Origin of the sequence: Pontibacter actiniarum, assembly GCF_003585765.1 — a bacterium.
Taxonomy (GTDB): domain Bacteria; phylum Bacteroidota; class Bacteroidia; order Cytophagales; family Hymenobacteraceae; genus Pontibacter; species Pontibacter actiniarum.
In genome coordinates, this window is the sequence record NZ_CP021236.1 from 114,388 (window position 1) to 172,058 (window position 57,671).

Below are 57,671 nucleotides of genomic sequence, written 5' to 3' on the forward strand. Positions count from 1 at the left end.
ATGCCACCGCAGCAGTTGCCCATTCCCTGCATCATACCTATTCCGTTTTGCTTCATTACAGAAAGAGTTGAATTAAGGTTTTCTGTTTGGATGACCTGGTCCTATTATGTATTCTGATGAGACCTTTTCATGTTTAAATATAGCTTGTTGCCGACCTATAACAGGTGCACCTGAAGACACAGATAGCCAACATAAAACATGGAGAAAGCGCATCTTGACTAGTTACTGTATGGATAAGTTGCGAAACTTCTTCAAACGCCTTACCTTTGTAAGGTCAATTCTCTTGATGCTTTCTAGAACCTGTATAGATAGACTGACTAGAAACCTTTTCTGGATCCCTAGCGTTTGGGAACATAGACAAATGAAAAATCTCTTCCACATATTCTTAGTCATCTCCTTGCTCATTAGCACGGCGGGGTTTGCTGTGACAAAGCATTTCTGTGGAGAGGTTCTGGCAAATATCTCTGTAGGATCAGAAGCCAAATCATGCTGCGAACCAGGTAGCATGCCGGTCGATTGTGATTGCCACAGTAATACAGAGCATGTGTCCGTTGAGGATGATTTCCAGCTTGACCAGCAGGTTATCAAGCTAACGCCTAACCTGCAAGCTGTATTAGTAAATTTTGTCAGCGAGCTACGGCTTACACTGCTTCTGGACGAGCCGTCCAAGAAGCTTCTTTTCCATTCAAAACAACCCCCTTTAGCTGAATCTGATATTTACATTAAGGTTCAGTCATTCCTAATATAGAACATAGTTTTTCTTTTGTAGGTACAACCCTTCCAAAGGGCTTGTAGCTTATGGCTTTGCTTTTCCAGAGCCATGTTGTCTATTTCTTTACAACAAGAAACAACTATGCTTAACAGAATAATCAGGTTTTTTCTAGAGAATAAACTGGTGACAGCCTTGCTGACTGTTGCCTTTATAGCCTGGGGTATCTCCACTGCGCCATTTAACTGGGAGAGTGATTTGATCCCCAGAGACCCTGTGCCGGTTGATGCGATCCCGGATATAGGGGAAAACCAGCAGATTGTCTTCACAGAGTGGATGGGGAAATCCCCCCAGGACATTGAAGATCAGGTAACCTATCCGCTTACTACAGCCCTCTTAGGGGTGCCGGGTGTTAAAACCGTCCGCAGTAGCTCCATCTTTGGTTTATCGAGCATCTATATCATATTTGAGGAGGATGTGGAGTTCTACTGGAGCCGCTCCAGAATCCTGGAGAAGCTCAACTCCCTGCCTGCCGGTACTTTGCCGGAAGGTGTGCAGCCTGCCCTCGGGCCTGATGCCACGGCGCTTGGCCAGGTGTATTGGTATACGCTCGAAGGACGAAATCCGGAGACAGGAGAGCCTACCGGCGGTTGGGACCCGCAGGAGCTTCGCTCTATTCAGGACTTTTACCTTAAGTACTCCCTTGCGTCTGCTGAGGGCGTCTCAGAAGTGGCTTCTATCGGAGGATTTGTAAAGGAATACCAGGTCGACATCGACCCCATCGCCATGAAGAGCCATAACGTGAATATCAGGGACATCATGCAGGCTGTGGGAGAGGCCAACATGGACGTAGGGGCCCGTACCATTGAGTTCAATAAGGCGGAGTATCTGATACGGGGCTTGGGCTATGTCGAAGACATCAACGACCTGGAGAAAGCGGTGGTGGCAGTAAATGACAACACCCCTATCCGTCTGCGGGACGTTGCAAGGGTGCAGCTAGGACCCGCCCCAAGGCGCGGAGGCTTGGACAAAGGCGGGGCCGAGGCAACAGGGGGAGTGGTTGTAGCCCGCTATGGCTCCAATCCGTTGGCGGTTATCAACAATGTAAAGGACCAGATCAAGGAGATAGCTCCTGGCCTGCCTAGCAAAGTACTCCCTGACGGTACTGTCTCCAAAGTGACCGTTGTGCCTTTCTACGACCGTACGAATCTTATTTATGAGACTTTAGGAACATTGGAGGAAGCACTTACGCTGGAGATCCTCATCAGTGTCATTGTGGTGGTTGTCCTGGTGCTGAACCTGCGCGCCTCCATCCTTATTTCCAGCCTGCTTCCTATCGGGGTGCTGATGACGTTCATCGTGATGCGCTACGCTGGGGTTGACGCCAACATTGTGGCTCTTTCCGGTATCGCCATTGCCATCGGGGTCATGCTAGATGTAGGGGTCATCTTCACAGAGAACATTATTCGCCACCTGGAGATGCCCGAGAACGAGGGGCGATCGAAGCTGGAGGTAATTTATGAAGGTACTATAGAAATTGCCTCTGCGGTACTGACGGCCTTGGCGACCACTGTTATCAGCTTTATCCCGGTTTTTGCCATGACGGGGCAGGAAGGTAAGCTCTTCGGGCCGCTGGCCTTCACCAAGACCTTTGCGCTTTTGGCCGCCCTTTTTATTGGCATTGTAATCATTCCTGCCCTCGCCCACACGCTCTTCTCCCTACAATTTGGCAGGAGCAAAACCAGGAGGATGTGGAGCTTCGGCCTGATTGCTATAGGCATCTTGCTACTCTTCCAGGTTCCTTGGGCAGGCGTTATGCTAGTGGCCTTGGGTATAAATAACCTGCTGGAACCGTACTGGCCTAAAGACAAAGGGCAATACACGAATTACCTTAACATAGGCATTGTGCTGGTGGGCGTGCTTTACTTCCTGACAAAGGAGTGGCTACCGCTGGGCGCTGGCCACAGCTACATGACGAATCTCCTTTTCGTGGCAGGTGTCATCGCGCTTTGGTTAGGGGCGCTTCTAATTATGGTGAAGTACTATCAGCCTATCCTGTCCTGGTGTCTTGAAAATAAGTGGAAGTTCCTCTCCATTCCAATTGGTATTGTACTGTTCGGCGTTTTGGCCTGGCAGGGCTTTGACAAAGTGTTCGGCTTTGCGGCCACAGGGGCTGAGAAACTGGGCTGGAACCTGCGGGAAACAGGTGCTTGGGTAGCCGTGAGCGAGACCTTCCCCGGAGCAGGGGAGGAGTTCATGCCGCCGCTGGACGAGGGGACCTTTCTGCTGATGCCTTCCACGATGCCCCACTCGGGTGTGGAGGAGAACCTGGAGACCATCCGTCAGCTCGATTTGCTGGTGACGGCCATCCCTGAGGTGGATGTAACGGTCGGAAAGTGGGGGCGTGCGGCCACGGCCCTCGATCCGGCTCCTATCTCCATGTACGAGAATGTGATCAACTACAAGTCCGAATATGTGCGGGATCAGAACGGGTACCGTGTCGCCTTTAAGGTAAATGACAAGGATCAGTATATGTTGAAGAACGGAGAAGTATTTGACCCTGAGACCATGGAGCGCGGAGAGTTGGACGTGTCCCTGCTGATTCCGGACCCGAACGGGGAGTACTTCCGCCAATGGCGCGACCACATCCAGTCTCCGGACGACATCTGGGAGGAAATCGTGGCGGTCTCCAACTTGCCGGGCATGACCTCGGCCCCGAAGCTGCAGCCGATCGCCACCCGCCTTATTATGCTCTCTACCGGTATGCGGGCACCCATGGGCCTAAAGGTCTTTGGTCCCGACTTGGCGACCATTGAAAAGGTAGGCCTGCAAATGGAGGACATCTTAAAGGAAGTGCCAGGCGTGAAAGACGCATCTGTTTTCGCCGATCGCGTGGTGGGGAAGCCTTACATGGAGCTGGACATTAACCGTGATGTAATTGCCCGTTACGGCCTTTCCATCGGGGATGTGCAGCGGGTAATAAGTGCGGCCGTAGGAGGGATGGAGATGACAACTACCGTGGAAGGCCGTGAGCGGTATGCGGTGCGGGTGCGCTATGCCCGTGAGTTCAGAGATAACCCTGAGGATGTAAAGGGCATTTTGGTTCCTACTCCTACTGGGGCCCAGGTGCCCTTGGGACAGTTGGCGGATGTAAACTATGTGCAGGGGCCCCAGAACATCAAGAGTGAAGATACCTACCTGCTCGGCTATGTCATCTTCGATAAAGAGGAAGGATATGCAGAAGTGGATGTGGTGGAGAATGCACAGGCGCTCATCAATGAAAAGATTACCTCGGGTGAGTTTGAGGTTCCGGTGGGCGTAAGCTATAAGTTCGCAGGGAACTATGAAAACCAATTAAGAGCTGCCAAAACACTTTCCATCGTTATTCCTATTAGCTTACTGGCGATCTTCCTGCTACTATATTTTCAGTTCGGGCAAATACAGCCCACACTGATGGCCTTCTCTGGTGTGTTCGTGGCCTTTTCGGGTGGGTTTATTTTGCTGTGGCTCTACAACCAGGGTTGGTTTCTCGACTTCACCCTCTTTGGAGAGAATATGCGGGATGTGTTCCAGATACGTCCTATCAATTTAAGTGTGGCTGTCTGGGTAGGGTTCATCGCCCTGTTTGGTGTAGCTACCGATGATGGCGTACTGATGGGCACTTACCTGAAGCAGGTCTTCGCAAGAGAGGAAACCACCGACAAAGATTCTATCAGAAGAGCTGTTTTGATAGCCGGAAGCCAAAGGGTAAGGCCTGCTGTGATGACCACTGCCACCACCATCATTGCCCTGCTGCCGGTGCTCACCTCTACCGGAAAGGGTTCCGATATAATGATCCCGATGGCCATTCCAACATTCGGGGGTATGTTCATCCAGTCCATTACCATGTTCGTGGTACCGGTGCTCTACAGCATGTGGCAGGAAAGAAAATGGGCTGGAAAACCAAAAGCAGAAAGTTTAACATCATGAAAAATAAAAGATATAAACATATAAAAGGTTGGCTGGTGGCCTTTAGCCTGATTCTCCTGCCCCTGCTTTCGCAGGCACAGGAGGAGAGGCCGGTGGTCAGGTACCTGGTGCAGGGCGCTGAGAATAACCCCAGGCTCAAGGCACTGTTCAATCAATACCTGGCGGCCCTGGAGCAGGTGCCGCAGGTAGGAACCCTGCCTGATCCGCAAGTGAGTTTCGCGTACTTTCTCCAGCCTGTGGAGACGCGTGTGGGGGCACAGCGGACTACCTTCTCGGCAAGTCAGATGTTTCCCTGGTTTGGAACGTTGGAGGCCCAGGAACGTGTGGCTGCACAACGAGCAAAGGTAAAGCTGCAGGTCTTTGAAGAGGCCAAACTGGAGTTGTACCGTGACATCAGGGTTACTTACAATGGTTTGTATTACCTGCAAGTGGCAACAAGAATAACAGAGGAAAACCTGGAGATTCTCAAGGCCTTCAAGGAACTGGCCCAAACCTACTTCGAGACAGGCCAGTCAGGGCTTTCATCCGTGCTGCAGGTTGAGATGGAAGAGGAAGAGCTAAGAAGCAGGCTAGAGTACCTTGAGGATAGCAGAGAGCCTCTGTTGACAAAATTTGAGCAGCTGCTCAACACTGATTTACAGCAACCGATTTCATTTCCGGACTCTTTATGGGAAGAGGAGCTTTTGTTGGAAAAGGAGGCAATCTACAAAACCCTGCTTGCGCAGAACCCTCGGCTTGAACAGCTTCGGCAGGAGGCATTGGTTTATGAGAATCAGGTGGAGCTAGCCGAGAAGATGGGGCTTCCCTCCTTTACGTTAGGAGCAAGCTATACAAGCATTGCAGACCGGAATGGGGTGGAGATGCCGGACAATGGCAAGGATGCAATCCTCTTCCCGCAGGTGGGTATCAGAGTGCCTATTTACAGAAAGAAGTACAAGGCCATGCAGAAAGAGGCCCTGCTGGAAAAGGAGGCTGTTGTGCTCAGGCAGGAGAACCTGGAAAATCAGCTGCTTACGGAGCTGGAGGAGGCGTACAGGGACTTGTTGGAGGCGCGAAGAAGGGTGGCGCTCTACAGGAGGCTGACGTCCTTGGCAGAGGAATCTTTCGCTCTTTTGCAGGAGGAGTTCTCTACCGGCAAGAACAGCTTTGAGGAGGTGCTGCGCATGGAGCGCCAGCTCCTCAACTACCGTCTGGAGCTGGCGCAGGCCAGAACAGACCTGAACAATCAGGTTTATAACATCAACTACTTAATGGGAAGCCAACATGAGACAGAAAATAGATAAGCGAATGTGGTATTTTGGGTTGGGCTTTTTAGTGCTCGGCCTGCTTTTGGGGTGGATGTTTTTCGGAGGGGAAGCCGAGGCCCCTGTAACAGAGGAAAATACTGAAATGGCCCATGAGCATGGGGGGGAGGAGGGTACCATCTGGACCTGCGCCATGCACCCCCAGATACGGATGAATGAGCCGGGGAAGTGCCCGATCTGCGGCATGGACCTCATTCCTCTTCAGGAGGGTGGCGCGACTGTTTCTCTGAATGAGATACAGATGACAGAGGAAGCCATGCAGATAGCCAACGTGCAGACTGTGGCAGTACAGCGTGGGGAACCTACCAAGGAGATATATCTTCCCGGCAAGGTAAAGGCAGAGGAGACAGCTGTTGGAGACATAACAGCACGTTTTCCCGGCCGTATTGAGCGGTTGTACGTGAATTTTACGGGGCAGGAGGTGAAGAAAGGGCAGCTTTTGGCCAGTATATACTCTCCAGAGCTGATCACGGCGCAGAAAGAACTGCAGGTGGCTGCACGTCTCCGCGAATCAAATCCTTCTTTTTATGAGTCCGCTGTACGCAAGCTCAAGCTCTGGAACATTTCCGATGCGCAGATCCGCCGCATCGCAAGCGGCGGAAAACTACAGGATAACTTAAACATCTATGCCACGCAATCTGGAACGGTCGTGTCTAAGAACGTGAACGAGGGAGAGTATGTAAAGGAAGGGCAACCCCTTTTTCAGGTAGCTGGCCTTAGTGATGTGTGGGTAGTCTTCGACGCCTATGAAAGTGATCTTCCCTGGATAGAGGTAGGCGATGAGATAAAATTCACGGTACAATCTCTGCCGGGCGAGGAGTTTACCAGCAAGGTTACTTTCATCGATCCGGTTATTAACCCCGGTACTCGCGCAGCCTCCGTTAGGACGGAGGTGAAGAATTCTAATGGAAAACTCAAGCCTGATATGTTTGCTCAGGGCGTGCTCCAAAGTGATTTGGATGTTGCTTCCAGTGGTCTGTTGATACCGAAAACAGCTGTGCTTTGGACGGGGAAAAGGGCCGTTGTGTATGTGAAGAATCCCGCCTTTGAGCAGCCTACCTTTGAGTTTCGCGAAGTTCAGCTAGGTCCTGAGGCAGGTGATAGGTACGTAGTAAACAGTGGGCTGAAGCCTGGTGAGGAGATTGTGGCCAACGGAGTATTCAAAGTAGACGCAGCGGCCCAGTTGCAGGGAAAGGTGAGCATGATGAACCCGAATGCTGACCCTGGGGCCGCTGGTGGTGCCATGGCCGGAATGCCGGGAATGGACATGCCTGGAACAGAGGCGAACCTTTCGCAAACCCCGACTTCGAAGTTCGTGGAGGGGGATGCCGTTGATTTCCGAGGCAAAGTCCCAGCCGCCTTCACAAAGCAGCTAAACGATGTGGTGGACGCTTACCTGCTGCTGAAGAACGCCCTGGTGGAGGCCGATGAGAAGGAGACTGCAAAGTACAGCACGGCCCTGCTGGCTGCGTTGAACAAGGTGGACGACAAGCTGCTGAAGGGCGACGCCAAGGCGTTCTGGGAGGAGAAGAAAAGCTTCCTGTTCCAGCATGCCAGGCTGTGCAAGGAGGCAGACACCATCGAAGGGAAGCGCGAGAACTTTATCTTCCTTTCCCAGCCGCTGATTAAGATCGTGGAGGCCTTCGGCGCACGGCAAACGCTGTACGTGGACTTTTGCCCGATGGCCAAAGGGGGCGAGGGGGCCTATTGGCTCAGCGACACGAAGGAGATCCGCAATCCCTTCATGGGAAAGAAAATGCTTACCTGCGGGGAGGTGAAGGATGTAATCAAACCATAAACTGATTATAAACTAAATTTTGAGAAGATGAGAAAGAACAATTTGAAATGGACTTCCATAGTCGTAGCGATCATGTTGTCCGCTGTCATGACAGCATGTAGTGACGGTTCGCAGGAGCAGAGCGTTGCTGAAGAGACCGGAAACATGGAAATGGCCGAAGGTATGGAAATGGCCGAAGGTATGGAAATGGAAGAAGGAATGGGTGAAATGGAAGGCATGGACATGGCGCAGGAGGGCGGTGCGGTCGCCGCCAGCATGGAGGGGGAGCCGGCCTTCGTAGTGGCTTACATGGATGTAAAGAACGCCCTGGTCAACGACGATGAGGCACAGGTGAAGCAGGCTGCCTCCAGCCTGCAGAAAAGCTTTGATGGCAGCGAGTTGAACGAAGAGCAACGCAACCAACTGAAGAAAAGTGCCTCCCAAATAGCCCAGGCCCAGGGAATTGAAGCACAGCGGCAGGCCTTCTCCCAGCTATCACGGGAACTGTATGAGGTAATGAAGGGCAAGGACATGACCGAAAACAAGCTTTACTGGCAGCACTGCCCGATGGCCTTGAACGGCGAGGGTGCCAACTGGCTGAGCTTCGAGGAGAAGGTGAGGAACCCTTTCATGGGCCAGAAGATGCCGGGCTGCGGGTCCGTTGAAGAAACCATTTAACAGTCATTAATTTTTTTAGCAAACAATAATCAAACACAATGAGAAAGAACATATTAACCATCGCCCTTATGATCGGATCCTTTGCCACTGTTTCTGTACAGGCACAGGATGATAAGAGTAAAAGCCAAGAAGTAACGCAGGCCGTGAAGAGCACTACGTTTGAAGCAAGCGGCAAGTGCGGCATGTGCAAAAAGCGCATTGAGAACGCTGCCCTTGGGCTGGAAGGCGTGCAGTCAGCCAGCTGGGACGTGGAGTCAAAAGTTCTGGCTGTAAAGTATGACCCGGCCACGGTAACAGAGGCCGACATACAGAAGCAGGTTGCCGGCGTTGGCCATGATACCGAGCAGGTAAAGGCTACGGATGAGGCTTACAGCAGCCTGCCGGGATGCTGCAAATATGAAAGAAATTAAATTTTAAATGGCAGGGGCGGCAACGCTTCTGCCATTTTCATTAAGTCTACTACAAAGCAACAATGGAAAGAAAAGCATTGAACTACTTAAACCTTACTCTGGTAACGCTCCTGCTGACACTTACCCTGTTTTCCTGTAAGCAGCAGGCTTCGGAAGTGGAGAGCGGAAAGGCACCCAATAAGGTGGAGGCCCTAAAGCAGGAGGTGATGGGCATACATGATAAGATCATGCCCCGGATCGGGACATTGATGCACCTAAAAAAGCAGTTGAATAAAAAAGCCGCACAGCTGGATACGACAAGAGAAACTGACAAAAGGCAGGCAGCCGCTTTGCAGCTTGCGATAAAAGATCTGGAGCAGGCCGATGAGGCCATGATGCAGTGGATGCGCACCTATGAGGATCCCGACCTAGCGGAGGGACAAGCTAAGGCACTGGAGTACCTGGCGCTTAAGAAAAAGGAAATACTCACGGTAAAAGAACAAATGGAGAGCAGCGAAACAGCTGCCAAGTCACTGCTATCATCTAAATAACACTTTCATATGATGTCTGTCAAACGAACAACTATCAACTACAGTCTCTTCCTGGGTTTACTTCTGACATTGTTTGCGCTTCACTCATGCCAGGAGAATGACAGGCGGCTGCCTATACTGGGGCCGAGAGAAGTGCAGGCGGGGGATACCCTTTACCATACAATCCCCGACTTTGCCTTTGTGGATCAGGACAGCTCCCTGGTAACACCGGAGACTTTCAAAGGCGACATTTACGTGGCCGACTTCTTTTTCACCTCCTGCCCTACGATCTGCCCTAAAATGAAAAGCCAGATGCTGCGCGTGTACGACAAATACAAAGGCAACGAACATGTCAAGTTCCTCTCTCATTCCATCGACCCGGCCCACGACACCGTTGCCGTATTGAAGGACTATGCCGATCGTCTTGGAGTGGATTCAGACAAATGGCACTTTATCACCGGCGACAGAGAGGCCATCTTTGACATTGCCCAGAACAGCTACATGACCAGTGCCCTGGAGGACGAGAATGAGCCCGGCGGTTTGGTGCATAGCGGCGCTTTTCTGTTGATAGACTCCCAGCGAAGGGTGAGGGGCCATTACGACGGCACAAAACCAGAGGAAGTGGACCAACTGATGCAGGACATAGACCTGCTGCTGGAAGAGGAAAAAAAGACAAGTGACGAAGGGTAGTTCATCAGATAACTGTACACCACATGAAAAGAATACTTCTCTTTAGCCTCGCCTCTCTTCTGCTGATCGGCTTAACGGCGGGATGTCAGCGGGAAAGCGAATCTGAGAGTCTTTACCAGGCTAACTGCATGAGCTGCCATGGAGTGAATGGAGAAGGGCTGAAGCGTTTAGTCCCCCCATTGGCTGGTTCCGATTTCATACAGGAATATCCTGACAAGCTGGCCTGCATCATCAGACACGGGTTGGAGGGCAAGGTCGTAGTCAACGGAGTCATGTATCACCACCCCATGCCAGGCAATAAAAAGCTGTCTGAGGTGGACATTGCCAATATCATCAATTACATCAACAAAAGCTGGTACAAGGGAAAGTCCTTTGTTACCCCAAAGGAAGTAGAAAGACAACTTCAGGCATGCAATAACTAAACATCACTAGTCGATGAAAGGAACTACTTTTCAAATAAAAAACATGGTGTGTCCCCGCTGCATCACGGTGATCAGCAGTGAGCTGGATGCGCTGGGTGTGCAGTATGAGATAGACAGGCTGGGGGAAATCACCCTTTTTGATCCTGATCAGGTGGACATGGCCGCCGTGAAGCAGGTGCTGGCAAAACATGACTTTGAGCTGATCCAGGATAAGGACGAGCAGCTTGTGGAGCAGGTGAAGCTGGCCGTGCTGGACCTCGTGCAGGGAAATGTTGTGACTAATCTCCGCAATTCGGACTACATCGCAGAACGTGTCGGCCAGTCCTACAGTGCCTTAAGCAAGACCTTCTCCAGGCGGGAAAATGTAACAATTGAAAAGTACATCATCCTGCAAAAAATAGAGAAGGTGAAGGAGCTGCTGGAGTACGGGGAGCTGAACCTGAGCGAGATAGCCCGCAAGCTCGGCTACAGCAGCGTGCACCACCTGTCCAACCAGTTCAAGTCCGTGACCGGACTGACGGTGAACCAGTACAAGGAGTCCGAAGACAGGGAGAGAAGCTCGTTGGGGAAAGCATGAGGCGAAATCTTGTACATTTCATCCGGAATCCTGTACAACGAGAAGCTCTTTTTTTGGGTTTACTATACTAAGGATGCCAAGGTAGGCGTCCAGATAACCAACCTTAAAAAAACAGATTATGAAGACTAAAATGAAAATGTTGCTTGCCGTACTTTCCGTGGCCCTGCTGATGGTGTTCTCGTTCAACGTGTTCTCGCAAGGGAACAAACCGGTGCAGGACGATAAAAGCAAGAAGTCGGGCTGCATGGCCATGATGCAGGATGAGGCCCAGATGAAAGACTGTATGGCCATGATGGGTAAAGACATGGAAAAATGCATGGCTATGATGGAAGGCAAAGAGATGAAAGAGATGTGCGCCAATATGATGGCCTCCATGAAGAAAGGCTCTTCCATGTGCAACATGAGCGGCATGATGGGAGAAGAACACAAGAAAGCAACAGAGCAGGATATTAAGAAGCTCTAATGAGGTGTGGCAGGCTACTGCCGGGGCAGGCAGATGCCTTCAGCTAGAATGGCATTTGAAAGGAAATAAAACAGAGGGGGCGCTGGTTTCAGTTGTTTGTCTGGCTACCCTCTCTGCCCGCCCCTATTTGAATTGCATCAGCCAGGCTAAACAATGTCAACAATAGTTTTTAACTTAAAATATTATAATTATGGAATTTTTTGGATTTAGTTTTTTCTGTACCCTGCTGTTTGCAGGCGTGATTTTTATCCTGCTCTACGAGCTGTTCTCTCCCTCTAAAGACGGTGGAAAAGAAAGCCCGCTGGATGTGCTGCGTAAGAAGTACGCCTCCTTTGAGATGAGCACAGAAGCCTACGAAGAGCGCAGAGAGGTGCTTGAGCGGGACTTAAAGAAATAACATGTGTTACCCAAAGCCTGCCTGCTCAGGCAGGCTTTTCATTTATACTTTAACTAATTTTTAACCTATAAACTTTTGAACTATGAATCACGAATTAGAGAACAACAGCAACCACAAAGACTTACTCCGAATTCTTGCCGAGTGTGGTGCAGAGTGCGATGTAACTTTTAATGCCAGCCTAGACAATGACAGAACAGATGAGCTGACACGTGTTATCAGGCTGTGCCGGGACTGCGCCAATATATGTTACGCCACGGCCAGATTTGTGGGCTCGGACTCCGAGCACGCTAGACACCTTGCCAGAGAGTGCGCGGAGATCTGTAGAAGCTGTGCAGAAGCATGTGAAAATAATGTAGATAAAGAGCACGAGTGCAAGCCATGCGCCAAAATCTGCCGTGCATGCGAGGAAGCCTGCAGGAGCTTTGCAGGGGTGGAAGCTTAGTTCTTTTCCTTCTTCCTGAATCAGAAAATAAAGGCCTGCCTACACAGGCAGGCCTTTATTTTTTCGGGTAAAGTGACGCGAGCCTTTTTCCTTATTGTGTATAACCTTGTCACAAGCCGGAGAGTTTAAATTAAAAGGTAATAACTCGGTATAAATCAAGATGGTAGGAGCTACTTCATAAAAAATAAAGTAAAATGAAAAAGGTAATGGCTAAGTCAACATATTTCGCGATGACTGCCCTGGCACTCTTCGTTTTTTTTGGGTGTGGTAGTAAAAATGAGAAGGTGGCAGAGAATGCAGATGACCCGATGGAAGTGCATGAAAAGATGGACATGGACTATACAATAATTGATGACTCTATCAGGAAAAGCGAGATTCCGATCAGCGCATTTGTAGCGGAAGATTCTTTACACTTTAGCCAGGAAACCCCGGCAGCGTTCAAGCAGCAGCTCAATAAGGTTCTAGATGCTTACCTCGTTCTAAATGAAAGCCTGGTGGCAGCAGATGAAAAACAGGTGGAGAACGCAAGCACAAGTATGATGTCGGCGCTGCTTGAAGTAAACGATGGGATGCTAAAGGGCAGTGCCCATGATTACTGGAAAGAGAAGAAGTTCTTTTTGATGGACCATGTGGAGCTTTGTAAGGAGGCCGACACGGTGGAGGGAAAAAGGGAGAATTTCGCCTTTATCTCCGAGGCGATGATAAAGGCCGTAGATGTTTTCGGAGCAGGCCGGCAAACGCTGTTCGTCCAATACTGCCCCATGGCAAACGGCAACAAGGGGGCCTACTGGTTGAGCGAGTCAAAGATAAACCGGAACCCTTACATGGGATCGCAAATGCTGACCTGCGGTGAGACAAAAGGCACCCTCAATTGAGGTCCATGCACGGGATTGAGACTATGTGCTCGGGATGTCCGTTTTACACTATAAAATTTGAGTGTAGCGGCTGCGTTCAATAAAGTTACTTCCGTTGACTGAACGTGCACACGAAGCAACAAAGGGATAATAGAGGCAGTTAAGAAAGCAGGATTCAACTATAAGAACTTAAAACAATGCCAGCAGTAGCAGAAAAACTAATAGCAAAAGACAGGTATGAAATTGAGGGCATGACCTGTGCCTCCTGCGCCAACAGCGTCGAGAGCATACTCTCCCACGTGGAGGGCGTGAAGTCGGCCAGCGTAAACTTCGCTGATTCCAGCGTTTTGGTGGAGCATGAGCCGGATGTGGCCACTCCCGAAAAGCTACAGGCGGCTGTTGAGGAAATAGGCTACAGCCTGATCATAAACCAAAAGGCGGGTGAAGAGAACCGTGAGGAGCGGGAAGAAGAGAAGCTTCGTGACGCCAAGGTTAAATTGATCGTGGCCTCAGTGCTTTCCATTCCTGTGCTCCTGATCGCCATGGTCTTTCCAGCAATCCCCTATGCGGACTGGATCATGTTGGTACTCACGACACCGGTGGTAGTCTGGAGCGGCAGAGATTTTTTCATTATAGCCTACAAGAGAGCCAAGAACTTTTCCGCCAACATGGACACACTCATCGCGTTGGGTACGGGAGCGGCCTTCCTCTTCAGTGTTTTTAACACTTTTTTCCCCGGTTACCTGAGAAGCAGGGGCCTGGAGCCGCATGTGTATTATGAGGTGGCAGCCATCATCGTAGCCCTGATCCTGCTGGGCAGGTACTTTGAAGAAAGGGCCAAGTCCCGCACATCCGCCGCCATTAAGAAATTGATAAACCTTGGTGTGAAGACTGCAAGGGTTATCCGTGGGGGTATAGAACTGGAGGTCCCGATTGGAGAGGTAGAAAAGGGAGACCTTATCCTGATCAGGCCGGGAGAGAAGGTGCCAGTAGACGGGAAGATCACCGAAGGTAAGTCTGTTCTGGACGAGAGCATGATCACAGGTGAATCACTTCCTGTGGAGAAAGAAGCCGGCGACACCGTCATTGGAGGCACTATCAATAGGACAGGAAGCTTTAAGATGGTGGCCGAACGGGTAGGCAGTGAAACCATGCTGGCCCAGATCATCAGGCTGGTGCAGGAGGCCCAGGGTAGCAAAGCCCCTATCCAAAAACTGGTTGACCGTATATCTGCTGTCTTTGTACCTATAGTGATTGTCATTGCCATTTTGAGTTTTGCCGCCTGGAGTGTGTGGGGGCCTGAACCCGAAGTGACCTACGCCATGATAGCCGCGGTAACCGTGCTCATCATCGCCTGCCCCTGCGCACTGGGATTGGCAACACCCACCGCTATCATGGTCGGTATTGGCAAAGGAGCAGAGCATGGTATCCTGATAAAGGATGCAGAGAGCCTGGAGCTGGCGCATAAACTCAAAGCGATTATTCTGGACAAGACAGGAACGATTACGCAGGGCAAGCCAGTGGTGACGGATGTTCTTTGGGATCTTTCCCCTGCTGCAAGAAACGAGGTCTCCCATGTTGTGTATGCGATAGAATCTCAGTCAGAACACCCGCTGGCGCAGGCTGTGGTAAACCGCCTGAAGCCGGAGGGCCTTCAGGCGGTTATACTGGACAGCTTTGATAGCGTGACAGGGAAAGGGGTAAAGGCCAGCTACAACGGCAAGCGGTACCTGATCGGTAACAGAAGACTGCTGGATGAAAACAGTGTAAGGACTTCACCTTTCCTGCTGGAGAGAGTGGAGGAGTTAAGCAGGGAGGCGAAGACCATTATTTATGTAGCGGAGGAGGAGAAGGCTATAGCCGTTATCGCCATTGCAGATACGATCAAAGAAACCTCGAAGGCAGCCATTGCCGCCCTGCAACAGATGGGACTGGAGGTGCATATGTTGACAGGGGATAACCGCCAGACAGCAGAGGCCATTGGCCAGCAGGCTGGAGTAGATCAAATCAAAGCAGAGGTGTTGCCTGCCGATAAAGCCGCCTATATCAAAGAACTTCAGGCTAAAGGGCTGAAAGTAGCCATGGTGGGAGACGGCATCAACGACTCACCCGCCCTGGCACAGGCAGACGTAGGCATTGCCATGGGAACGGGAACGGACATCGCCATCGAGAGCGCTGAGATAACACTTATTAAAGGGGATTTGGAGGATATTGTAACTGCGATCAAGCTCTCCAGGGAAACTGTAAAGACGATACGGCAAAACCTGTTCTGGGCCTTTATCTATAATGTGACGGGGATTCCGATTGCGGCAGGAGTACTGTACCCTTTCACGGGCTTTCTGCTGAACCCGATGTTTGCAGCGGCGGCTATGGCGTTCAGTTCCGTTTCGGTGGTTACAAACAGCCTGCGGCTGAAAGCGAAGACCTTTAAATAGATATTGAACAAGCGAAATTAAAAGAGATGTATATAGAACGGTTTTATGACGAGGGCCTGGCCCATGCCTCCTATGCAGTGCTAAGTGAGAAGCAGGTTGCTTTTGTGGATCCGGCCCGGGACCCGCAGCCATACTTGAGCTTTGCTGAACGGCACGGCGCAAAAGTCGTGGCAGTTGTGGAAACGCACCTGCACGCGGACTTTGTGAGCGGCCACCTCGAGATTCGTGATATAGCAAACGCTCCTGTCTATGTCAGCCAACTGGCAGAAGCCACTTACCCCCACACTGCCTTTGACCAGGGCGATGAGATTACGGTGGGGGAAATAGCACTCAAAGCACTTAACACGCCCGGCCATTCCCCGGACAGCATCAGCATTCTGGTGCTAGATGAACAGGGGAGAGAGCAGGCCGTGTTCTCAGGGGATACCTTATTTGTGGGAGACGTAGGCAGGCCAGACCTGCGGGAAGATTCCAATGATTCCCGCACAAGACGGGAGGACATGGCAAGGCAGCTCTACCACTCTACCCGTCAGGTGCTCATGCAGCTGGATAAGGACGTAAAGGTGTATCCGGCGCATGGCGCTGGCTCCCTCTGTGGGAAGAGCATCAGCAGCGAACTCTCAAGCACCATAGGGCAGGAAGCCGCGCACAATTACGCGCTTCAGCCCATGTCAGAAGATGCCTTTGTCCAGGTACTGCTAAAAGAACAGCCTTACATACCAAAGTACTTTAGCCATGATGTTGCTTGGAACAGAAGAGGAGCCGGCGCTTTTAAAAAATGCGTGGAGGCAGTGCCCCGGCTAAACAAGTATGCCTCACTTCAGCAGGATGTCCTGTTGGTAGACACACGCCCAGAGTGGCAGTTCAAGGCAGGACACCTTCCTGGCGCTATCAACATCATGGACGGGAAGGAGTTCGAGACGTGGCTGGGCTCCCTTATAGGACCGGAAGAAGAGTTCTATTTGTTGGCGGAAAACGAGGAAGCCCTGGAAGTCCTGATCCGGAAGGCAGCAAAAATAGGTTATGAGCAAAACATCAAAGGAGCCTTGCAGGTGCCGACCTGTGGACAGCAGCCCAGCTCAAAGATAGACCTTGGTGCGTTTCGGGAACACCCGCAAGACTTTACCATCGTGGACCTGCGTAACGAATCAGAGGTAAAGAAAGATGAGATTTTCAAGGATGCTGTCCACATCCCTCTGCCAGAGCTGCCTGGCAGGGCGAGTGAGATCAGGAAAGATAAACCCGTGGTGGTCCACTGCGCGAGCGGCTACCGATCAGCCATCGGGGCGAGTATTTTGGAGAAGGTTGTCGATGCCCCCGTTTATGACCTAGGGGAGGCGGTGAAGGAATTTAAGCAGCCGATAGTCAAAGCTGCTGAATAGAAAACTAATTATGTTAAACCTTAATATAGCAACCATGGAAAATGAAAAGCAAAATTATAACCGGAGCCAATCGGGCAATGTGGTAGAAGAAACTTTCCCTGTGCAGGGCATGACCTGCGGTGGATGCGCCAACGGGGTGCAGCGGTCGCTGACGAAGCTGGAGGGCGTAAAGTCGGTAGAGGTAAGCCTTGCCGACGCATCGGCAAGAGTGGCCTATGACCCAGGTGCGGTGTCGCCTGAGCAGATGCAGCAGGCAGTGGAGAACGCTGGCTTCAGGTTCGGCAAGAGCGAAGGCGAAGAATCGGACAAGTCGGAACGTTCCGGCGGTTGCTGCTAAAAGCTAAAAGAGAGGGGCAGAGATGGGAGGTACTCAATCGCCCCTCTCAGGCTTTGAATCCTAAGTGACTTCTAAAACCATGTGCCCTGATAAGATGGGATTAAAAATAGTACAAAAGGGAAAGAATATTCCCCGGAGCAATACCTTATACATTAACCATACTCTAACAACTATGAAACGATTTATCCAAACCACAGCTCTTTTATTCGTGATGGCCTTTGCTGCCACCGGTTGTGCGGCACAGAGAACGGCAGATGCCTCCGCCATGCTTCAGGATAAGGAGAAGAAAGAGCAGATCTTCTCTACCATTTTAAATGACCGGGAAATGCGGGCAGAACTCATGAAGCGGATGATGGCCGAGGGCGATGACGCAGGTATGATGATGAAGTACATGATGCAGGGGGCGGAAAGTGACACAGCCACCTGCAAGATGATGAGCTCCATGATGATGAAGAATCCCCATATGATGGACATGATGATGGGCTCCATGATGGATAGAGCTGAAAAAGACGACGCTGCCTGCAAAAAGATGTGCATGATGATGATGGACAGCGATAAGATGAAGGGCATGATGCAACAGATGAAGGGGAAGCCCTCTGGCAGCAGCAAAGCAAAGGGAGACAGTCACATGAAGACGCACCTGAAAGACAAACATCCCACAACTAATTAAGACAGATAAACATGGGAAATATGATGAAGTGGATGCTGATAGGGTGCCTGGTGGCCGTGGCATTGGTCTTTGGCCTACCACTGCTGGGCATAGAGGGATACGGGAACTGGGGCACCTGGCTCTTACTCATACTGGTACTGGCCTGTGTGCTGCCTATGCTGCTAATGAACCGGAAAAAGGGAGGCAACAAATAAGTGTGCTATGAGAGAAGTAAAAGCTTTTGTTAGAAGTACAAAGGTAAGTGAAGTCATAAAAGCCTTGCGCCATAATGGCTTCAAGAGCATGACAGTAACGGAGGTAGAGGGCACGGGACGCTTTACCAAACCCGGCGCCAGCCCTTCGCTTAAGTTTCCGATCACACATAGCAAAATGGCCAAGCTGGAACTCTTATGTAAAAAAGAAGATGTGGAAACCATTGTAAAGCTCATCTATGAATTCGGTGGTACAGGGGAGAAAGGGGACGGCATCATCTCTATCTCACAGGTGGAGCGGGTCTTTAAAGTGAGAACAGGAGAGGAAAGCCAGGAGGAATAATAAAACGAAGGGAGCGGGAAACTCCCCAACTGCCTTTAAAAATAGTTGGAAGAGCAAACAGAAAGCCGCATCGGGCTTTAGGGAGGTTACCTATGGTTATTGCCATACCTGGATATAACAATAAAGTTTTCTTACAAGTATAGTTGTTTAGTCATACATGTCATTAATGTCCTATAAAGAAAGCAAAGCATGAGTCAAAAAGATAATTCAGGGGCACGAAATTCAGGTAAAGAAGTCATCATCGTGACGGGAAGCAGCGGGCTTATAGGAACTAGTATCATCAAACGGCTTTCTGAGAAGTATCGCATCGTAGGCTTGGACAATACCGGCTACCCCTTTCCCCCCAAGGAGGCTGAGTGCGTTTGCTATGATATTACCTCAGAAGCCAGTATCCGGGCAGCCATGGAGCGCATCCGTTACGGTTATGGGGACAAGATAACCTCCGTCATTCACCTGGCTGCCTATTATGATTTCTCGGGTAAACCCAGCCCACTGTACGAGAAGATAACGGTAAAAGGCACAGAGAATCTTTTGCGCGTACTGCAGGATTTTGATGTGGAGCAATTCGTGTTCTCCAGCACTAACCTGATCTATAAACCTACCTCGCCCGGGCAGAAGATCAGCGAGGACTGCCCCTTAGAGCCGAAGTGGGACTATCCGGAATCAAAGGTAGATACTGAAAAGGTGATTCGCGAGAAAAGGGGCCGCATGAAGGCGGTGCTGTTGCGCATTGCCGGTGTATATGACGATGAAGGACACTCTATTCCCATCACCCATCAGATACAGCGCATATACGAGAAACAGTTTACAAGTCATTTCTACTCCGGCGATACCTCCCACGGCAACGTCTTTCTGCACCTGGAGGACCTGGTGGATGCCCTGGAGAAAACAGTGGAGCGAAGAAAGACGCTTCCGGATGAAGTAGCGATCAACATCGGTGAGCCGGAGACGCCAAGCTATCAGGATCTGCAGGAAACAATAGGGCGCCTGTTGCATGGCCAGGATTGGAAGACCTATGAAGTGCCGGCACCGCTGGCCAAAGCCGGTGCCTACGGCATGAACCTTTTCGGGGATGCCTTTATCAAACCCTGGATGATAGACCGTGCCGACGACCACTACGAGTTGGATATTTCCAGGGCGCGCACCCTGCTTGGCTGGGAGCCCCGACACCGGCTGCTCGACACTCTGCCCACCATCATTGCCAAGCTCAAAGAAGATCCTACCGGCTGGTACAAGGAAAACGACCTGGAGCTGTCAGCTGCTTTGGCAAAGGAGCAGGAGGCCAGGAAGGACTAATAATCACCTCTCACCTCGCATACAAACATTAAACTATGGAAGAAAAGCAAAACGGTCACAGCGACCATGAAATGAAAGGGGGCGGCATGGGAAAAAGGGGTGTCACACGCCCCATGGCTCAAATGCAAATGCAGCACCACGAAGGAATGGAGGATGATGGCGAACAGCAGCACGAAAAGGGTAGAGACCACAGCATGATGATGTCTGATGAGATGCGAGAGAAAATGTTGCATACGCACCACATGCAGACCCTCTGGGTTTACTGGGCACTCGTGATTTTAGGTATCTGGATGGTGCTCGCGCCATTCACCTTCGACTATGGGAGGGCGGTGGCTGAACCCAGCGGGGGGAGGGAAGTATGGCTGAGCCTGGAGCAGCGGATTGCCTTTATGAAGTGGAGCGACTTAATCAGTGGTGCACTGCTTGTCTTCTTCGGATGGCGCTCTCTGACGCCTAACCGCCCTTACAGTCTCTGGATCTGCTGCTTTGTCGGCATTTGGCTGAGCATGGCGCCACTGGTCTTCTGGTCGCCCTCGGAAGTAGCTTACCTGAACGACACGCTGATAGGAGCTTTGGTTATTGCTCTCACCGTTCTTATCCCAGGAATGCCCAACATGATCATGTACATGAAGATGGGCTCAGAGACACCCCCAGGATGGAGCTACAACCCCTCCAGCTGGCCGCAGCGCTGGATCATGATCGTGCTGGCCTTTGTGGGTTGGATGGCTTCCCGCTACATGGGAGCATTTCAGCTGGGTTACATCGATCACGCCTGGGACCCTTTCTTCGGGAACAGCACTCGGGAGGTACTCAACTCCGATATGTCGCATGCCTGGCCGGTATCTGATGCCGCGCTGGGTTCTCTGGCTTACACGCTCGAGTTCCTGATGGGCTTTATGGGCAGTCCTTCCCGCTGGCGCACCATGCCTTGGATGGTGCTCTTTTTCAGTATCCTGGTAATCCCCCTGGGATTCGTGAGCATTTTCCTGGTCATCTCTCAGCCACTGGCAGTGGGCGCCTGGTGTACCCTATGCCTGGCAACTGCTGCCGTGATGTTGCCCATGATTCCGCTACAGCTGGATGAGGTGACGGCCATGGGCCAGCACATGGTGCAGGCAAAGCGCAGGGGAGACAACCTATGGAATGTGTTCTGGAAGGGGGGAAAGCCTTTTGAGCAGAACAAGGATGAGCGCTCGCCGGAGCTGGTGGAGTTCCCGCAGAAACCGGGGAAAGTTTTTATAGCCTCCGTCTGGGGAATGAGCTTTCCTTGGGCTTTGGTGCTATCAACGGCTATAGGCCTGTGGCTGATGTTTGCTCCAGCGGTCTTCGATGTGAACATAGAAACAAGGGCTGCCGACATTAGCCATATGGGAGGGGCGCTTATCGTGGTCGTGGCCGTTACCTGCATGGGAGAAGTTGTCAGGGCGGGGCGTTACCTGAACGTGCCGTTGGGCTTGGCGGTGGCTGTGTGGCCTTGGTTTGTGGAGGACGGCACGCTGGCCCTGAACATCATCAGAGCTGTGTCAGGACTTGCCGTGGCCGCGCTATCCCTACCGCGGGGTATCATAACCGAGAAATATGGCTTGTGGGACAAATACGTTAAATAGTAACAGCAGACCTCCTATGACTGACGAGCAGATCCTGCAGCAGGCAAAGGCGCTGCTGGAGAAAAACACGATAAGCGGCTACTCGAAGGAGTATGACATAGTCTACCACTACATGAAGCCCGGCAGGTCCAGGTATCCTTTCCAGTACTTCTGGGATACCTGCTTCCATGTCTACACCATGACGGCGCTGGGAGATCATCAGATGGCAAAGAGGTGCATGCAGAGCCTGTTTGCCATGCAGCGGGAAGACGGCTTTGTGGGGCACATGCTGTTCTGGAGCCGGTTTACCCCAACCAGGGTCACAGACATCTTCCAGAGCAGGCCCAGCACCCGCGACTTCTTCCGCCCGCACATGAGCGCCCTCCTGCAGCCGCCGATAGCTGCCCAGGCTGTGCTCCGGATCTACACTTATGACAGGGACCTGAGCTTCCTGCAGCAGATGCTCCCCAAGTTAAAGCGATACTATGATTGGCTGGCCAACAACAGGGACTTTGACGGCGATGGGCTGCTTTCCATTATCAGCTATTTCGAGGCGGGGATGGATTGGAAACCTTCCTATGACCAGGTGCTCGGCTTCTCTCCGGGAAGGGCGACTGCCAGTCATTTCATGAAGGTGGTGTACGTTGACTTTAAAAACTACCTGCACAGCTACGATTTAGAGAAAATCTACCAGGCTAGTGACTTTCTGGTGAAGGATGCCGGGTTCAATACCATCTACGTGCAGAACCTGGAGGCCATGGCAGTGATCTGTCGACTAGTGGGAGATCCTGGTGCTTCTCGTTACAAGGTGCTGGCTTCAAAAGTCACACAAAGCATTCTGAGCATCATGTATGAGCAGGAGGATGAAGCATTCTATGATGTACAGGGGAAAACGAACAAGAAACTGAAGGTCCTGACCCCTACTGTCTTCTTTCCTGCTACCATCAAGGGAATGCCTGAGGAAATTGGAAGGCGGGTGATCGAGCGTCATTTCTTCAATAAGGATGAATTTGCCGCCCCGTTTCCGATTCCGTCTGTTGCCATGAACCACCCTGCCTTCCATCCAGGCGAATCTATTTACATCTGGCGCGGGCCGACCTGGGTGATCTACAACTGGTTTCTGCACCATTTCCTGATGGAGAAAGGATTCAGGGAGGCTGCCTCAAACCTTGTCCGCAGCACTAAGGAGCTGATCCGAAAAGGCGGGTTTCGGGAGTACTACAACCCTTTCACGGGCCAGGGATACGGGGCCTATGACTTCACGTGGTCTGGGCTTGTGGTGGACATGATGAACATGGAGGAAGGGCTGTCCCCGGAGGCGGTGGTGGCATCCTCCAAGGAAAGCTTTACCTAAGTTGCAGCTCATTCCCTGTTGTGTACCAGCTATCAGATTTAGCTGTTCCGGTAAAAGCCTCCAACATGTTTCTGATACCTTTAGTTTGGCTTTCTGTATCTGGCTGCAGCTCTAGGAAATAGATATGTTACTATTTCTTTGGGAAGCAGTACATTGAGTGTTTTAAAAGCCGTAGGGGAAGCTATTGTTAAGAGACTTTATGTACTGTTTTCCTCGCCGGCAGAGCCGTAAAACACTACTTCTCCTATATAGCAGGAGAAACGAAGAGTTTAAGTAGGAGTGTGACAAGTGATGGTATAAGGCGCATCTACTTTACTGCTTCCTCCACTGATCGATAAAGTCATCCAATATTCCTTTCCCGAAGCCGATGCGGCGTGTGTACTCCAGGCACAGGTTGTATTCTCTTTCTTCTATTCTGCCATCCTGCACCATCATCATGACAAGGGCCTGCAGCTCGGTGCTTTTTTGCAAACCTTCTTCCGGGACAACGAAAGTGAGCGAGGGCAGGTTTTCAGTAATCGGGCGGGTTTCTTCCTCTGACAAGCCTAGTTGATCTCCTATATCAAGCAGGAAATCGCTTTCCTGCTTGTCAAGATGCCTGTCGGCTACAGCCACTATAATCAGGTTTTGAAAAAAAGCCAGTTTCTTTTCTTTTGTGTCGAACACGCTGTCAAATGTTTTGTTACCTGCCATCTGCTTTAGATAAGTTTGTCCTAAATAGGCATACCCCATATTGTTCGTTTTAGTTTAGGATGACTAAGAGTGAGAAGCTGAGTAAGTTAAAAAACTTCTATACAGCTAGATAGGCGAAGCAGGATCCCGTCAGGCAAATTACCCCTCCACCTGTTGCATTTTTCTTAAAACAACAAAGCTATAGGCGTGTTTTCATCCGCCTTGGTTTTACTTTGATGGCGGTAGCTCAAACAAAGTGTGTACTGCTGCGCAAAATTAAAGCGGACTCTGCTGTCAAATTGGAAGTGGAACGATTTAAGCTTCTCCCTACGTTTTTGAATAAACTACAGTATGAAATTTCAGAATATTCCAGCTGCTCTCTACATTGTCTTGTTCGTTGTTACTGTTGCACTAGGTCTAGGTTTTACTTCCAAGAGCAAGGGATCGGCTTTAGTTAAAACTGTTGCAGTTCAAGAAGCGGGTGTTCGTGAAAGTATAACTAACGAAGCTCCTTCCCTTCCCACACTTGCGCTTAACAAATACCTGGAGACCTTCTATAGTGAAGCTGGCTTAGCTCAGAAAGGTCTTCCTTTAACCGTTTTCCGTGATGCGGTAGTGGGTTACCACAATATGATGTCTGCTGGCTTGTTATCTAAAGAAAAACCTTTGGTTACAGTTATCGATTTCAATCAGTCCAGCAAAAAACGTCGCCTCTGGGTCATTGACATGGAAGCACGCGAGGTGTTGTATAATACATTGGTGGCTCATGGAAGAGGAAGCGGAGGAGAATATGCAACAGCGTTTTCCAACATTGAAGGCTCAAATCAAAGCAGCCTTGGCTTTTATCTTACACAGGGGACCTATCAGGGTAAGAATGGTTTGTCATTGAAACTAGAGGGGCTAGACGACCACTTTAATTCCAACGCATCAGAAAGATTCGTCGTGGTCCATGGGGCATCTTATGTGAGTGAGAGCTTCATTGATACAAATGGACGTCTGGGCCGTAGCCAAGGTTGCCCTGCTTTGCCACTAGAATTCACCAAGCCCATAATTGACACCATAAAGAACCAGACGCTGTTGTATATAGATGGCCCTTCCAGCACTTACTCCTCAAGGCTCTTAAACTTAGATCAGGCGGCTGTTTGTTTTGTTGCGGGCAAAGAAAAATCATTCCATTCTTTCTCCTAGTTCTCGTTTGTCTTTAACGTCTAAAGTGCAAACACAAAAGTCCTATAGTTTACCTTATGTTAAATAGGGGGTTGAGCTACAATACACTGTGTCCTTATTTTAAGTACTTATTTTTGGTTTTCGAAATGTACCCTTTCTCAATATTCAAGTCGTAGAACTTCTCAAATAGACCTACCATGTCTCCCCCTTCTGTATTTACTTTCCAGTCCTCGATTACTGAGATGGCCTTTTCAACAGAGTGGTAATACGCCTGTTTTCCGTCTCTGCCTTTGGTGAATCCCTCCTTCAGGAATATATTCACCTGCTCCCTTATTAACTGTTTTGCGCCATCTGCCACCACATACTGCCTTAGCATTCTCTGTAGCTTTTTGTGGTAAAGAGTATGGGCCTTCTCTGGATCAACTGTATCGTCCAGGTTGAGGTCACCTTCTTCGTTGCTTTTACTTTTAAAGACAGGTAGAGGAAGATCCAGTTGAGGTGTGTTACTCGAGTGTGCTTCGCTTAAAATGGCCAGGATATCAGCGTCAAATTCTAAGCTGTTGTGTTGCGGTTCCTCAGAGTTGAAGCCTTGGAACTCATTGTCATCGATCATATTGTCCATTCGAATTGTGATTATGAGTTTAAATAAACTTGTTCTTTTAACTTTTCAGCAACTTCAATCAAAGGAGCATCCTCCAAATCATATACAAGAAATCTTTTGATTGCATCATTGGTTTTAAGGATCATTCTGCGGTATTTAGGATAATCGTCATTGTTTTCCTCCAGATGCAGTCCGTATATAATAGAGGGGTGGATATTCCATTTTTCAGCATACCCTTCCACCATGGCAGGTACATCTATAAATGATTTGATATACTTTCTCTTGTCTGCCGGCAACAGAAACTCTCTTGCGAAACCATCGGCCTTCTCCTCGCTAACGTGATCAACAACCATCTGTCCCTCACTCTTTGTTGTGTGATAGCCCATTCTAGCTATTAAATCCAGATCTTTCATAACATGATAGAGTTCGTGCATCAATGTAGTCCATAGCTCATCATACCGTTTATTGAAATCCGAGAGTACAATGCACGGCTTTCCATTGACTAGGAAAGTAGCTCCCCTTACCTGTATTTTCGGCAAATAGCTTTGGATGATCACAGTGATGCCTATACTGAACAGAGCCCTGCATACTTGTACAAGTCCATTGTCGTAGTCGCGCGAGAAGGCTCTGATCCGAGGGATGATTTTGAACAGTGTTTCCTTTTCAAAATCATTGGGGTTATTGATAGTCTTAAACTGCTGGTATGCAGAACCGATCCAGAGTTTTACCATTTGATCGGAAAAGTTCCTCTTGGTTCTGCTAAAGAGGGGGGCTGCTACCTCGGTTGAGTACTCATAAATAGAGCTTAAGCTGAAACGCCGCAAAATTCTAGACTCAATATGGTCAAAATCAACGGAGCTTTCTATCAAGCCCATTTTCTTCAGACTGTCTAGGTCAAAGTTTCTTAATATGAAGCCCGCTTTACGAGCTTTCTCTACATCCTTGATATATTGAACAGGTAACCCAGCGACATACATTTGAACCAGCTCCTCTAAGTCTGTTCCAAGAAACTGGCTTATCTTCAGGAAAGTTAAAACGTCAATTTTCTGTGCCTCTCCTTCCAGTATTCTCTGCAGAGACTTTCTTTGTATACCTATAGCTTCACTGATTTGCCTTTGGGAAATATTATATTCCTTAGACTTATTTTCTATTAATTCAATAATAGAACAGGAAGACTCATCTTTAGCCAGTAGAGCATATATCTCACTTAGCAGATGTCCATCATTCGAGTTAGATTGCTTGTTCATGATGGCGTAAATTTACGCAGGTTATTTTAAATTAAAATATACCTATGGATAAATTTTTCGCCACCGTTAATTTTATAAGGTGCGGTTTATTTTTATTTAATGTTAACGAATTGGGAATTAGTACACTATGATTGTTTACCCTTTAGCTTATGCGCTTTTAATTCAATAAGCGCTTTCCGAACTTCCCCTGACGCGGGTTTGAGCGTCACGACCATGTCAGCCGGATCCGATTTGGAAGCCTTCTTTTTCGGTTTCGGCTTGGCCTCCTCTTCCGGCTTCAGGCGCTTGTCAAAGAAGTGTGACCTGGTCTCCACGATTCTAAGGCGTCCGTGGTCTGGGTGCAGCGGGTTGATCAGGTAATTCCGTTCAAACGGCGAGTGCGCGGACGGGACTTTTAGGACCAGGTCCTTACCTTCCCTGATCCAGTCGAGGGCTATCTTCTGGAGCGCTGCCGGGGGAGGAAAGTCTGCCCAGTTATCGGGAAGATCCTCCTCAGTGAGCTCCTTTAACGAGATATCGTCCGGGATCTCAATGATTACCAGGGCCATGTTCTTGGGCAACATCGACGAGTTGGCCAGTACTTCGAGTTTGGCTAGGGAAAAACTTTCGGCCGTGTACAGCAGCCTGGTTCCCGTTTCATGCCACCTGCCCGGCCCATAGAGCCCCCCAGTTCCCAGCAGATCTGTTTTGAATTCTTCTTTGGCTAAACGAAAAACAATCATGCTAAGAGTAAATACCGTGCGCCAGGGCGTTCAACACATTGATTATTTGTTCTCTACCTATTGAGGAGTGTAGCAGGTCAACAGGCCTTTCATTTCCAAGGGCCGTATTTCTTGTGTTGAGCCACTCGTTGAAGTCGTCCTCGTTCTCGAATACCTCTATTCCTTTGGCAATGACTTTAGAGACATCGTAGACTGCATCGGATTCCGCTTCCCCTAGGTTGCTGTCCTGCATTTTCTTGATGCGCTGGAGCGTGGTCTCCGAGACATTCAGTATTCTGGCCATACGGTAGTTGGTCAGGTGCGCTCTGTCTTGAATCACCTTGACGATACGTACCGAGATCTTCCCCTCGCGTGAGGCTTTAATAAAGTCCAGCGGACTCTTAATGTTGCGACCGATATTATCTTCGCCTCCCATTACCCTTACAATAGTATCTAGTGACATAAGCAGTAATTTGAATGTGTGTATACAGCCAAATGAACGTAATATTAGTAAAAATGTTACCCAGTCACAAGAAAATCAGCTAAATAAATTATGCGTTCTGGCCTCCCTTTCCCTGGCTGATGAAAAAGGCGGCCCGCTCCTCCAGCCTCTCAGTGTAGAGAGCCGGATTCAGCTGTAGGAGGTCAAAGACGATCTGCTCCGTGCACTCAAGCAGGTAGGTAAGCAGGAAAGGAAGCCGCCGGTAGAAGTATTCCCACTGCTTATCAATGTCATCCAGTGTGCTGAACATAAAGTTGAGGTTCTTGGCTCCCGTGAGGCTGGCCCAATGGTGCGTGGTAGCCGGGTGTAGGGCCTTGTTAGACCAGTTGATCAGGCTGCCGTGCTCCTCCTTGTTGAACAGGATGTCGTAGATCTCACCCCTGCTCATGTCCTGCATGGAGAACAGCATCGGGAGAGATGCCTCGATCAGGTCCAGCAGATCCTGCTTGGGTAGCTTGGAGGCATCAAAGTCTTCGCGGTTATTGAAGTGCTCTAGAAACTCCTCGTCCAGGTACAGACGAAGGAGCACTGGCATGTTGTAGATGAAGGGCTTGCGCAGCAGGGCGAAAGAGACGGTAAGCCTCCTTTTCCTGGACGCATCCAACGCCTCTCGGAGAAAATAGCAAGAGTCCGACAGCAGGCCGTAGACGGTGTGTAGTCGCACCAGCTCATCATGCTTATCTTTCATGTCCGCACGGAGCAGGTAGTCTAGGGTATACTCGTCATCTATCGGAACCGCCTCGGGATTGATGTCAACCTCGAAGTGACGAAGCCCCTTGTAAGGCTCTTCCGTCAGAAAGGCCTCCAGTTGGCCTACTAGAAATTCGCACATGTCGTGGCTCCTGTGGTACTGTTCTGGCAGATAGCCGTAGCCGTTTGGGTCTAATAGATCCATGGTTTATTATGTTTGTTTTCGACTGGGTTATAATCTACAGGGAAAGCTGCCCATCATCTGGGTTCTCCAGTAGTCCGGGGAAATTGGCATTGATGAACTCGGCGGTCTGCTGCACCAGTGCTTTGATGCGTATTATGGCCTCTTTCTTTGCACCCTCCTCTTCGCTCTCTAGCTCAACGGAGTGATGGTGCAAGCCGCTGCCCAGAAGGTGGGTGGTGAAGAGAACCTTTGCCTGGATACTCCACGCGATACACCTGAGCTAAAACTATGAGTAAACAGAACAAACGCGCAGAGCATGGTTTATCTGGCCATAAATATCATGCTAAAAAGGCTTTAATACATTTTAAAACAGTTTCTAAGATAGTACAATTTTTTCTTCTTTAATATTGATTTGCCTTTAGATACTAAGCATAGATAAATTAACATTATATTGTGGTAATATTACATAAATCTTCTCAATATTAATTCTTATATAATCCTATGGAACGCGCAAGAAAGCTTACCATTGAAGATGTTTTGAATTTTGAAACAGGTGAGCATATAGACGCTTATAACTTTTTCCGAAAGCCATTGGATGAGGTTACTGAGTTCCGGTCTGAGCTACAGAGGGCCATTGCTGGTTACCGGGATCCGCTTTTTGTCTGCTATTATTGTAAGCAGATGGTCAGGATCAGAGGCGGGAACTTTAGGGATAGCAGAAAGAAGAAGGATAGTTTTCACTTTGCACATCTGCATGACAGTGCGGCCTGCCATATTAAAACCAATAACAGCTACTCAAAAGAGGAGGTGGAACGCATCAAGTACAATGGTGCGAAGGAAAGCGCCTTGCACATCCACTTAAAGGAACAGATTGCCTCTTACCTGAATAAAAATAGCCTATCTAAGAAAGAGGTATCAGACATTGAGGTGGAAAAAGTGGTTAAGAGCAGGCTCATTGAGAGGGAGTGGCGGAAGCCTGACATTAACGCCTTTTTCAAGGGAGAGCGCATGGCCATTGAGCTGCAGCTTTCTACCACCTGGTTAAGTGTGATCACTGGAAGGCAGCACTTCTACCGGGAACAAGGCTGTTACATACTGTGGGTGTTCCACCAGTTTAACCTTGATGATGATATAAGAAAGCTTACCTACAATGATGTAATCTTTACTAACCACCACAATGCCTACGTGTTTGATACGGATTGCAGCTGGAGATCAGAACTTGAAAATGATCTGGTACTAAAGTGTTATTATAAAAAACACTATCAGGAGGGACTTGAAATCAAAGATGCTTGGGAAATGGCCTATGTAACCCTATCAGATCTAACCTTTGATGCTACTAACTTCAAAGTGTACTTTCACGATTCAAAAAAACAAAAGGGAGAGGTGGAGCTAGCCGTCGGCAAGGAAAGAAAGAGAAGGGAGCTTTTGGAAAGGGAGCAAAAAATTGAAGCCGAAAAACGCCGGGCCGCGCAAGTCAGAATACAGGAGCAAAGAAAGGCTGAAGAGCAAAGAAAGCTGGCTGAGTATACCAAGTTAAAACGTACTGTATCAGAGCTGACTCAGCAGCTCACTGAGCTCCACCAAGAGAAAGAAAACTTGGAGAGGAAGGCAATACGATTACAGGAAAGAATAGAAAATAGGACACAGATTTTGTCAGATCTTGCGGCTTATGCCGATAAAGCTTATGACTTCATAGCTGGCAAAAGTCCCTCAAACCCTTTCCATGGGAACCATGAATATGGCCATTATGAAATGGTGAACTCATTGCGCTCGGAGTTTTTAGAGTCTATAAAAGGGCTAGAGGCAAGGCTTTCCCAATCAAGCATAGAGAAGAGCTATTGGCTCAAGGAACAGGCTGGCCTTCCTACACTGGAGCAAATAGCAATAGCGGGAGTAAGTTACCAAATTCTGCCTGGGGCAGATGAATACTTCCAGATGATAAGGCCTCATTATGCTCAAGTCAAGTTTATACCTAAGTCAGCTGTGGGAACACTTTTCGAGGGGGCGGAACTACGGCCAGTGCTTTCCGAAACCAACCTAGTGGAGGTCTTTACTAAGAGCAGCTTATTTCTTCTGGTCGAACATGGTCAGGATATACTGACCTTTGCTGATAAAGTAGAGGCTTGCCAAGGAGCCATTTCACAGATTAACGAGTTGAAACTAGAGTTAAAGGTGCAACTGCAAGATAAGGTAAGGCAAATTTATGAAGCGGAGATTGCTGACTTTAGACTTGAAAGGTTGAATAATGAAAGTAGAAGTGAAGCATTAGATGATGAGATAGCCATTTTGCAAATGGAAGTGGTTAGCCTAAAATGCATCTTGGATGATTTAAGAAGCTTCTTTTAAAGTTTTTACTATCGTTTTGTCAAGTTTAATAACAAAAAAACTTGACATCTAATAAACAAGCTACTACCTTTATAGAACCATTAGGCTAAACCAGTGCACAACTTAGAAAGGAAGTGATGAGCATCATGCAGCAAGTCCGGGAAAGAATTGAACAGGCCCAACCCGGTCAGCTGCTCACTTACGCTGATTTTCAGGTAAATGATAGCCAGCTGGAAGCCCTGGCAGCGGCACTCAGCCGCCTGGCCAAGCAAGGGGTGGTCAACCGGCTGGCAAAAGGCCGCTACTATAAGCCAAAGGAAACTGTTTTCGGGAAAGTGAGACCATCCGAAAGAGAGATCATCAAGAGCCTGAGCACCTCCAAAGGCGAAGTCAAAGGGTACGAGAGCGGTTTGGGGCTTTACAACCAGCTGGGTCTGACCACGCAGGTTCCCCAGGAGGTGACGCTAATGACACGCAAGCAGCGCCGGGTAGCGAATGTAGGGAAAACCAAAGTCCGTTATGTTCAAAGCCCCACCAACTTCAAGGAGTCTGACATTGACAAGCTTCAGGTCCTGGACGCTCTGCGCGGTTACAAGAAGATTCCGGACCGCAACAGCGAAAAGACGATCCTTATTCTGCTTAAGTATATCAAAGAGCTAGCCGAACGCGACATGGATCGGCTCATAGAGCTGGCGCTGGACTATAACCCCGCTACCCGTGCCCTGCTGGGAGCCCTGCTGGAGCGTCTGGGCTTTACAGAGGAGGCAGACAGACTAAGGCAGTCACTCAACCCGCTGACTAAATACAAACTGGGCATTAGCGAGAGCATACTGCATAACAGAAAAGACTGGAATATCATATGAACCTGCACCAAAACCCGGAGGTGTTTCGGGATGCCATTACGGCCACGGCAGAGGCCCTGCAGATCAGGGATGTGTATGTGGAGAAAGACTACTGGGTGACGCTGGTGCTTTACCGCCTGGCCCACTCCCCCTACGTGGAGCAAGCCATCTTCAAGGGCGGCACATCGCTATCCAAGGCTTACAACCTGATCGAGCGTTTTTCCGAGGACATCGACTTGGCCATCAACGCCGACGAAGGCATGACCAACAACCAGGTCATGCAGCTGATCCGCAAAATCTCAAAAGAGATCACAAAGGACATGGTGGAGGTAGATGATCCGTACCGGACCAGCAAAGGCTCCCGCTTCCGCAAAACGCTGCACGACTACGGGGCCTCCGTGCAGGGAGACTATGGCCAGGCAACTGACAAGATCCTGATGGAGATCAACTCCTTTGCCAGCCCTAATCCACACCAGCTGATGCCAATTAAGACCTACATCAGCCAGTTTATGGCTCAGCGCGGATTGCTGGACATGATCAAGCAGTATGGGCTAGAGCCTTTTGAGGTAAATGTAGTGAGTCTGGAGCGCACCTTCGCAGAGAAAGTGCTGGCCCTAGTAAGGGCCTCTCATGCCGAAAATCCAGTAGATGAATTAGGTAGCAAGATCCGCCACATATATGACCTGCACGCCATGCTGAAAGCACCTGCAGTGACCGCATTTCTGCACAGCGAGGACTTCTTTGAGATGATTCAGGCCGTGCAGGCTGATGATGCCCGCAACAGCGAGTTTCAGGGCGACTGGGCCATGCAGCCGCTGGATGCCTGCCTGCTGTTCGCCGACGTGAGAGGAGCCTGGAATTCTTTGGAGACTGCATACCAGCAGGAATTCCGTTCCTTAGTGTACGGTACGCTGCCTGACCCGGAAGAGGTGATTACTATTTTAGAAATGATCTCCGCACGTATCAAAGCGCAAAAGAGTAACCTTTAGTACATAAGAAGGGATATTGCGATAAAAGAAAAGGCTCCTCATTCCGAAGAGCCTTCCCTTACTTATAACGAACCATTCGACAGTGTCCAGAAAAGTGTGTAAGTGAGTTCGGGCTGGTGTTTTAGAATCTACATCTTTCCGGGTATAAAGTTACAAACTGGTTCATAATCAGGCCCCAATTTCGCTGCGGCTGGGTCCATTTCTTGGTGATCTCCCTCAGGGCCAAGAACACGGCCTTCCTGACCGAGCCGTCATCCGGGAAAGCTCCCTTGCCCTTGGTGTACTTGCGGATCTTGCCGTTGAGGTTCTCGATAAGGTTGGTGGTGTAGATGATGCGGCGGATCTCCAGGGGAAAGTCAAAGAAGACGGTGAGCTCCTCCCAGTTGGCCCGCCAGCTTTTGACAGCATAAGGGTACTTGGAGCCCCACGCCTGCTCAAAGCGCTCCAGCTCCACAGCCGCAACCTCCCTGGTGGGGGCGTTGTAGATCGCCTTCATGTCAGCGGCAAATGCCTTCTTGTCCCTCCACACCACATACCGGCATGAGTTTCTTATCTGGTGCACCACGCAAACCTGGGTGGCCGCCTCCGGGAAAACGCTCCTGATGCCCTGTGTGAAGCCCGAGAGGTTGTCGGTGCAGGTGATGAGGATGTCCTCCACGCCCCTGGCCCGGATGTCGGTGAGCACGCCCACCCAGAAGGCGGCGCTCTCGCTCTCCGAGAGCCACATACCCAGCAGCTCCTTCCTGCCCTCGCTGTTGAGGCCCACGGCCAGGTAGACGGTCTTGCTGATGACCTTGCCGCTGTGGCGCACCTTGAAGGCGATGCCGTCCATCCACACGATGCAGTAGAGCCGCTCCAGGGGCCTTTGCTGCCACTCGGCGATGTCCTCGCTCACGCGGTGGGTGATGGTGGAGACGGTGGACTCGGAGAGGTTGAAGCCGTAGATCTCCCGCAGCTGCTCCTCGATGTCACGTGTGCTCATGCCCTTGGCGTAAAGGGAGATGACCAGCTCCTCGATGCCCTCGGCCAGGCCGCGCCGCTTGGGCACCAGCACCGGCTCAAAGGTGCCGGCTCTGTCGCGGGGCACCTCTATCTCCACCTCTCCGTACTTGCTCTTGAGCTTCTTACTGGTCTTTCCGTTGCGGGAGTTGCCGCTGTTGCGGCCTTCGGGGGAGTGCTTCCCGTAGCCCAGGTGATGGTCCAGCTCTCCCTCCAGCATCTTTTCGGTGCCGCGCACATAGAGCTCCTCCATGAAAGAGGAGAAGTCTTTGGAGTCCTTGAACTGCTTCAAAAACTCCGAGTTGAGGATGTCGTCTTTGCTTATCATCGCTGTGTGAATGGTTATGGAAGTTAATAAAAAAGGTCCGAACTTGCGCCCAAACCTCCATTTACACAGTTAATTAGATACTGCCAACCATTCCGGCTATTACTGATTTAAATAGGTTGTGCCTTAAAGCCAGCCTTCTCTACAGTGGCGATGACCTCACTGGCAGAGAGAGAGTCTGTTTTCACGGTAAGCACTTTGTCTTTGTTGGCTGTATCCACAGTCCATTCGCAAACACCTTCGGCGGCGTTAAGTACTGGGGTTACTTTAGAAACACAGCCGCCGCAGTTTATATTGGTTTTAAACTTTAAGTCTTTCATGTTTTTATGCTTTTATAAGTTATACTTAGTTTGGATCTTACAAAGATAGGTCAGGTCAATACCTTTCTTGTTACACAATATTTCTTATTTATTATATAATTATTCACCACAGTTACAGTTTCTGCGCCTTCAGCCTTAAACTGTTCGTAACTACAGACACAGAGCTCAGAGCCATGGCCGCACCTGCAATCATGGGATCCAGCAGGAAGCCATACAGCGGGTAAAGCACACCTGCAGCAATGGGAATACCTATCAGGTTATAGATGAAGGCCCAGAACAGGTTTTGCTTAATGGCCCGCACCGTTTGCTTCGATAGCTTCAGTGCCTTAGGAACCTGCTGCAGATCGGAGGAAATGAGGGTCATTTTGGCGACATCAATGGCTATGTCAGAGCCCTTGCCCATGGCTACACTTACATCAGCCTGTGCCAGTGCGTGCGAATCGTTGATGCCATCCCCCACCATGGCTACTACCTTGCCTTGAGTTTGCAAATCTTTTACAAAAGCGGCTTTATCCGAAGGCAAAACCTCAGCTTTATAATTCCTTATGCCTACCTGTGCTGCCACACTGGCAGCGGTTTGTTGATTATCGCCAGTGAGCATGTACACCTCAATATCCTGCTCTTGCAATGTTCGGATGGCTGCCGCCGAACTTTGCTTGATTTGGTCTGCAATGGCTACTAAAGCTACAGCACTACTGTTCTCTGTAAAGAAGATAACAGTTTTTGCCTCATCTCTTAAAGAGCTGGCTAGCTGTGTCAGCTTCGCATCAACATGTACGCCTTCCTCTTCTAGTAATCTATGATTACCTGCTAAATACCGGTTTCCGTGCAAGGAAGCTTTCACCCCGCGCCCGGTTACACTATCAAACGTGTCCAGCTCAAGTGACCTTACCTCCTGGTCTTTCAGGTAGCGGACCACTGCTTCAGCCAACGGGTGCTCTGACTGCAGTTCCAATGACAGCAGTATGGTTTGCAGGGTTTGTTTTCGGGCTTCCGCTCCACCAGCCCAAATTATATCCGTTAATACAGGTTTGCCCTCCGTTATGGTGCCCGTCTTATCAAGAATAACAGCATTCACTTTATGGGCCTGCTCCAGACTTTCGGCGTCTTTAATCAAGATGCCGTTCTCAGCACCTTTGCCCACACCCACCATGATAGCGGTTGGGGTTGCCAGGCCAAGGGCACATGGGCAGGCAATCACAAGTACGGTGACCAGGGCCAGCAGCCCTTGCGTCAGTGCATTGTCACCGCCAAGCATCAACCAAGTCGTAAAGCTTACTAGCGCGATCAGCAGCACGACTGGCACGAAAATACCCGCGATCTTGTCCACGAGTTTCTGTACCGGTGCCTTGGATCCCTGCGCTTCCTGCACCATTTTGATGATTTGGGCCAACATGGTCTCACTGCCTACCTTCTCGGCCACAAATCGGAAGCTGCCCTTCTGGTTGATGGTGCCTGCATACACTTTGTCTCCTTTCTGCTTGGCCACCGGTACGGGTTCCCCCGAAATCATCGACTCGTCTACATAGGAAGTGCCTTGCGCCACCTCTCCGTCCACAGGTATCTTTTCGCCGGCACGCACCAGCAGCAGGTCGCCTTTCTGCACCTGTGAAATTGGCACCTCCCGCTCGTGCTCCCCCTCTACCAGCCAAACGGTTTTTGGCTGCAGGCCGATCAGCTTCTTAATGGCCGTGGAGGTATTCGACTTGGCCCTTTCCTCCAGCAGCTTACCCAGCATGATGAACACGATCACGACGGCCGCGGCCTCGAAGTACACGTGGGGGTGCAGCCCGCGTGTGTGCCAAAACTCCGGAAAGAAGGTGTTAAACACACTGAAGCCAAAGGCAATGCCTGTACTCAATGATACCAGCGTATCCATATTTGCCTTTCCGTTTCTGGCTTGCTTAAAGGCATTGATAAAGAAGCTTCGGCCAAAGTAAAACAGCACCGGGGCGCTCAGCACCATCATGATCCAGTTCCCGTAAGGCATATCCATAAAAAACATCCCGATGATAAACACCGGCAGGGTAAGAATGGCTGCTGCGATAGTCCTCTTCTTCAGCGTCTGGTAACGGTTATGCTGCTCTTCTTCCTGCTTCTCCTGGGCGTTTTCCTCATCAACGATCAAGTCAAAACCTATCTCCTGCACATTTCGCTGTATCTCGGCAAGGGTGATTTTATCAGGGTTATAAGACACCTGCAGTGTCTGGGAGGCAAAGTTCACCGCTGCCTGCGACACTCCAGGCTGGGCTCCTACCATGGATTCCACGCTGAGGGCGCAGGAGGCGCAGCTCATACCTGTAACCGGTAAAGACACTCTCTGCTCCTGTGCAGTAGGCTGACCTACAGCCTTATCAGGGGTAAGTACTTTATTCTCCATTTTACCACTCATTTAGTCGTTCTTGATAACACAAAGGTACATCCTGACCCAGCGCTTGCTATTACAAAATTCTAGCAAAGAGTTACAGATTTCCTCTGATAGCATGCTGTAGACAGTAGGAGCTGTTGAAATACAACAGACCGGTTTTGGCTAACTGTCACCCACAGCCACAGTGCCTATTTTATTTACGGGAGCATACGTAACTTAAGGCTGAACAAAAGGGAGCTGAAAGTCGTTTGTTAGACCCTTAAAGTGGGGCGTAAAGCTACTCTCTGTGCTTTATAGCCTATGAAGCTGTTTAGAGTTTTAGAACTTCCAAAGAATTAGGATGGTAAAAGTGTTTGCGAAAACATTTGCTTACCAGGCACTAATTCAATGGAAGTCTTAAGTGAAGATAGCATAAATAAGTGGATCGTGCCACAACTGAGCATTGGCAAACGCGGTCCTCAGGTCCATGTTCCAGTCAGCAAGCTAGTAGGCGCCATCCTCTATAAGCTTAAAACGGGCTGCCAGTGGCGCTTGTTGCCTGTCAAAGAGTTACTGGGCGAAGGTGGTCTTGGCTGGCAGGGAGTGTATTACCATTTTCACCGATGGGCAGCAGACGGCAGCCTCAGGCGGGTGTGGGTGAACTTGCTGCGGCAAAAACGCCGGTTACTTAACTTGTGCTCGGTACAGTTGGATGGTAGTCAGACCCTGTGCAAGAACGGCGGGGAGTGCATCGGCTTTCAGGGCCGGAAAGCAGGCAGGACCTGCAACAGCCTGTTTCTCTCGGACGACACGGGTACATTGCTGGCCTGTTCGGGGCCGGTGGCCGGCAATCACCACGACCTGTTTGAGATCAAGCGGGTTTTTGGGGAGCTGGCAGATTTGCTCCAGGAAGCAGGTCTGGAAGTGGAAGGCTTATTTTTGAATGCAGATGCTGGTTTTAACTCAGAAGAGTTTAGAAGGCTTTGCTCCTCGCTCAGGATAGAGGCCAACATTGCATTTAACTTCAGGAATGGGACACATGAAGCAGAATACGTGTACTTTGATGAGCAGCTCTACAAGAGAAGAAACGTAGTAGAGCAGGCCCAGGCCTGGCTCGATAGCTTTAAGGCACTGCTGATCAGGTTTGAAACAAAAGCCAGCAATTGGATTGCACTCCATTTCCTGGCTTTCACAGTACTTTTTATCAGGAAAATAAAGAAATTAGAAAAACCCTAAACAGGTTCTATATAGCTGCATGACCTAGTCAAGAGAGTCCAATAAATATGTAAAAAAAATAGCTAATTATATAACATACCCAGTTGCCCCTGTTGTACCTTTGTGGTAAGGTACCATTATGAAAACTCTTCACCGGATCATATTGCTAACGTTAGCCCTGCTGGTGCTTGTCTCCTCGACAGGTGTTACAGTAGGTATGCATCTATGTGCCGGGGAGATACGTGATTTAAGTTTCTACGGGCAGGCTGAAGATTGCCCGATGGAGCAGATGAAAGAAACGCTGCCTCCTTGCCACATTCCTCAAGATACCAAAGAAAAAAGCTGCTGTGAAGACCACCAGTTTGTGGTAGAGCGCCTGGATATAGCCTCTGACACAAAGGCGCTTGCGCTCAATAAAACACTGGATCTTAAATTCATCGCCGCTGTGAAAGTGGTGATCCTGCAGCTTTTTGCACTTCAGGATGAGTTAAAACCTGCTTACGCACTTTATACTTCCCCTCCCATTGCCCGGGACATACCTGTTCTGGTGCAGTCCTTCCTTATATAACCTTACAGGCTTGTAAGTACCTTTACAATAGGCGCAGTTGTGACCTTGTGACACTGCGTTGGTAGCAACGCTACCCTGTTCTTTGGTACTGTCCCCCTTTTCAGCCGTTTCAAGCGGCTGCTAGTCATTTCCTATTAAGGTTATTTTAATTCCATGATCGAAAAGTTAATTTCCTTTTCGCTCCGCAACCGCATAATGGTGTTGCTCATTGCAGCATCGCTGTTTGGCTGGGGCCTTTATTCTGTACAGACAAACAAAGTGGATGCCATTCCCGATTTGTCTGAAAACCAGGTGATTGTCTTTACTGAGTGGATGGGCCGAAGCCCTCAGCTGGTGGAAGACCAGATTACCTATCCGCTTGTTACGAATTTGCAGGGCCTGCCCGAGGTAAAATATGTGCGGGGAACCTCCATGTTCGGCATGAGTTTTATCTATGTCATCTTTGAGGATGAGACAGACGTGTACTGGGCCCGCACACGGGTATTGGAACGCCTGAATTCTGTGGGTAATATGCTGCCTCAAGACGCCACGCCCACCCTGGGGCCAGATGGCACCGGTGTAGGGCATATCCTGTGGTATACGTTGGAGGCCCCTGGCATGGATCTGGGTGAGCAGCGTGCCGTGCAGGACTGGTATGTGAAATTCGCGCTGCAAAACGTGGCAGGGGTCAGTGAGGTGGCTTCTTTCGGCGGTTTCCAAAAGCAGTACCAGCTCACCCTTGACCCTAACAAGTTAAGCTATTACAACCTCTCCGTTCCACAGGTGATACAAGCCGTGCGGGCTAATAACAACGAAGCAGGTGGCCGCAAGTTTGAACTATCCGACATCGGCTATATCATCAAAACAACCGGTTACCTTGAATCTGCCCAAGAGATAGAGAACATTCCTATTGCTACCAGCAACACCATCCCGGTACGGGTGCGGGATGTGGCATCGGTGCAGATGACAGGTGAAAGCCGCCTGGGCATCTTTGACCTGAACGGGCAAGGCGAGGCTGTTGGTGGTATCATCGTGATGCGCTACGGTGAGAATGCAGAGGAGGTGATCGAAAACGTGAAGGTGAAGATGGAAGAAGTAGCCAAAGGCCTGCCGGAAGGCATGAAGTTCAACATCGTCTACGACCGCAGCGGGCTTATCAATGAAAGCATAGACTCTGTTCGGAATACCCTGATCGAGGAAATGATTGTGGCCTCGCTCGTGGTGCTCCTGTTCCTCTTCCACTGGCGCAGCGCCCTGGTGATTATGATCCAGTTGCCCCTCTCCGTTGCCATTGGCTTTATCCTGCTTAATGCCTTTGGTATTTCTTCTAACATCATGTCCCTGACAGGTATTGCCCTGTCCATCGGTGTGATTGTGGATGACGCCATCGTGATGGTGGAAAACGCCTACCGGCACCTGGCCGATGCGACGAAAGGTAAACCGTGGGAGGATTAATAATCTGCATTCAAAAATAGAATGAACATGAAGTTATCAAAAGAAGATAGAATTCGAATCATAGAGAAGTCCAGCAGGCAGGTTGGGCCCAGCGTGTTCTGGAGCACGGTAATCATTATTGCGTCCTTTTTGCCCGTGTTCCTGCTCACCGGGCAGGAAGGAAAGCTGTTCGGACCACTGGCCTGGACAAAAACCTTTATATTGATTGTGGACGCCGTGGTGGCCATCACGCTTACGCCCGTCCTAATCTCATTTTTCCTGAAAGGAAAGTTTAAGGAGGAGAGTGCGAACCCTATTAACCGAGGGCTGGAGAAGGTGTATGGCCCTATATTGAAGTGGTGCCTGAAGTGGCGTAAAACAACACTAGGTGTTAATATCCTGGCGCTTGCTGTCTCTATTCCGATGTTGTTTAGCCTGGGCACAGAGTTCATGCCGCCGTTGGATGAGGGATCCATCCTTTTCATGCCCGTCACGCTGCCGGATATTTCCAACGCAGAGGCCAAACGCATCCTGCAGGTACAGGACAAGATCATCAAGTCCGTGCCCGAAGTGGAAAGTGTGTTGGGTAAGGCCGGACGAGCCAGCACCGCTACTGATAACTCCCCTATCAGTATGATTGAGACCATTATCATGCTAAAGCCGGAGTCGGAATGGCGCGAAGGTATCACCAAGCAGGATATCATCCAGGAGCTGGATGCCAAGCTGCAGATACCGGGCGTGGTGAACGGCTGGACCCAGCCCATTATTAACCGGATCAACATGCTGGCCACCGGTATCCGCACCGATGTGGGCGTGAAAGTATACGGCCAGAACCTGGACTCCATCGCGGCAGTATCTGAAAAGGTGAGGACAGCGCTAAATGGGATCCCGGGTGTAAACGACCTGTACGTGGAGCCGATTACGGGGGGTAAGTACCTGGAGATTGACATTAACCGCGAAGCCCTAGGCCGCTATGGGCTGACGGTGGACGATGTGAACATGATAGTGGAGTCCGCCTTAGGTGGCACGCCTATCGGCAACACCATTGAGGGGCGCGAGCGTTTCTCCATTAACGTGCGGCTGGCACAGGAGTACCGTAACAGTGTAGAGCGGATCGAGCGGATCCCGATCCAGACTTCGTCGGCTGGTACTGTGCCTTTGTCCTCTGTGGCAACTGTCCGGTTTACAGACGGGCCGCCCATGATCAACTCTGAGAATGCACAGCTGCGCGGGGCGGTGTTGTTTAACGTGCGCGACCGTGACCTGGGCAGCACCGTACAGGAAGCCATCGAAAAAATCAATACCGAGGTAACGGGCATACCGGACGGCTACTATCTGGAGTGGAGCGGCCAATGGGAGAACCAGGTGCGCGCTAACAACACACTCAAAATCATCATTCCACTGGTGCTGGTGATCATCCTGCTCATTCTCTATTTCTCCTTTAAGTCCATGAAGGAGGCCCTCATCAACCTGGGTACCATTCCGTTTGCCCTGATCGGAGGAGTGTATATCGTGTACTTCTACGGCGTGAACCTGTCGGTGGCCGTGGCCGTGGGATTTATCGCCCTGTTTGGCTTGGCGATGGAGACAAGCATGCTGATGATCGTGTACCTGAACGAGGCGATGCAACAGCTGGTGGCTATCAAAGGCAACTCTTCAGACACTATCACCAAGCAGGATATCCGTGACTATGTGTTCATGGGGGCCGCCAAGCGTCTTCGTCCGAAGATTATGACGGTGTCGGTATCCTTGTTCGGCCTTGTTCCAGTGCTCTGGGCCACGGGTGTAGGTTCTGATATCATGCTTCCAATTGTGCTCCCACTGATCGGGGGGGTATTAACCTCTTCCATCCACATCCTGCTGGTAACGCCGGTGGTGTTTGAGATGACAAAAGAATATGAATTAAGAAAACACGGCAAGTTAGAGATATACGATGTTAAGCATTAAGAAAATAAGTTGGTTGTTTGTGTTTGTAATGTTGTTGGCCAGCACTCCGGTGCTGGCCCAACAGCAGCCAACCATGAACCTGGATAGTGTGCTGCAGCGCATTAGCAACAATAATCCGATGTTGCAGATGTACGAAAGCAGGTCCAAAGCCATGGATGCCTATGCAGAAGGGGCAAAAAGTTGGATGGCTCCTATGGTGGGAGGCGGTGTGTTCATGGCTCCGTATCCTGGTGCTGAAGTAATGGAAGACCGTGATAAAGGCTCTCTTATGGTTTCGGCCGAACAGGATATTCCAAACCCGATAAAGCTGCGTGCCAAGGAGAAGTACATGAAGTCCAAAGCAGGCATTGAGCAGGCAGCCCGAGATGTGACCTATAATGAGCTGCGTGCGCAGGCCAAGACAGCGTACTACAATTGGGTGGTGCTGGAAAAACAAATGGATGTGCTACAGGAAAATGAGCGTATCATGGAATACATGCTCAAGCTGGCCCGCATACGCTACCCCTATAGCCAAGGTAAACTAGGGGGTGTCTACAAAGCAGAAGCCAGGCTGCATGAAGTGCAGAACATGCAGGTGATGACGGCTTCGCAGATTGAGCAACAGAACGTGCAGCTCAATATTCTGATGAACCTGCCCAAGGACCAGAAGTACAAGATCGACACCACGGTGTTTGTACCTGAGCCTGCCTTACTTGCCGTTGATACCACCTACCTGACCGGTGCCCGCAGCGACGTACGTCAGCTCGACAGAACGATTGAATCCATGCAGCTAAATGTGCAAATGGAAAAGCTGGAGCGCCTGCCGGACTTTAAACTGCGCTTTGACCATATGTACCCGCGCGACGCGATGATGCCGCAACAGTTCACAGCGATGGGCATGATCTCGATTCCGATAGCGCCATGGTCGTCGAAAATGTACAAGGCCAACACCAAAGCCATGAACCTGGAGATACAGAGCATGCAGCGCGAGCGCGAAGCTATTCTGAATGAGGCGCAGGGTATGGCCCGTAACATGGCACTAGAGCTGAACACCATGCGACAGCAGGCGGAAAACTACGAGAAAAGGATCATCCCGGCTTTCAAGAAGAACTATGATGTGACCATGCTGGCCTACGAGCAGAATAATGAAGAACTCCCTTTGGTTATTGACGCGTGGGAATCGCTGAACATGGCGCAGATGGAATACCTCAAGATCCTGCAGTCGCTCTTCCAGATGGCAGTGAATTATGAAAAAGAGATAGAGAGATAAGTTGTGAATGAGCGAATCAAAACTCTTACGCACACATTCACTCAATCACGCAATCAAAATTAAACATGAAACGATACCTGAACATACTTTTCCTGGCGCTGGCTGTACTAGTGGCGGCCTGCAAGGGGGAAGACCATAAGCATGCCGAGGGCGATACGGAATATACCTGCCCAATGCACCCGCAGATCGTGCAGAACAAGCCGGGCACCTGCCCTATTTGTGGCATGGACCTGGTGCCTAAAGCGGCGCACGGCGATGGCGTTGAGATCACCGAAGACTTGGCTTTCCTGCTGAAACCGACCAACAGCACTGTGATAGCCAGCATTGCCACTACCAAACCGGAGCAAAAAACGGCAGAGGCAAGCATAAAAATGGATGGCATTATCACCTACGATCCACGCAGGGTGTACTCGGTGCCGGCGCGGGTGGGCGGGCGCATTGAGAAGCTGTTCGTAAAGTATAACTTCCAGCCGATCCTCAAAGGCCAGAAGTTGATGGAAGTATACAGCCCAGAGCTGATCACGGCACAGAAGGAACTTCTATACCTGGTGCAGTCAGCTCCGGAGGACAAGCAGCTGATACAGGCTGCCAGGCAAAAGCTGCAGTACCTGGGTGCTACCAGTGAACAAATCAACCGCCTTATAAGCCGCGGCGAAGAAAGCTATACTTTTGCCCTCTACAGTCCTTACGACGGTTACGTGATCGACCTGAACGCAACCGCTCCGGCAGCCACGGCAAGTATGGCCGCAGCGCCTGCAGCCAGCGCCGGCGGCGGCATGGACGCGATGGGCGGAGGCAGTGCAGCCACAGCCGTTGCACCAGCCACAGCCGCCGCAGCTCCAGCCGGACAAGCCACACAATTACGTGAGGGCATGTATGTAACAGTTGGGCAACCGCTGGTGCGCGTAGTAAACGCAGAGCAGCTTTGGGCGGAGTTTAATGTACCTGCCGGCGAGATGAGCTCACTGGCAAAGGGCTCTCCTGTCTTGATCACTTTCCCGCAGCTTCCCGGCGAAAAACTGGAGGCGAAAGTAGATTTCTTCCAGCCGTTTTTTGATGAAGGAGAGAATTTTGCGAAGGTGCGAGTTTATCTGCCACGAGACAACAGACAGGTGATGGTAGGCCAGCTGGTAAGCGCCGAAGCTACCTATAAAACGGAAGCAGCGCTGTGGGTGCCCAAAGCAGCCGTACTGGACATCGGTACAAGAACAGTTGCCTTCCGGAAAGTGAATGGTGTGTTTGAGCCAGTTGCCGTTACCACAGGTGCTGCTGCAGGTAATGAGATTCAAATCTCTTCCGGACTGAAACAAACAGATGTAATCGCCACTAACGCGCAGTTCCTGGTAGACAGCGAAAGCTTCATCAAAGTCAATAATTAAAATTGTGAATGAGCGAATGTGTGCATTTAAAACATACTCCCACATTCACTCAATCACTCATTCAAAATTAGACCATGAGACGATATTTGAACATACTATTTCTGCTGACGGCTATACTTGTAGCGGCCTGCTCCGTGGAAGAAAAATCACATGCAGAAGGTGAAAAGGCAACCTATACCTGCCCTATGCACCCGCAGATCGTGCAGGATAAGCCCGGCACCTGCCCTATCTGCTTTATGGACCTGGTACCGGTGTCGCAGTCGGGTAAGGAGAACGGTGAACTTATGCTGAGCGAGAGCCAGATCGCGCTGGGCAACATCAAAACCAAACGCGTTAAGTCGGGCTCGGTGGGCAGCAACGCTATACTTACCGGTAAGCTCGTGCTCGACGAAACCCAGACCGATGTTATCAGCAGCCGTGCCGCCGGGCGAATAGAAAAACTATACCTGAAAGAAAGCGGGCAAACTATAAAGAAAGGCCAGCCGCTGTACGAACTGTATTCCGAAGAACTCCTGACGCTGCAGCGCGAGTACCTGCTGGCCCTGGCGCAAAACCGGGAGCTAGGCCAGGAGAATCCCCGCTTTTCTTCGTTTCTGGAGGCTGCCAAAAAGAAGCTTATACTTTACGGTTTAACAGAAGGCCAGATCCGCAACCTTGCCAGAACAAGCGAGGTTAATCCTCGGATCACGTTTGTTGCCCCTGCCGGTGGTGTGATAACCGAAGTCGCCGCAGCCGAAGGTCAGTATGTGGCAGAAGGCGGCGTGCTGTACCGCTTAGGAAAACTGGGTAAGATCTGGGTAGAAGCTGAACTGTATCCGCAGGAAGTCGGCAGTATAGAGGAAGGCGATCCAATCAAGATTTCGGTAGAAGGTTTTGGCCAGGAGCCGGTAACGGCAAAGGTTACCTTCATCAGCCCGGAATTCAGAGCCGGTAGCCAGGTCGCTATACTTCGTGCCGAACTGCCAAACCCGAACGATCAGTACCTGCCCGGCATGCAGGCCAACATTATACTTCCTTCAGATACAGGTTCATCGCTTACCCTGCCAACTGACGCCGTAATCCGCGACGAGAAAGGCTCGCATGTTTGGGTACAATCAGGAAAAGATACCTTTAAAGCCCAGATGGTTACGCTTGGCGAAGAAAGCGCTGACAATGTAGCTATACTTTCGGGCCTGAAGGAAAACGACAAGGTGGTGGTATCTGGTGCCTATTTACTTTATAGTGAGTTTGTGTTGAAGAAGGGGGCTGACCCGATGGCCGGCCATCAGCACTAAGTATACGATGAAAGAATGCTGTAGAACAGGCGACGAACAGCCGCCCAAAAGAAGAAACACCTGGTTAAAGTGGCTCCTGTACCTGGTTATCCTGCTCGCACTGGGCTTTATTATACTTGAACAGATTTCAATTTAGCTTACCTGAATAATGAAAAAGAACCTGATTTATATTGCTGTGTTAGGCACCTTTACCTTGGCCTCCTGCTCCTCGGAGAAGGCACCTCAGATAGAGGCTAACACAACCACTGAAACTACTGCAGAAGCACCGGCTGCCGATCATGCCACCCATATGGCTGCTATCGCTACACTAGCAGCTCCGGCAGACCTGATGACTGAAGAGGGGCTTCCGAAGGACCTGGTGTGTATGGTGAACAATGCCTACATGGGCGGTAAAAAGCAGTTCCCGGTAGAGTTTGAAGACAAAATGTACTATGGATGCTGCGAAATGTGCGTTAAAACCATCCAAAACGACCGCCAGGTACGTTACGCCGCTGATCCGGTAACAGGTGAGGAAGTAGACAAATCGAAAGCCTTTATTGCCCTGAAGCCGGGTAGCGCCAACGGCGATGTATTATACTTTTCTTCTAAAGAAAACTACAAGAAGTATAAGCAATAACAAAGGGTAATATAGCGCAGAGCAAGTGTAAAGCCTTACCCTTTTATGCTTTCCTGCTATAAAACCAGTTGAAATAAAATTAAATTTAAAACCTGTAACTATTGAAACCAATGATGAACAGAACCCTTTTAGCTGCTACCCTTGCAGCGTTTGTACTTTCTTCCTGCGGAGAGAACAAGCAGGAAACGACTACTGCCGGAACTGAAAGCATAGAGCACCACGAAGGTATGGCTCACGGCGATGCCATGCCGGCTGAGGGCAAAGTGGTGATAGAAGCTCCGGATTTCACCTCGGTTGCCGGTCCGGTAAAGGAGCAGATCAAATCAGTAATAGACAGCTACCTGAAACTGAAAGACAATTTGGTGGCTTCTGACGCACAGAAAGCCCAGGAAGACGCCAAAGCTGTACTGGCAGCTGCCGATAAAGTAGATGTATCTGCACTGCAGGGCGAGCAGAAGGCGTTTGCGGAAGAAAAACTGGACGAGGTAAAGCAAAGTGCTTCTAAAATGGCAGCAGCTACAGACCTGGCTGCACAGCGCGGACAACTGGAGTTGCTCTCCGAGGCAACTTTTGCGTTGACGAAAGCCTTCGGTGCTTCTGATCAGACGTTGTACTACCAGCACTGCCCAATGGCCATGGACAACCAGGGTGCTTACTGGCTGAGCTCCAACCAGGAGATCCGCAACCCTTACTTCGGTGAACAGATGCTCAAATGCGGTAGTACAGAGGAAACCATTAATTAAGCTTTATGTGGAAGCAGTGTTACATACTGCTTCCACAATTACACCACACTGATCAAACAGCCCAATAGGCATAATCTCTAGCTTTAAGAAGCATGAGAAAATGCTTGTAAGGCGTTGAAAATAGGGGCGATAGGTGTCTGCTGTTACATTAAATATATAATACTATCAAATTTTACTATATTTACCTATTGCGTACTGGCTAAGCCTCTACTCGAAAGAGTACTAACTTCATGAAAAGAACCAAGCGTAACAAGACAGTTAACTTCGCTGGGCTGCTTTTACTGGCAGTCTTCGTAAACCTGTACCTTGTTCAACTGGTTTGTAACCTGCCGCACCTGGTGCAGCGCCTGCAGTCTATCACTCAGAGCCACCACCATTCAGGACACGGTAATCATCACAGAACAGAGAGTAAGACCTCTGCTGCCGGGCATGACCATCATGAGCACTCGCACCATGGTGATCAACAGCCTGCTTCTGCGCCAGAGGATGCCAGTTGCTGTTCAGAGTTAGCTTATGCTCCTTTATTGGAGAGTTCCTCTTCCGTGAAGCTGCCTTCACTTGTAAAAGTACAGTTTACCATCATGGGTAGCCTGTATCAGGCTGTACTACGGTCTTTTTACCGAAACCTGATTAGGGCGGTGTCGCATGCACCGCCAGATGCCCCTCCGAAAATACCGGATATTAGAATCTTCCTGCACTCTCTCATAATTTGATGCTCAAACTGCTCTTGAACGCATCAAAACAGGAAGAACTACGCTTTTCCTGTTTTGATGCGACGGGCTTCTATGCCTACTGCTAAAGTCGCCTTTTGTGGCCTCTTTAAGTATGTAACGGATTTGTTGTGTTTGTCCATCATGTAGGGTGATACTTAGCCGGTAAAGCAGCTTGTTGCCTACATTATTTTTTTAAAATGAGTGAAGAGAATCAGCACCAGCGGGTGCTTCGCATCAAAAACATGGTGTGTCCGCGCTGCATTATGGTTGTGCGGGAGGAACTGGAAAAGTTGCGCCTGCATGTACTGGAGGTAGAGTTAGGTACGGCTGTTATAGCTGAAAGTAATGAAATAGACGAAACAGCTATAAATGCAGCCATAACAAGCAAAGGTTTTGAGCTGCTACACGATAAGCTAGAAGAGCTTGTAGAAAGTACCAAAGTAGCTGTCATAAACTTAATCTACAGCGACGAAATCTCATCCCTTACCACTAATTTGTCTACATATCTGGCAGAGAAGTTGGGTAAAGACTATTCTACAATCAGTACCGCTTTCAAAGCATGTGAAGGAGTGGCCTTAAACAGGTACATTGTGTTACAGAAAGTAGAACGCGTCAAGGAATTGCTTACTTACGATGAACTCCCTCTCAGTGCGATTGCAACCAAACTAGGATACAAGAGCCTGCAACACTTGTCAAGGCAGTTCAAGGAAGTCACAGGCACAACCCTTAACAAATACAAAAACCAAGGTGGTGCTGACCGCCACCCCATTGACAATCTATATTAAACCGGTAGTACTCCACTGATGCATAATTCTGCACCAGAATTCTATAAAACTACTTTAGTTGCGCATTAGATAATCTACATGTGTTTAAAAGTTTGTTGCACACAATGTAGGCAGCAGGTTTTAAGAATAGGTATAGTTGTTAGGTGTCGTGGAAATGTACCAGTTCATTACTGTATAACCCTTAACTAATACTTTATAATGAAAAACACCTATTTATTAGTTCTATTGATGTTGCTTTTCTGTGTAATCACTGTCAGAATCTCCTATGCACATGGAGGCGAAAAACACGAAAAGAAAAAAAGCGAAGCCACTGTTGTAAAGGCAGAAACTGCTGATACAGCTCAGTCACCTCAATCAGCACAAGATACTGCAGAGGCTCCACTACATGCACCAGCTGCAACCGAGCACACTGAGGCGCATGAGCATACTCCCAGCGAAGTTCATGCCTCACTCAGTGACTTTCCGAACACGCACCCGCTGATTGTGCATTTCCCTATTATGCTGCTTATTGTGGCCGCAGCAGTACTGCTTGTCAACATCCGTTTCCTGAGTAAAGAGCTAAATTGGGTTGCCACCATTGCTACCTTGATAGGGTTTGGCACTGCTTATCTGGCTGCTAACTATAACCATCCCCATACAAGTGGGCTGACAGCACATGCCCAACTGGTGCTGGATCAGCACGATCTGTACGCTGAGTGGACCGTGTACTTAGGTGCTGTCGGCGTAGTGGTGCAGCTTCTGAGCCACTTCCTTTTTAAGGGTAAGCGATGGAGTGTGGCTGTGGCTGCACTAGTTTTAACTGGATCGGCGTATGCCGTATCCATGGCAGGGCACTATGGAGCGCAGCTCGTGCACATTGAGGGCGTAGGCCCACAAGGCAGGTACCTGGAAGAGCATCATCATTAGTGTGCTGGCTTGAAAAGTGCGTAGCTTAATCTGCAACATAAGCAAGAGGCTTCTTAAGTAATGCTTTAAAAGCTTTAAGACGCCTCTTGCTTTTTGACACGTATTGACAGTAGCAGGTAGGACTTAAGGTGAATGTTTGCAGTACCATGTACTCTGCTTCTATAAAGACGCATAAACGATTTGCTCTTTTACCAAGGTGTGCTAAGGAAATTAAGGGTCCTACTCAAAACAGTCACCTAAGTTATTTACTTAATAAATTAGCGCAAGAAGCATACTTGATCCTTATACTATTAGGCACAGTTTCATTAGCATGCACAGATTGTAATAACAGGGGATTTTCAGGTGCATACCGATAAGGAGAATGAAGCAGGTTTCCGCTTTAGGTTCAACCGTTTCTTTTCGTTAAGTACCAGCTATGACAGCAGTTACAAAGAGGTGCTGGTTTAACTTGTCATTATTAGTAAAAAATTGTAAATGTTTAATAAGAACATTATAAATTTTATATACTGCTATTATTAATTTAGTATCTAGCTTTTTATAATTTCAGTTAACTCAATAAGTCTTTGTAGTTGTTTCCATGTATCAAGAAAAAATCGCCTCAGAAGAGACCCTCTTACAGCTTGTCAACCGCTATAAAACAGACGCAGAATCTGTCTATAACACGTGGTTTATCAACAACGATGACAGATTAAAAGCTTTCAGGACCATACGCCGGGGCGTCCACCAGGTAATTGCCGACATCAAGGCTGGCACCTTCGGGAACGATTTCAAAGGCTCTTCGCTTGAGTTTGTCTTGAGCTGCATTGCCGAGCAAAAACAGGTCTTTGTAGGGATTGCCCATCCTTTTTATTGGAAACCAAAGCTGAGAATACCTGATATTTATGAAAATGAGGCTAACAAAAGGGCTTTTGGCCAATTCTTGCAAGCTTGTCTAACTGCAACAAAAGAAGAACAGCTTTTACGCGAAATAATCTTACTTGACCAGAAGAAGATTAAAGGGCTCGGGCCTGCTGTAGCAAGCATCCTTTATTTCCTGCATCCTACTCTCATACCTCCTTTTAACACTGCCATTGTCAATGGTTTCAATAAACTGTTTGGAGAGAATATCAAGCTTGGTTCCTGGAAAGAGTATCTCCGCATGCGAGAGCTTATCCTGCAAGTCAATAATAAGTTCCGACCTCACCTGTCTACTGATCTGGGAGCTATCGGGGGATTGTTATTTGATATTGGGGATATGAAAATACTTGCCACTGGGCAGCAGGCTATAGCAACAGAAGATATACTAAAGATAGAGCGGCAGCTCGCCAAAAGGCATAAGGAAGTGATGGATGAACAGCTGGAGGACAATCTTCACACCGAGATGCAGTATCATCTACTGAAAGTTGGGAGAGCCCTTGGCTATGATGTGTCATGCGCAAGCAATGACAAGAGCAAAAAGTTTCAGGATGATGCCTTTTCGTTCCTTTGCATGGGTACTATACCTGATTTGGGTATAGATAAAGAGACACAGACTACAATCGGGCTGATTGACGTGCTTTGGTTTGAAAAGCACACAAATAAAGTTGCGGCTGCCTTTGAGGTGGAAAAAAGCACGTCGATTTACTCGGGTATACTGAGGCTAACAGATTTGCACTATAGCCTCGGACACCACGTTACATCCCTTTACCTGATTGTGCCTGATAATCGGGAGAAAGAAGTTCGTTTACAACTCAGCAGGCCTTCCATTAGGAGCAGCTCTGCCTCATTCCACTACATCCTCTTCTCTGAGTTAAGGACACATTGCGATGCTATTTGTAAGTTTGGAGTAGACAAAGGGAGCCTGGTAAAGATTGCCTCCTCACTTGATTTTTAACTTGGTGAACTGACACTGCACTGCAGTTACTACAAACACATTAGTGGCAGCATGTATGACAACAACTTTTTATTCTTCTAAACCTTAATATTTTAATGATGAGAAAAAATACTTTTACCCTACTTCTGGCATTTGTAATGCTGCTCTTTATTAAACAATCATTTGCCCAGGCTACAGGCAATCCTGAATCTGAACAGGTAAAAAAAGTGCTAAGCTCTTACAAAGCAGCTATTGAGGCCTTGGACGTCTCTAACACTACCCATCTCTTCGCAAAGGACTCTAAAGTATTTGAATCAGGCGGCGTAGAGGGGACCTATTCGCACTACCTGGACCACCACTTAGGACCTGAACTTAAAGTGTTCAAGTCTTTTAACTACAGTGACTACAAGGTAGATGTGCAAGTAGATGGGCTTTACGCTTTTGCAACGGAGACTTACATCTATACTATAGTGTTGGCAAAAGACGGTAGTACCATTAAAAAGAAAGGGGTGGCTACCTCTACGTTAAAAAATAACAATGGAAAATGGGAGATTGTAAGCTTACACAGCTCCTCCAGAAACACAAAATAAATTCTAAAGCATTGTTCTAGTTTCCGGTATTTAGCTTAAGCAATGCAAGAGGCGCTCAAAGAAGCTAAGTGGTTTGTCAGAAGTAAATAAAGAAAACTGAGTTTGCACATTTCCGTTACGAACACGAATAGCTCAGATAAGAAAGCAGTCTTCCATTGCGTAAGTCCCTGTCCCATAGCAGGGACTTACTTTTTTATCCATACCAGGAGCAAGTTTGATGAATCAGCCAGCTGAGTAACCGGTTTGGACAATTGACTTGAAGAAACTGCATCTGTGGAAAGGAGCTGCTTATTGTGATATATGTGGGCCTGCTGCTTTGTCACCCAAAATTAAGAAATTGAGCAACAGAACAGCATCTTGAAAACGGAGTGTTACCAATATGAGTATAAATAGAAATGCAAGCCTTGACTGCGCATTCTCATTCAATAATAGCCACGAATCGTTATGAACCTCGACCCTCACTCTAATCAGAATAATAGGCAGAGACACCACCATCACTCGCACCACGGGACACCTCAACGCCAGGAGGCCATGCAGCAAAAAGACCAGATAACGGAACGGCTGGAGGAGAAGACGCTGCACGGGCACGAGCACGCCATGCACGAAGACACCACCGGTCATCCACCGCACGGGGAGCACGGCCACGACCATCATCGCATGATGATCGCTGATTTTCGTAAAAGATTCTGGATATCGCTGGTGTTGTCTATCCCTGTGATCCTCCTGAGCCACATGGTGCAAAACATTCTGGGATATTCATTGCAGGTGCCGTATAGCCTACACATTTCTTTCATACTTTCTTCCATCATCTTTTTCTACGGTGGCTGGCCTTTCCTGACGGGGCTGGCCGAAGAAGTAAAGAAAAGCTCCCCGGGGATGATGACCCTAATCGGCGTCGCCATCACAGTAGCTTACCTCTACAGTACTGCCATTGTGTTTGGGCTGGAGGGCATGGACTTCTTCTGGGAACTGGCCACGCTGATCGTGATCATGTTGCTAGGGCACTGGATCGAGATGCGCTCGGTGCTCGGCGCCTCTAAGGCATTGGAGTTGCTGGTAAGCATGATGCCTGCCGACGCCATGCTCATCAGGGATGGGGAAACCGTGCAGGTGCGGATCGAGGAGTTGCAGAAAGGCGACCTGATCCTGGTGAAGCCCGGCGAAAAGGTACCAGCCGATGGCGTGGTGGAAGACGGCGAAAGCTACCTCAACGAGAGTATGCTCACCGGCGAGAGCAAGCCGGTAAAAAAGAACAACAACGCCAAAGTGATCGGTGGATCCATTAACGGTAACGGGGCGCTACGGGTGCGGGTGGAATACACCGGCAAGGAAAGCTACCTCAACAAGGTAATCAAGTTGGTGCAGGATGCTCAGAAGACCAAATCCGAAACGCAGCGCTTGGCCGACCGCGCGGCCAAATGGCTCACCTACATTGCCCTCTTCGCCGGCTTTGGTACCCTGGCGGTTTGGCTGCTGCTGGGTCAGGAGTTTGCCTTTGCCCTAGAACGAATGGTAACGGTGATGGTGATCTCCTGTCCGCATGCGCTGGGGCTGGCGGTGCCTTTGGTCGTGGCGATCTCCACGGCTGTCTCGGCCAACAACGGCCTGCTCATCCGCAACCGTACCGCCTTCGAAAATTCCCGTCTCATTACCACCATTATCTTCGATAAGACCGGTACCCTCACCCAGGGCTCCCACGAAATCGCCTCAGTGGTCACCTTTGACAAGGGAATGGACGAACGAGAAATGTTACGCCTGGCAGCCGGCGTAGAGCAGAACTCAGAGCATTTTATTTCCCAAAGTATACTTCGCAGAGTAAAAGAAGAAGGTATCGCAGTGCCTTCCTCACAGTCGTTCAACTACCTGCCCGGAAAAGGGCTGGAAGGTACGGTGGAGGGCAAAGATGTAAAAGTGGTCGGGCCCAACTATATCAAGGAGTTTAACATTGAAGTTCCAACCAGCGAGGCCGAAGAAGGAGTAGAGACGGTGGTGTACGTGCTGGCAGAGGGACAGCCGGTCGGCTATATCACCATGCGCGACCAGATCCGTGAAGAATCGGCCGGGGCCATTCGGGTGCTCAAAGAAAACGGCATTAAAAACCTGCTGCTTACCGGCGACAACGAGCGCGTGGCCAAAAGCGTGAGCGATCAGCTGCAGATGGATGGCTACCTGGCCAACGTACTGCCGCACCAGAAACAGGAAAAGGTGAAGGAGTTGCAGGCTAAAGGCGAATTCGTGGCTATGACGGGCGACGGCGTGAACGACGCCCCTGCCCTGGCGCAGGCCGATGTGGGCATTGCCGTAGGCTCGGGCACCGACGTGGCCGCCGAAACAGCTGACATCATATTGGTGAACAGTAACCCGCAGGACATCGCCTCGCTTATCCTTTTCGGCAAGGCCACTTACCGCAAAATGATCCAGAACCTGATTTGGGCCACTGGCTATAATGTGGTGGCACTGCCGCTGGCGGCGGGCGTGCTCTACAGCCAGGGTATTATGGTGTCACCAGCGGTGGGAGCCGCTCTTATGAGCCTGAGCACTGTGATTGTGGCCGTCAATGCACAGCTGCTACGCCGACAGATAAAGTAGTCTTATTCCATTGCAGAAAGACTACATATGAAAAGGAAGCATCAGAGCAACATGAAGCGCCTTCTTTTGGTATCTGGTGCTGTGCTGGTGATAGGATTTTCACTGAACTTGATTTGGGAGAATGCACAGGCTCCTCTTTACCAAGGGTACAGTGGACTCTTTGGGCATTTTTGGATTTGCTTTGTTGCGTCCTTAGTAGATGCGCTGGTACTCCTGCTCCTGTACACCCTGTTTGCAGTATTTAATCATAGCCCATACTGGCCTCTAAACGCTAAGCTGTGGCAATATATTCTGTTAAGCTTTACAGGCGGTGTGATTGCCGTGGGTTTTGAAAAGTGGGCACTGGCAGTAGAGCAATGGTTCTATACTGATGAGATGCCCATGGTACCTCTTCTTCACGTTGGGTGGCTTCCTCTTCTACAGCTAATGATACTTCCCAGCCTGACCTATTACATAAGTGCAATTACAATAAAATTACGTCTTATAAACAAATAATAATTTAGGGGTTGATTATTTTATAGTTAAAGAGTTGAAAATTATATATTTAGTATCCATCCACCTCTCAACGTCTTTACTTTTTCGCCGTAACAATAATATATTTAACCATATAATTCGAGTATGAAAAAGTCTAAAAATTGCACCTTGCTACTTGAGTCTAAATTCAAAATATCCTTATTCTTTTTTGCGGTACTGTTCTTCCTCACCTCTTGTAACCAAAGTAGTACCAATGCTGGTGATGAGGCAGAGACTTCGAGCGCAACTACTGCCACAGAGACAACGGACAACCATTCCCAGCACAACATGAATACCGGTGAGATGAGCGGTATGATGGAACACATGCACCAAAACATGGAAGAGATGCACGGCATGAAAGCGACAATGACAGGAGATCCTGACTATGACTTTGCTCAGATAATGTCCATGCACCACCAAGGAGCCATCCGCATGGCAGAAGACGAAATAGCCAATGGCACCAACGCCAAAATGAAAGAGATGGCTCAAAAGACTGTGAAAACTAATAAAGAAGATATCCAGAAGCTTCAGGACTTTGCGAAAAGGCATCAACCCGCCAAAGGAGATACTGCCACCACCATGCGTATGATGCAGCCAATGAACAAAATGATGGATGATGTGCACAGGAACATGGGCGACATGAGCGGAGCTAATACAGATCACAGCTTTGCCCAAATGATGATACATCACCACGAAATTGGTAACGAAATGGCAAGAGCATTCCTAAAGCAAGGTAAAACCCCAGAAATGAAACAAATGGCTCAGAAGACCATTGATCAGCAGACCAAAGAAATATCGGAACTGGAGGCCTGGAAGAAGCAAAACCCGAAGTAGTTCATAAATTTCTGAGGTTCTGCTCTCATAAGCAAGTAAACCACTATGCCATTACATTTAAGGAATGGCATAGTGGTTTAGAAAAAGAGCCCCTTGTAAGATGCTGTTTTGTTCCCGCTGCTACAAGAGCCGTTGAACAACTGTATCTGTTAATAAATAAAAGTCAGACCGGCGCCATACTTCATGTCGCTGTCGTAATGCGTAGATAGAGACACGTACTTGGTAACGATGTACCGCAGGCCGGCCATGTATTCTTTGTCGGTGTTGCCCATCAAATTAAGACGCAAGCGGCTGGTAAGCGGAACATCTTCGCGCCGCAACTGGAAGCGCAGCTTTCCCTTGCTGTCTACCCTCATTTCCGATACGATGAGCATGGGCAAGGTATACTGCACACCGGCTACAAAGGCTTTTCGGTTATTCTGGTTACTTAACTGCCCAAACATATTATTCTCAGGCTCATTGAAAGTACTTTTGTAGTGATAATCAAATCCGATAAAAGGAAACAGCCACTGCATTTTACCAAAGTAACGACCAAAATAAGTTTCACTTTCAATGCCATACTCCTTCTTAAACCCGATTCGCCACTCTGTAGAAACCTGGTAACGGGAGCTACCAAGTATAAACTCTCCGTCGCTGCCGTTGCTTTCCAGCCCTACCATCGCTGAAGGCAGAAAAACCTTGTCTTCGCGGTTAAACATCTTTTGGGCTAGTTTAGGATCCGGAAGATCAGGATTTGGTGGAGAATTTTGATAGGTGAACACGCGTCCCATACCGGCAATCATGTGGTAGAGAATATGGCAATGAAAGAACCAGTCGCCGCTCTCGGAGGCGGCAAACTCAATCGTGTCTGTCTCCATGGGTAGTATGTCCAGCACATTTTTGAGGGGCGCATATTCGCCATGCTTGTTCAGCACCCGGAAGTCGTGCCCGTGCAGGTGCATGGGGTGGCGCATCATAGAGTTGTTGAACATGATGATCTTCACGTTTTCTCCTTTTTTGATCAGGATCCTGTCAGACTCTGACACGGTCTTATTGTCCATCGTCCACACGTAGCGGTTCATGTTGCCGGTGAGCTCAAAACGCAGCACTTTTTCCGGTCCGGGTTTGAGGGTTGTTTTCTCAGGTGCCCGCAGCATGCCATAGTTCAGGGTTACCATCTCACCGCTGCTGACACTCCTGTCCATGTTGTGCGTGTCGTGCCCCTGTATGTTATTCCCTTCATGTGAGGCGGTATCAGCTTTCTGCTTCATTTCCATATGTTTTTCGGCAGCTGGCTTCGGAGTCTCCCCTCCGTGCATGCTGTGGTCCTGGCCTGAAGATTCCGGGTACATCACGCTGTTCATGTCCATCTGCTGATTGCTCATTTCCATGCCCATCGGCTCCACATCGCCGCTCAGCTTCATCATGCCGTTCATCATCCTCATGCCCTCGAAATATTTGAGCTTGCCCAGGCGCTGTGCTTTCATTTTCATGCCCCTGCCCAGCCACAACGATGTGGTATTGGTGCGGTCTTCGGCAGTTGCCAGGAACTCGTATTGCATGTTCTCCGGTATGGTCACCAGCAGGTCGTAGGTCTCAGCAGACGCAATGATCAGGCGATCCACTTCCACCGGCTCCACATCGTTACCATCGTTGCCCACCACGGTAATCTTACTGCCGGAATAGGTTAACCAGAAGTAGGTAGAAGCACCGCCATTCACTATCCGAAGTTTGACTACATCCCCGGCCGTAAAATGCGTCTGTTCCGCAATATCCTGCCCATTGATCAGAAACTTCTCATACGCCACGTCGCTTACATCC

At 49.4% G+C, this 57,671-nt stretch carries 52 protein-coding genes and 1 pseudogene (1 of these 53 running past the window's edge); 42 read left to right on the forward strand and 11 right to left on the reverse strand.

What is annotated here, in order from left to right; genetic code table 11:
- Positions 1–361: 361 nt before the first annotated feature.
- From CA264_RS21305 to CA264_RS21410, 23 genes are all read left to right on the forward strand, one after another.
- A complete protein-coding gene (locus CA264_RS21305) occupies positions 362–748 on the forward strand; it encodes an HYC_CC_PP family protein (RefSeq protein WP_025603831.1) in 387 nt (128 codons plus the stop codon).
- A 105-nt stretch (positions 749–853) separates the two neighbouring features.
- A complete protein-coding gene (locus tag CA264_RS21310; protein WP_025603832.1) occupies positions 854–4,678 on the forward strand; it encodes an efflux RND transporter permease subunit in 3,825 nt (1,274 codons plus the stop codon).
- On the forward strand, positions 4,675–5,961 hold the full coding sequence (locus CA264_RS21315; RefSeq protein ID WP_162912112.1) for a TolC family protein: 1,287 nt from the start codon (positions 4,675–4,677) through the stop codon (positions 5,959–5,961). The genes CA264_RS21310 and CA264_RS21315 overlap by 4 nt, the downstream gene beginning before the upstream one ends.
- Positions 5,942–7,780, forward strand: a complete 1,839-nt coding sequence (locus tag CA264_RS21320; protein WP_025603834.1) for an efflux RND transporter periplasmic adaptor subunit — start codon at positions 5,942–5,944, stop codon at positions 7,778–7,780. Before CA264_RS21315 ends, CA264_RS21320 begins: the two co-directional genes overlap by 20 nt.
- A 27-nt stretch (positions 7,781–7,807) precedes the next feature.
- Positions 7,808–8,437, forward strand: a complete 630-nt coding sequence (locus CA264_RS21325; RefSeq protein WP_084196114.1) for a DUF3347 domain-containing protein — start codon at positions 7,808–7,810, stop codon at positions 8,435–8,437.
- A gap of 38 nt (positions 8,438–8,475) precedes the next feature.
- A complete protein-coding gene (locus CA264_RS21330; protein WP_025603836.1) occupies positions 8,476–8,847 on the forward strand; it encodes a heavy-metal-associated domain-containing protein in 372 nt (123 codons plus the stop codon).
- 62 nt (positions 8,848–8,909) lie between these two features.
- A complete protein-coding gene (locus CA264_RS21335) occupies positions 8,910–9,377 on the forward strand; it encodes a hypothetical protein (RefSeq protein WP_025603837.1) in 468 nt (155 codons plus the stop codon).
- A 9-nt stretch (positions 9,378–9,386) separates the two neighbouring features.
- Complete coding sequence (locus CA264_RS21340; RefSeq protein WP_248634813.1) at positions 9,387–10,046, forward strand: SCO family protein; 660 nt, start codon at positions 9,387–9,389, stop codon at positions 10,044–10,046.
- Between the two features lie 23 nt (positions 10,047–10,069).
- Entirely contained in the window at positions 10,070–10,468 is a 399-nt protein-coding gene (locus CA264_RS21345; protein ID WP_025603839.1) for a c-type cytochrome, read from the forward strand.
- 13 nt (positions 10,469–10,481) lie between these two features.
- A complete protein-coding gene (locus CA264_RS21350; RefSeq protein WP_025603840.1) occupies positions 10,482–11,045 on the forward strand; it encodes a helix-turn-helix domain-containing protein in 564 nt (187 codons plus the stop codon).
- 118 nt (positions 11,046–11,163) lie between these two features.
- Positions 11,164–11,508: a hypothetical protein gene (locus CA264_RS21355; protein ID WP_157593599.1), complete on the forward strand. Its 345-nt coding sequence runs from the start codon at positions 11,164–11,166 to the stop codon at positions 11,506–11,508.
- A gap of 190 nt (positions 11,509–11,698) precedes the next feature.
- Positions 11,699–11,905 carry an SHOCT domain-containing protein gene (locus tag CA264_RS21360; RefSeq protein ID WP_025603842.1) on the forward strand — a complete coding sequence of 69 codons (207 nt, stop codon included), beginning with the start codon at positions 11,699–11,701 and terminating at the stop codon, positions 11,903–11,905.
- Positions 11,906–11,987: 82 nt separating this feature from the next.
- On the forward strand, positions 11,988–12,347 hold the full coding sequence (locus CA264_RS21365) for a four-helix bundle copper-binding protein (protein ID WP_025603843.1): 360 nt from the start codon (positions 11,988–11,990) through the stop codon (positions 12,345–12,347).
- 206 nt (positions 12,348–12,553) lie between these two features.
- Positions 12,554–13,222, forward strand: coding sequence for a DUF3347 domain-containing protein (locus tag CA264_RS21370; protein WP_162912113.1), 669 nt, complete (start codon positions 12,554–12,556; stop codon positions 13,220–13,222).
- 176 nt (positions 13,223–13,398) lie between these two features.
- Positions 13,399–15,636 (forward strand): heavy metal translocating P-type ATPase, encoded by a 2,238-nt coding sequence (locus CA264_RS21375; protein WP_025603845.1) that lies wholly within the window; start codon positions 13,399–13,401, stop codon positions 15,634–15,636.
- Between the two features lie 26 nt (positions 15,637–15,662).
- On the forward strand, positions 15,663–17,018 hold the full coding sequence (locus tag CA264_RS21380; RefSeq protein ID WP_025603846.1) for an MBL fold metallo-hydrolase: 1,356 nt from the start codon (positions 15,663–15,665) through the stop codon (positions 17,016–17,018).
- Positions 17,019–17,052: 34 nt separating this feature from the next.
- Positions 17,053–17,355, forward strand: a complete 303-nt coding sequence (locus CA264_RS21385; protein WP_119570490.1) for a heavy-metal-associated domain-containing protein — start codon at positions 17,053–17,055, stop codon at positions 17,353–17,355.
- A gap of 172 nt (positions 17,356–17,527) precedes the next feature.
- Positions 17,528–18,025, forward strand: a complete 498-nt coding sequence (locus CA264_RS21390; protein WP_157593600.1) for a hypothetical protein — start codon at positions 17,528–17,530, stop codon at positions 18,023–18,025.
- Positions 18,026–18,036: 11 nt separating this feature from the next.
- Complete coding sequence (locus CA264_RS21995) at positions 18,037–18,219, forward strand: hypothetical protein (RefSeq protein ID WP_051364254.1); 183 nt, start codon at positions 18,037–18,039, stop codon at positions 18,217–18,219.
- Positions 18,220–18,226: 7 nt separating this feature from the next.
- Positions 18,227–18,559 carry a P-II family nitrogen regulator gene (locus tag CA264_RS21395; RefSeq protein WP_025603849.1) on the forward strand — a complete coding sequence of 111 codons (333 nt, stop codon included), beginning with the start codon at positions 18,227–18,229 and terminating at the stop codon, positions 18,557–18,559.
- 189 nt (positions 18,560–18,748) lie between these two features.
- Entirely contained in the window at positions 18,749–19,855 is a 1,107-nt protein-coding gene (locus CA264_RS21400) for an NAD-dependent epimerase/dehydratase family protein (protein WP_025603850.1), read from the forward strand.
- A gap of 35 nt (positions 19,856–19,890) precedes the next feature.
- Positions 19,891–21,462 (forward strand): vitamin K epoxide reductase family protein, encoded by a 1,572-nt coding sequence (locus CA264_RS21405; protein ID WP_025603851.1) that lies wholly within the window; start codon positions 19,891–19,893, stop codon positions 21,460–21,462.
- A 16-nt stretch (positions 21,463–21,478) separates the two neighbouring features.
- Positions 21,479–22,795 carry an amylo-alpha-1,6-glucosidase gene (locus tag CA264_RS21410; RefSeq protein ID WP_025603852.1) on the forward strand — a complete coding sequence of 439 codons (1,317 nt, stop codon included), beginning with the start codon at positions 21,479–21,481 and terminating at the stop codon, positions 22,793–22,795.
- A gap of 312 nt (positions 22,796–23,107) precedes the next feature.
- Here CA264_RS21410 and CA264_RS21415 read toward each other — a convergent pair whose 3' ends face one another.
- Positions 23,108–23,488 (reverse strand): TerB family tellurite resistance protein, encoded by a 381-nt coding sequence (locus tag CA264_RS21415; protein WP_025603853.1) that lies wholly within the window; start codon positions 23,486–23,488, stop codon positions 23,108–23,110.
- Positions 23,489–23,818: 330 nt separating this feature from the next.
- Between CA264_RS21415 and CA264_RS21420 the strand changes: the two genes are divergently transcribed.
- Positions 23,819–24,655 carry a murein L,D-transpeptidase catalytic domain family protein gene (locus tag CA264_RS21420; RefSeq protein WP_025603854.1) on the forward strand — a complete coding sequence of 279 codons (837 nt, stop codon included), beginning with the start codon at positions 23,819–23,821 and terminating at the stop codon, positions 24,653–24,655.
- A 94-nt stretch (positions 24,656–24,749) separates the two neighbouring features.
- Here the strand turns inward: CA264_RS21420 and CA264_RS21425 are convergent, their stop codons facing one another.
- From CA264_RS21425 to CA264_RS22000, 6 genes are all read right to left on the reverse strand, one after another.
- Positions 24,750–25,256 (reverse strand): hypothetical protein, encoded by a 507-nt coding sequence (locus tag CA264_RS21425; protein WP_025603855.1) that lies wholly within the window; start codon positions 25,254–25,256, stop codon positions 24,750–24,752.
- 11 nt (positions 25,257–25,267) lie between these two features.
- A complete protein-coding gene (locus CA264_RS21430; protein WP_025603856.1) occupies positions 25,268–26,482 on the reverse strand; it encodes an ImmA/IrrE family metallo-endopeptidase in 1,215 nt (404 codons plus the stop codon).
- A gap of 125 nt (positions 26,483–26,607) precedes the next feature.
- A complete protein-coding gene (locus CA264_RS21435; RefSeq protein ID WP_025603857.1) occupies positions 26,608–27,204 on the reverse strand; it encodes an RES family NAD+ phosphorylase in 597 nt (198 codons plus the stop codon).
- 1 nt (position 27,205) lies between these two features.
- Positions 27,206–27,646: a type II RES/Xre toxin-antitoxin system antitoxin gene (gene parS, locus CA264_RS21440; protein WP_025603858.1), complete on the reverse strand. Its 441-nt coding sequence runs from the start codon at positions 27,644–27,646 to the stop codon at positions 27,206–27,208.
- Positions 27,647–27,734: 88 nt separating this feature from the next.
- On the reverse strand, positions 27,735–28,580 hold the full coding sequence (locus CA264_RS21445) for a hypothetical protein (RefSeq protein ID WP_025603859.1): 846 nt from the start codon (positions 28,578–28,580) through the stop codon (positions 27,735–27,737).
- A gap of 34 nt (positions 28,581–28,614) precedes the next feature.
- Positions 28,615–28,773 carry a hypothetical protein gene (locus CA264_RS22000; RefSeq protein ID WP_157593601.1) on the reverse strand — a complete coding sequence of 53 codons (159 nt, stop codon included), beginning with the start codon at positions 28,771–28,773 and terminating at the stop codon, positions 28,615–28,617.
- A gap of 287 nt (positions 28,774–29,060) precedes the next feature.
- Here CA264_RS22000 and CA264_RS21450 point away from each other — a divergent pair, with 287 nt between their 5' ends.
- From CA264_RS21450 to CA264_RS21460, 3 genes are all read left to right on the forward strand, one after another.
- Positions 29,061–30,905, forward strand: a complete 1,845-nt coding sequence (locus CA264_RS21450) for a DUF6035 family protein (protein ID WP_025603860.1) — start codon at positions 29,061–29,063, stop codon at positions 30,903–30,905.
- 116 nt (positions 30,906–31,021) lie between these two features.
- Positions 31,022–31,747 carry a type IV toxin-antitoxin system AbiEi family antitoxin domain-containing protein gene (locus CA264_RS21455; RefSeq protein ID WP_025603861.1) on the forward strand — a complete coding sequence of 242 codons (726 nt, stop codon included), beginning with the start codon at positions 31,022–31,024 and terminating at the stop codon, positions 31,745–31,747.
- Positions 31,744–32,715, forward strand: coding sequence for a nucleotidyl transferase AbiEii/AbiGii toxin family protein (locus CA264_RS21460; protein WP_025603862.1), 972 nt, complete (start codon positions 31,744–31,746; stop codon positions 32,713–32,715). The genes CA264_RS21455 and CA264_RS21460 overlap by 4 nt, the downstream gene beginning before the upstream one ends.
- Before the next feature lie 121 nt (positions 32,716–32,836).
- On the opposite strand, the gene CA264_RS21465 is transcribed toward CA264_RS21460, so the two are convergent.
- From CA264_RS21465 to CA264_RS21475, 3 genes are all read right to left on the reverse strand, one after another.
- Positions 32,837–34,042 carry an IS256 family transposase gene (locus tag CA264_RS21465; RefSeq protein ID WP_025603863.1) on the reverse strand — a complete coding sequence of 402 codons (1,206 nt, stop codon included), beginning with the start codon at positions 34,040–34,042 and terminating at the stop codon, positions 32,837–32,839.
- 107 nt (positions 34,043–34,149) lie between these two features.
- Positions 34,150–34,359, reverse strand: a complete 210-nt coding sequence (locus tag CA264_RS21470; protein ID WP_025603864.1) for a heavy-metal-associated domain-containing protein — start codon at positions 34,357–34,359, stop codon at positions 34,150–34,152.
- A gap of 112 nt (positions 34,360–34,471) precedes the next feature.
- Positions 34,472–36,739, reverse strand: coding sequence for a heavy metal translocating P-type ATPase (locus CA264_RS21475; RefSeq protein WP_025603865.1), 2,268 nt, complete (start codon positions 36,737–36,739; stop codon positions 34,472–34,474).
- A 375-nt stretch (positions 36,740–37,114) separates the two neighbouring features.
- On the opposite strand from CA264_RS21475, the gene CA264_RS21480 reads away from it, so the two are divergent.
- The 15 genes and pseudogenes from CA264_RS21480 to CA264_RS21555 all read left to right on the forward strand — a co-directional run bounded on the left by CA264_RS21480 (position 37,115) and on the right by CA264_RS21555 (position 55,871).
- Entirely contained in the window at positions 37,115–37,942 is an 828-nt protein-coding gene (locus CA264_RS21480; RefSeq protein WP_025603866.1) for a transposase, read from the forward strand.
- Positions 37,943–38,060: 118 nt separating this feature from the next.
- Positions 38,061–38,489, forward strand: a complete 429-nt coding sequence (locus CA264_RS21485; RefSeq protein WP_133242696.1) for an HYC_CC_PP family protein — start codon at positions 38,061–38,063, stop codon at positions 38,487–38,489.
- Positions 38,490–38,642: 153 nt separating this feature from the next.
- Positions 38,643–41,849, forward strand: a pseudogene (locus CA264_RS22290) (efflux RND transporter permease subunit).
- Positions 41,836–43,098: a TolC family protein gene (locus tag CA264_RS21500; protein WP_025603869.1), complete on the forward strand. Its 1,263-nt coding sequence runs from the start codon at positions 41,836–41,838 to the stop codon at positions 43,096–43,098. The pseudogene CA264_RS22290 and the gene CA264_RS21500 overlap by 14 nt, the downstream one beginning before the upstream one ends.
- Before the next feature lie 65 nt (positions 43,099–43,163).
- Positions 43,164–44,477 carry a heavy metal-binding domain-containing protein gene (locus tag CA264_RS21505; RefSeq protein WP_025603870.1) on the forward strand — a complete coding sequence of 438 codons (1,314 nt, stop codon included), beginning with the start codon at positions 43,164–43,166 and terminating at the stop codon, positions 44,475–44,477.
- A gap of 74 nt (positions 44,478–44,551) precedes the next feature.
- Positions 44,552–45,751 (forward strand): efflux RND transporter periplasmic adaptor subunit, encoded by a 1,200-nt coding sequence (locus tag CA264_RS21510; RefSeq protein WP_036774769.1) that lies wholly within the window; start codon positions 44,552–44,554, stop codon positions 45,749–45,751.
- Positions 45,752–45,899: 148 nt separating this feature from the next.
- Positions 45,900–46,367, forward strand: a complete 468-nt coding sequence (locus tag CA264_RS21515) for a hypothetical protein (RefSeq protein WP_025603872.1) — start codon at positions 45,900–45,902, stop codon at positions 46,365–46,367.
- A 110-nt stretch (positions 46,368–46,477) separates the two neighbouring features.
- Positions 46,478–47,110, forward strand: coding sequence for a DUF3347 domain-containing protein (locus tag CA264_RS21520; RefSeq protein ID WP_025603873.1), 633 nt, complete (start codon positions 46,478–46,480; stop codon positions 47,108–47,110).
- A 910-nt stretch (positions 47,111–48,020) separates the two neighbouring features.
- Complete coding sequence (locus tag CA264_RS21525) at positions 48,021–48,608, forward strand: helix-turn-helix domain-containing protein (RefSeq protein ID WP_025603874.1); 588 nt, start codon at positions 48,021–48,023, stop codon at positions 48,606–48,608.
- 198 nt (positions 48,609–48,806) lie between these two features.
- A complete protein-coding gene (locus tag CA264_RS21530; RefSeq protein ID WP_025603875.1) occupies positions 48,807–49,514 on the forward strand; it encodes a DUF2231 domain-containing protein in 708 nt (235 codons plus the stop codon).
- A 577-nt stretch (positions 49,515–50,091) separates the two neighbouring features.
- On the forward strand, positions 50,092–51,366 hold the full coding sequence (locus CA264_RS21535; RefSeq protein ID WP_025603876.1) for a hypothetical protein: 1,275 nt from the start codon (positions 50,092–50,094) through the stop codon (positions 51,364–51,366).
- A 95-nt stretch (positions 51,367–51,461) separates the two neighbouring features.
- Complete coding sequence (locus CA264_RS21540; protein ID WP_243409353.1) at positions 51,462–51,935, forward strand: DUF4440 domain-containing protein; 474 nt, start codon at positions 51,462–51,464, stop codon at positions 51,933–51,935.
- Between the two features lie 444 nt (positions 51,936–52,379).
- Positions 52,380–54,524, forward strand: coding sequence for a copper-translocating P-type ATPase (locus CA264_RS21545; protein WP_418313998.1), 2,145 nt, complete (start codon positions 52,380–52,382; stop codon positions 54,522–54,524).
- 27 nt (positions 54,525–54,551) lie between these two features.
- Positions 54,552–55,019, forward strand: a complete 468-nt coding sequence (locus CA264_RS21550; protein ID WP_025603880.1) for a hypothetical protein — start codon at positions 54,552–54,554, stop codon at positions 55,017–55,019.
- Positions 55,020–55,142: 123 nt separating this feature from the next.
- Complete coding sequence (locus tag CA264_RS21555; protein ID WP_025603881.1) at positions 55,143–55,871, forward strand: DUF305 domain-containing protein; 729 nt, start codon at positions 55,143–55,145, stop codon at positions 55,869–55,871.
- A 149-nt stretch (positions 55,872–56,020) separates the two neighbouring features.
- Here CA264_RS21555 and CA264_RS21560 read toward each other — a convergent pair whose 3' ends face one another.
- Positions 56,021–57,671, reverse strand: partial view of a multicopper oxidase domain-containing protein gene (locus CA264_RS21560; protein WP_025603882.1) — the 3' portion only. 536 nt of this gene lie beyond the right edge of the window; only the last 1,651 of its 2,187 coding nucleotides appear in the window; the start codon falls outside the window, past its right edge; it ends in the stop codon at positions 56,021–56,023.

Bases quoted from the DNA above. Each gene is read 5' to 3' on its own strand.
- CA264_RS21505 (WP_025603870.1), top strand. From the start codon at position 43,164: ATGAAACGATACCTGAACATACTTTTCCTGGCGCTGGCTGTACTAGTG.
- CA264_RS21420 (WP_025603854.1), top strand. From the start codon at position 23,819: ATGAAATTTCAGAATATTCCAGCTGCTCTCTACATTGTCTTGTTCGTT.
- parS (WP_025603858.1), bottom strand. From the start codon at position 27,646: ATGTCACTAGATACTATTGTAAGGGTAATGGGAGGCGAAGATAATATC.
- CA264_RS21320 (WP_025603834.1), top strand. From the start codon at position 5,942: ATGAGACAGAAAATAGATAAGCGAATGTGGTATTTTGGGTTGGGCTTT.
- CA264_RS21540 (WP_243409353.1), top strand. From the start codon at position 51,462: ATGATGAGAAAAAATACTTTTACCCTACTTCTGGCATTTGTAATGCTG.
- CA264_RS21335 (WP_025603837.1), top strand. From the start codon at position 8,910: ATGGAAAGAAAAGCATTGAACTACTTAAACCTTACTCTGGTAACGCTC.
- CA264_RS21535 (WP_025603876.1), top strand. From the start codon at position 50,092: ATGTATCAAGAAAAAATCGCCTCAGAAGAGACCCTCTTACAGCTTGTC.
- CA264_RS21475 (WP_025603865.1), bottom strand. From the start codon at position 36,739: ATGGAGAATAAAGTACTTACCCCTGATAAGGCTGTAGGTCAGCCTACT.
- CA264_RS21350 (WP_025603840.1), top strand. From the start codon at position 10,482: ATGAAAGGAACTACTTTTCAAATAAAAAACATGGTGTGTCCCCGCTGC.
- CA264_RS21455 (WP_025603861.1), top strand. From the start codon at position 31,022: ATGAGCATCATGCAGCAAGTCCGGGAAAGAATTGAACAGGCCCAACCC.
- CA264_RS21460 (WP_025603862.1), top strand. From the start codon at position 31,744: ATGAACCTGCACCAAAACCCGGAGGTGTTTCGGGATGCCATTACGGCC.
- CA264_RS21465 (WP_025603863.1), bottom strand. From the start codon at position 34,042: ATGATAAGCAAAGACGACATCCTCAACTCGGAGTTTTTGAAGCAGTTC.
- CA264_RS21345 (WP_025603839.1), top strand. From the start codon at position 10,070: ATGAAAAGAATACTTCTCTTTAGCCTCGCCTCTCTTCTGCTGATCGGC.
- CA264_RS21430 (WP_025603856.1), bottom strand. From the start codon at position 26,482: ATGAACAAGCAATCTAACTCGAATGATGGACATCTGCTAAGTGAGATA.
- CA264_RS21385 (WP_119570490.1), top strand. From the start codon at position 17,053: ATGGAAAATGAAAAGCAAAATTATAACCGGAGCCAATCGGGCAATGTG.
- CA264_RS21315 (WP_162912112.1), top strand. From the start codon at position 4,675: ATGAAAAATAAAAGATATAAACATATAAAAGGTTGGCTGGTGGCCTTT.
- CA264_RS21995 (WP_051364254.1), top strand. From the start codon at position 18,037: ATGGGAAATATGATGAAGTGGATGCTGATAGGGTGCCTGGTGGCCGTG.
- CA264_RS21445 (WP_025603859.1), bottom strand. From the start codon at position 28,580: ATGGATCTATTAGACCCAAACGGCTACGGCTATCTGCCAGAACAGTAC.
- CA264_RS21530 (WP_025603875.1), top strand. From the start codon at position 48,807: ATGAAAAACACCTATTTATTAGTTCTATTGATGTTGCTTTTCTGTGTA.
- CA264_RS21470 (WP_025603864.1), bottom strand. From the start codon at position 34,359: ATGAAAGACTTAAAGTTTAAAACCAATATAAACTGCGGCGGCTGTGTT.
- CA264_RS21525 (WP_025603874.1), top strand. From the start codon at position 48,021: ATGAGTGAAGAGAATCAGCACCAGCGGGTGCTTCGCATCAAAAACATG.
- CA264_RS21405 (WP_025603851.1), top strand. From the start codon at position 19,891: ATGGAAGAAAAGCAAAACGGTCACAGCGACCATGAAATGAAAGGGGGC.
- CA264_RS21555 (WP_025603881.1), top strand. From the start codon at position 55,143: ATGAAAAAGTCTAAAAATTGCACCTTGCTACTTGAGTCTAAATTCAAA.
- CA264_RS21340 (WP_248634813.1), top strand. From the start codon at position 9,387: ATGATGTCTGTCAAACGAACAACTATCAACTACAGTCTCTTCCTGGGT.
- CA264_RS21435 (WP_025603857.1), bottom strand. From the start codon at position 27,204: ATGATTGTTTTTCGTTTAGCCAAAGAAGAATTCAAAACAGATCTGCTG.
- CA264_RS21400 (WP_025603850.1), top strand. From the start codon at position 18,749: ATGAGTCAAAAAGATAATTCAGGGGCACGAAATTCAGGTAAAGAAGTC.
- CA264_RS21545 (WP_418313998.1), top strand. From the start codon at position 52,380: ATGAACCTCGACCCTCACTCTAATCAGAATAATAGGCAGAGACACCAC.
- CA264_RS21480 (WP_025603866.1), top strand. From the start codon at position 37,115: ATGGAAGTCTTAAGTGAAGATAGCATAAATAAGTGGATCGTGCCACAA.
- CA264_RS21375 (WP_025603845.1), top strand. From the start codon at position 13,399: ATGCCAGCAGTAGCAGAAAAACTAATAGCAAAAGACAGGTATGAAATT.
- CA264_RS21500 (WP_025603869.1), top strand. From the start codon at position 41,836: ATGTTAAGCATTAAGAAAATAAGTTGGTTGTTTGTGTTTGTAATGTTG.
- CA264_RS21330 (WP_025603836.1), top strand. From the start codon at position 8,476: ATGAGAAAGAACATATTAACCATCGCCCTTATGATCGGATCCTTTGCC.
- CA264_RS21510 (WP_036774769.1), top strand. From the start codon at position 44,552: ATGAGACGATATTTGAACATACTATTTCTGCTGACGGCTATACTTGTA.
- CA264_RS21520 (WP_025603873.1), top strand. From the start codon at position 46,478: ATGATGAACAGAACCCTTTTAGCTGCTACCCTTGCAGCGTTTGTACTT.
- CA264_RS21355 (WP_157593599.1), top strand. From the start codon at position 11,164: ATGAAGACTAAAATGAAAATGTTGCTTGCCGTACTTTCCGTGGCCCTG.
- CA264_RS21310 (WP_025603832.1), top strand. From the start codon at position 854: ATGCTTAACAGAATAATCAGGTTTTTTCTAGAGAATAAACTGGTGACA.
- CA264_RS21410 (WP_025603852.1), top strand. From the start codon at position 21,479: ATGACTGACGAGCAGATCCTGCAGCAGGCAAAGGCGCTGCTGGAGAAA.
- CA264_RS21380 (WP_025603846.1), top strand. From the start codon at position 15,663: ATGTATATAGAACGGTTTTATGACGAGGGCCTGGCCCATGCCTCCTAT.
- CA264_RS21515 (WP_025603872.1), top strand. From the start codon at position 45,900: ATGAAAAAGAACCTGATTTATATTGCTGTGTTAGGCACCTTTACCTTG.
- CA264_RS21425 (WP_025603855.1), bottom strand. From the start codon at position 25,256: ATGGACAATATGATCGATGACAATGAGTTCCAAGGCTTCAACTCTGAG.
- CA264_RS21450 (WP_025603860.1), top strand. From the start codon at position 29,061: ATGGAACGCGCAAGAAAGCTTACCATTGAAGATGTTTTGAATTTTGAA.
- CA264_RS21305 (WP_025603831.1), top strand. From the start codon at position 362: ATGAAAAATCTCTTCCACATATTCTTAGTCATCTCCTTGCTCATTAGC.
- CA264_RS21415 (WP_025603853.1), bottom strand. From the start codon at position 23,488: ATGGCAGGTAACAAAACATTTGACAGCGTGTTCGACACAAAAGAAAAG.
- CA264_RS21365 (WP_025603843.1), top strand. From the start codon at position 11,988: ATGAATCACGAATTAGAGAACAACAGCAACCACAAAGACTTACTCCGA.
- CA264_RS21550 (WP_025603880.1), top strand. From the start codon at position 54,552: ATGAAAAGGAAGCATCAGAGCAACATGAAGCGCCTTCTTTTGGTATCT.
- CA264_RS21390 (WP_157593600.1), top strand. From the start codon at position 17,528: ATGAAACGATTTATCCAAACCACAGCTCTTTTATTCGTGATGGCCTTT.
- CA264_RS21370 (WP_162912113.1), top strand. From the start codon at position 12,554: ATGGCTAAGTCAACATATTTCGCGATGACTGCCCTGGCACTCTTCGTT.
- CA264_RS21395 (WP_025603849.1), top strand. From the start codon at position 18,227: ATGAGAGAAGTAAAAGCTTTTGTTAGAAGTACAAAGGTAAGTGAAGTC.
- CA264_RS21325 (WP_084196114.1), top strand. From the start codon at position 7,808: ATGAGAAAGAACAATTTGAAATGGACTTCCATAGTCGTAGCGATCATG.
- CA264_RS21360 (WP_025603842.1), top strand. From the start codon at position 11,699: ATGGAATTTTTTGGATTTAGTTTTTTCTGTACCCTGCTGTTTGCAGGC.
- CA264_RS21485 (WP_133242696.1), top strand. From the start codon at position 38,061: ATGAAAACTCTTCACCGGATCATATTGCTAACGTTAGCCCTGCTGGTG.